Raw genomic sequence first — 56,875 nt, forward strand, 5'->3', positions numbered from 1 at the left:
GACGCCCTGCGCCGGGCGGTCGAGGGCTGACCCGAAAGAAACGGGGGCGACCCTGGTGGACCGCCCCCGCGCTTGGTGACTTCCCGCTTTTCTCAGAACACGTGACGGAACAGCCAGAACAGGCCGCCAGCCAGCGCGATGGACGCCGGCAGGGTAAGCACCCAGGCCATGGCCATGTTGCGCACCGTGGACCATTGCAGGCCGGAGCCGTTGGCCGCCATGGTCCCGGCCACGCCGGAGGACAGCACGTGGGTGGTGCTGACCGGCAGGCCGAAGGCGTCGGCGGCGCCGATGGTGGCCATGGCCACCAGCTCGGCCGAGGCACCCTGGCCATAGGTCAGGTGTTCCTTGCCGATCTTCTCGCCCACCGTCACCACGATGCGCTTCCAGCCCACCATCGTGCCCAGGCCCAGCGCGATGGCCACGCCCACCTTCACCCAGGTGGGGATGAAGCGGGTGGCGTGGTCATAGCGGCCCAGCAGCTCCTTCAACGCCGGTTGGTCGGCGGCATCGATGGCCGGATTGCCCTTCTTCTGGATCAGGCGCAGGGCCTCCGCCGACAGGTACATGTCGTTGCGGACGTTGCGCACGCTTTCCTGCGGCACCTGGGCCACGGAGCCGTAGGCGCGGATCTGGTCGGCGATGCTGGCCGTTAGGTCATGGACGCCGCCCATGGTGCTGTCGGTCAGGGTGCGGGTGCGCACGAACTCCTCCACCGCGGCGCGGGGATCGGCCGGGGTGTCCTTGACGTAGTGGCTGAGCACATCGCCGGCACGGTCGAAGGTCGCCATGTAGGCCGGGGTCTCGGTGACGGTCACGGCGCGGTTCAGGGCATAGGCGGTGGGCACCGTGCCGATGAGGATCAGCATGATCAGGCCCATGCCCTTCTGCCCGTCGTTGGACCCGTGGGCGAAGCTGACGCCGGAGCAGGTCAGCACCAGCAGGCCACGAATCCAGGACGGCGGGGCCTTCTTGCCCTCGGGCGCCGTGAACAGCGTCTTGTCCTTGATCAGGGTGCGCATCAGGACCAACAGGGCGGCGGAGCAGAGGAAGCCCACCAGGGGCGACAGCACCAGCGACCAGCCGATCTTGGTGGCCTGGCCCCAGTCAACGCCGCTGGTGGCGGTGCCGGCGCTGGCCATCAGCTGGTTCATCAGGCCCACGCCGATGATCGAGCCGATCAGGGTGTGGGAGCTGGAGGACGGCAGGCCCAGGTACCAGGTGCCCAGGTTCCACAGGATGGCGGCGATCAACAGGGCGAAGACCATGGCGAAGCCGGCATCGCTGCCCACCTGCAGGATCAGTTCCACCGGCAGCAGGGAGACGATGCCGAAAGCCACGGCGCCGGTGGAGAACAGCACACCGGCGAAGTTGCACAGGCCGGACCAGACCACCGCGATGTTGGCCGGCAGGGAGTGGGTGTAGATGACGGTGGCCACGGCGTTGGCCGTGTCGTGGAAGCCGTTGACGAATTCAAAGCCCAGCGCGATCAGCAGGGCCACGCCCAGCAGCACGAAGGGCAGGACGGAGCGGGTGTCGACCCCGCTGAGGTCGCTGACCAGGCTGACGCCCATATAGCCCAAGCCCACGGTCATCAGGGCCAGGAACAGTAGGGTCCCATACCGGGCGGCCGGGCCGCCGGAGGGTGCGATGGGGGAATTCACGGCTTCCGCATGGGCCATGGCACCAGTCCTTCTGTAAAAATCAGGTCCGGCACCCTAAGGCACGAGTCATGACAACTTTATGTCGCAAGACCCATCGTATGGTTAATAAACGACCACGATTCCTAACTATGACGCGCAGGTCAGAACATCTGGCGGAATAACCAGAACAGGCCGCCAGCCAGCGCGATGGACGCCGGCAGGGTCAGCACCCAGGCCATGGCCATGTTGCGCACCGTGGACCATCGCAGGCCGGAGCCGTTGGCCGCCATGGTCCCGGCCACGCCGGAGGACAGCACGTGGGTGGTGCTGACCGGCAGGCCGAAGGCGTCGGCGGCGCCGATGGTGGCCATGGCCACCAGCTCGGCCGAGGCGCCCTGGCCATAGGTCAGGTGTTCCTTGCCGATCTTCTCGCCCACCGTCACCACGATGCGCTTCCAGCCCACCATCGTGCCCAGGCCCAGCGCGATGGCCACGCCCACCTTCACCCAGGTGGGGATGAAGCGGGTGGCGTGATCATAGCGGCCCAGCAACTCCTTCAGGGCGGCCTTGTCATCGGCGCTGAAGGCGGGGCCGCCGGGCTTTTGCAGCCGGCGCAAGGCCTCGGAGGACAAATACATGTCATTGCGCATGCGGGCCGGCGCCACCCGGGACAGCGCGCCGGAGAAGCGGACCTGATCACCAATACTGAGGGTCAGGTCGAGGAGACCGCCCAGGGTCTCCGGCGTCACCACCCCAGTGCGCACATAGGTCTCCACCACCGCGCGGGGATCGGCCGGAATGCCGGTGACATAGTGGCCAAGGCGGTCGGCCGCCCGATCGATGGTGGCGAGGTAGGCCGGGGTGTCGGCGGCGGTGACCGCGCGATTGAGGCCGTAGGCGGTGGGCATGGTGCCGATGAGGATCAGCATGATCAGGCCCATGCCCTTCTGCCCATCGTTGGACCCATGGGCGAAGCTGACGCCGGAGCAGGTCAGCACCAGCAGGCCGCGAATCCAGGCGGGCGGGGCCTTCCTGCCCTCAGGCGCCGTGAACAGCGTCTTGTCCTTGACCAGGGTGCGCATCAGCACCAGCAACAGGGCGGCGCAGGCGAAACCGATGACGGGCGACAGCACGAGGGACCAGCCGATCTTGCCGGCCTGGGCCCAGTCCACCCCCGTCCCCGAGACGCTCATCATCTGGTTCATCAGCCCCACCCCCAGGATGGAGCCGATGAGGGTGTGGGAACTGGAGGACGGCAAGCCCAGGTACCAGGTGCCCAGGTTCCACAGCACCGCCGAGATCAGCAGGGCGAAGACCATGGCGAAACCGACGTCGTTGCCCACCTGCAGGATCAACTCCACCGGCAGCAACGAGACGATGCCGAAGGCGACGGCGCCGGTGGAGAACAGCACACCCGCGAAGTTGCAGAGGCCGGACCACACCACCGCCGCATGCGCCGGCAGGGAATGGGTGTAGATGACCGTGGCCACGGCGTTGGCCGTGTCATGGAAGCCGTTGACGAATTCAAAACCCAGCGCGATCAGCAGGGCCACACCCAGCAGCACGAAGGGCAGGACGGAATGGGTGTCGACGCCGCGCAGGTCGCCCACCAGGTTCACGGCGACATAGCCCATCCCCACCGACAGCACCGCCAGCAGCGCCAGGGTCGCCAGTCGCCCTTGCGGTCGGGCGAGGGGGCCGGGCGCGGGGATGGCCGCGACGGGGTTGACGGCATCAATGTGCGCCATGGTGGCTTCCTTAAGCTTTCCGCTTAATCGTTTTGAGAGCGCAATAGAGTTTTCAAATCGCGCAGGTCGCGAATGTGATAGCGCGCCCTGCCGTCCCAAGGAACCCCTGGACGCAGTATCTGCGCCGTTGGCATGCCCAGGACGTTGCCAGCGGCGATTTCCGATTCGGGATTGTCACCGACCACCAGGGCCTGGGATGCCGACGCGCCTGTCGCCGCCAGAATCCGCTGGAACAACGCGGCCTTGCCCGGGGAATCGGGTTCATCGATGGCGTCGATGTGAACGCCCTGGAAATGGCGGGCGATGCCCAGGGCGGCAACCTTGCTGCTCTGAAGGCGCCGGAAGCCGGAGGTGACGAGGTGGAGCGGCAGGCCCAATTCATCCAGCACGGGCAGGTCACCGTAATCGGTCATGCCGCCCGGGACCTCCACCGCCGCGGTCGCCGCCCAGGCGGCCTGGCGCATGGCCGGACTGAAGCCATGGGTCGCGCTGACCCAATCCAGCGGATGGCGCCAGATGTCGGCGAAGGCGGCCGCCAGGGCATCCGGCGCCAGGGTCCCGGCGTTGGCCGCGGTGATGCCGTCGAACACCGGCTGCATGCGGGATGCGCCGATGCCGTCGGCCGGCGCCAGGCAATTGTCCAGATCGAAGATGACAAGCCGGATCATGGCGTGGCCTTGGCCTTGCCAAGGGCGGCCCAAGCCACCAGGCCGGGCAGGAACACCACCAGGTCCCGCAGGCGGCGCGCGGCGGCAAGGGCCAGGGCGGCGGGCGCGTCCAGCCCCAGCGCGCCGCCCAGCAGCAGGAACGCCCCCTCCTGCACCCCCAGCGCGCCGGGCACGACGAAGGCGGCGCTGCTGACCGCCTGGATCAGCCCCTCGATCACCAGGGCCTCCACCAGGCCCAGGGGATGGCCCAGCGCCCACAGGGCCAGCCAAATCTCCCCCGCGCCCAGGGCCCACCCCAGCAATTGCCACAGGAAACAGCCGGTGATGGCGCCGGTGCGGCGGTACATGGCCTTGGACGCACGGTCGATGCGCGCGCTGTGCGGCAGGATGGCGGCCAGGCGGCCCGACGCCGCCTTGTCCAGCAGGCCGGTGACCTTGGCGAACAGGCCCGCCCGCTGCACCAGGATGAACAGCGCCACCAGCGGCACCATGGCCAGCAGGCCCAGGGTCACCTGGCCGGCGATGCCCACCGGGCCCTTCAACGCCACCAGCAGTCCCACCGCCAGGAGGGAGAAGCCCAGCTGGCTCAGGATGGACAGGGCCATGTCCACCACCAGGCTGGCGGCCGCCGGCGCCACACGCACCCCATCCAGGCGCAGGATGCGGAAGGACACGATCTCCCCGCCAATGCGGGCCACGGGCAGCAGGCCGTTGACCGACTCGCGGATCCAGACGTTGCGCGCCATGGCGCCCAGCGAGGGCCGCTTGGCCCCGGGCAACAGCACCTGCCAGGCGCGGGCGTTGGCCACCATGGGCACGGCGTGGAACAGGCCGGCGGCCACCAGGCCCACGCCTGCGGTCTTCAACAGGGCCCAGAGGGCGCTGGTGTCCTCGCGGGCGACCAGCACCACGGCAAGGGCCAGGCCCAGCAGGGCGAACAGGCGGGCGGCCTTTTCCATCGGGGTGTGCCTATTCCAGGACCACGGGCAGGTCGCGGAAGCCGCCGCGGGGGAAGGCGGCGGCCAGGGCCTTGACCTCGGGGTCCAGCAGGGCCGCCAGCTCATCCCGATAGCGATAGCCCACAGCCCCCCCCGGCACATCGTCGCTGACCGCCGGATGCAGATAGATCTCCGTGACGCCCGGCGGCAAGTGGGCCAGGGCGCCGCGCAGGCGCGCCGCTGTGAAGGCGCCCGTCCAAGCCAGGCCCAGCACCTGGTCGGGAGCGGCCAGGCCGGCGCGGCGGACCTTGGCCCGCAGCAGCTTGGCCCAGGGGCCGGTGACGCGGTGCAGGCCAAGGTCCGCGTCCGGGGTCACGGCGCGGACGACAGGGGCCGGTTCCACCGGCACACGCATGGCGCGGGCACCATGACGACGGGCGGCGTCCAGCAGGATGCGGCCCACGGTGGGGTGCAGATGATAGTGCTTGTGGGCGTTCACGTGGTCCAGCTTCAGGCCGGTGGCGCGGAAGGCCTGGAACTGGGCCTCCACCTCTGCCGCCACCTGGGCCGCGACCTTGGGCCGGAAGAAGATGGCCGCCCCGACCTTGGCCAGGTCGTTGCGGAACAGGCCGTCAGGCCCGACCAGGTCCGGGATGCGCTCCGGGGACAGGAAGGGCTTGCCGTCGACCAGGACGACATGCAGGCCCACCGCCAAGCTGGGCTGGGCATGGGCCAGCGCCACCGCCGCGTTGGCGGCGGCCCCCGCCACCATCAAGCTGGCGGCGGTGAGGATGCCCTGGGTGTGGGCCTCGATCACGGCGGCGTTGACCGCGGCCGACAGGCCGAAGTCATCCGCCGTAACGATCAGGCGCCGCCCCGATCCTCCCGTACTGGAGGTCGCGGCGGCGCCCGGCGTGGTTGCGGACATGGGAAGGCGTTCCGAACCCGAATTGAAGGACACCACACCCGTTTGCGCGTTCTTCACGCGAAAACGGGTGCCGGCGGCGACTGCCGCCGCGCCGCCCCAGCGGCGTAGCCAAGCCGACGGATGCCGGCGCCCGGCGACTGAGGGGCCGCGTTAAGCGGCGGTGCGGCGTTCGCGCAGGAACTGCCAGAACTCCACGCCCTCGCGCAGGCGGCGCTTCATCATGTCGCGGTCACGGACCATCTCACCGACGATGGAAGCGATCTTGCCGCTGCGGAAGTAGAACTTCTTGTAGAAGGTCTCGACCGAGCTGAAGATCTCCGAGTGGCTCAGGTGGTCATAGTGCAGCGGGGCGATCTGCACGCCATGTTCGTCCACTAGTTCGGCGTTGGCGTCATCCAGCCAGCCGTTCTCGATGGCCTGCTGGTACAGCGCGGTGCCGGGGTACGGGGCGGCCAGCGACACCTGGATGGTGTGCGGGTTGATCTTGGCGGCCCACTTGATGGTTTCCTGGATGGTTTCCTGCGTCTCACCCGGCAGGCCCAGGATGAAGGTGCCGTGGATCTGGATCCCCAGCTCATGGCAGTCCTTGGTGAACTTCTCAGCCACCTCGACGCGCATGCCCTTCTTGATGTTGTGCAGGATCTGCTGGTTGCCGGATTCGTAGCCGACCAGCAGCAGGCGCAAGCCGTTGTCGCGCAGGACCTTCAGGGTCTCCCGCGGCACGTTGGCCTTGGCGTTGCACGACCAGGTGATGCCCAGCTTGCCCAGTTCCTTGGCGATGGCCTCGGCGCGCGGCAGGTTGTCGGTGAAGGTATCGTCGTCGAAGAAGAATTCCTTCACCTGCGGGAAGTTCTTCTGCGCCCACGCCATCTCCTCCACCACGTGGCCGACGCTGCGGGTGCGGTAGCGGTGGCCGCCCACGGTCTGGGGCCACAGGCAGAAGGTGCAGCGCGACTTGCAGCCACGGCCGGTGTAGATGCTGAGGTAGGGCGCCTTCAGGTAACCGATGAAATACTTCTCGATCTCCAGGTCACGCTTATAGACCGGGGTCACCCACGGCAGGCTGTCCATGTTCTCGAGGATCTCACGATCCTCGTTGTGGACGATCACGCCCTCGGAATTGCGGAAGGACAGGCCCTTGATGTCCGACCATTTCTTGCCGTCGGCCACGTCCTTGATGGTGAAGTCGAATTCGTTGCGGGCGACGAAGTCGACGATGGGGGCCTGGGCCAGGCTCTTGTCCGCCTCGACCGCCACCTTGGCACCGATCAGGCCGGCCTTCAGGTTGGGGTTTACGGCCTTCAGCGCCTCGATCGTCGCCACGTCCGACTTGAACGACGGGGTGGAGGTGTGCAGCACCACCATGTCGAAGTCTTTGATCTGGGCCGTGATGTCGGACAGCTTGGTCTTGTGCGGCGGCGCGTCGATCAGCTTGCTGTTCTCGATCAGGGCGGCCGGCTGGGCCAACCACGTCGGGTACCAGAAAGACTTGATTTCGCGGCGCGCCTGGTAGCGCGAGCCGGCCCCGCCATCAAAACCGTCGAAGGAAGGCGCCTGGAGAAAAAGCGTCCGCATCATGACCCACCATTTTCGCCGACCGGCACCATCGTACCGTCGGATTTGACCGAAAAGCGCTGACCGCGCCAACTCACACGTCGAATGCCAAAGCTGGCAACGAACACCAAGAATGACAAGACGTCTCTGATCAATCCAGGCCATCGCGGCCGGGACCGTGTGATCCGTGCATCAATCGTCACCTGAAGCACGAGACGGGCGATGATCGCAAGCCCCAGCAGCAGCAGGGACCACGCATGCCAGCCCGCGAAAATTGCGCCGAGCAGGGCCAAAGGCACCGGATGGGTGACCACGGACCCGGCATAGCCACCGGGATCGAGGCCCCGGATGGTCCGGGCCCAGCGCAGCTCATGGTCCAGCACGGCGCCCAGGCGGGACTCGGGCGCCAGGTGCCCCACCACGAAGGGCGGCACCGCCACCGTCAGGCCCAGGCCCCGCACCGCCATGCCGATGGCATGGTCATCCGCCAGGATGTCGCGGAATGCCGGGAAGCCGCCGATGCGCCCCAACGTGTCGGCCGTCAGCGCGATGGTCGAGCCGAAGCACGGCTTGGCCATGCCCAGCCGCAAGCCCACCAGCACGTTGGGCAGGAAGTGGTGGTCAACGGCGCGGGCCGCCTGATCCTGCCAGAAGGAGGCGGCGTCCACCGGCTCGCCCCGGTACAGGCAGGTGACCAAACCGACACCGGGCGCGGCCAAGGCGCCACAGACGCGCGCCAGATAGTCGGGTGCCACGGCGATGTCGCTGTCGGCCAGCACCAGCACCTCATGCCGGGCGACGGTCATCATGTTGATGACGTTGGAGATCTTCGCATTGGCGCCATGACGGGTGGGGTCGATCACCAAATCCAGACGGACGGACGATCCCGCGGCCGTCAGCTCCGCGGCCAGCGCCCGGACCACGGCGATGGCGGGATCATCGGCGGCCTGCACCCCACACACCATCTGTACCGGGCCGTCATAATCCTGGGTGGCGAGGGCCCGCAAGCGATCGGCCAGGCCGGGTTCGGCCCCGTGCAGGGGCTTCAGAACCGTCACCGCCATCGCCCCGGCGGCCACCGCCGCCGACGGCGGCGCGAAGAAACGCCGCGCGCTGTCCGCCGCCACCAGGGCGTAGAGCGAGCCCACGACGGACATCGCCCCCAGACCCCAGCCCAGGGCATCGGTCACTATGGCGGTGGAAAACGGCATGCCGTGCGGAACTTTCAAATAGACGCGGCCCGTCGACCCGGCCCGGTGATGTCGTCTGAAGTGTCGTCTTAACGTAAGCGCGGCGCAGGCGCCAGCGGACGCCATCGTGATGCGGACGGCGCGACAATCGGATACACCCAAGACAAAAGCGCCTCCTGTGACGGTGGACATAGCAAGCCACACGGCAGGCGCTATTGCCTTGGCACGTCGTCCGTCGACCCGCATATTGCGCCGCACGCTCCGATATTACACTTCGGGGGTGCGTTCCCAAGGGTGGCGATCGACACCATCCTTTGTTATCCAAATTGTCGCACCCTCGCGCGCCCAAGCATTCGTCAGGAAAGTATGGCCAGCATGATCAGACAGTCCCGCGCGGCCCTGGCCGCCTGTCTCCTGATGGGCTTCATGCTGGCGGGTTGCGCCGCCCCCCCCAATGGCGGCCGTGACGAGCTGGGCGTGGTGGAACCCTGGGATCCCCTGGAGAACGTCAACCGCGTCACCTTCGACGCCAACATGTGGCTGAACGACAACGCCATTGGCCCCACCGCCCAGGCCTATCGCTGGGCAGTGCCGGACTATGTGCAACTGCGTCTGCGCCATGGCATCGCGAACCTGGGCGAGCCGCTGGTCTTCGGCAACGACATGGCCCAGGCGCGCGTCAAGTCGGCCTTCACCACCTTCTGGCGTTTCGTTTTCAACAGCACCGTGGGCCTGGCCGGCCTGTACGACGTGGCGACCGACCTGGGTCTGCCGCGGCAGACCGGCGATTTCGGCCAGACGCTGTACGCCTGGGGCATGCGCGAAAGCCCCTACCTGGTGCTGCCCCTGTTCGGGCCCTCCACCGTGCGCGACGGCATGGGCATGGGCGTGGAGATGTGGGCTGATCCCACGGGCCGGGTGTTGAACAACGCCAACGCCGGCGACGCCAACATCGCCATCGGCGTCGTCGGCGGCCTGGACAAGGCCCGCAACCTGGAAACGCTGAACGAGCTGAAGAAGGGTACCATCGACTTCTACGCCCTGCTGCGCAGCGTCTGGCTGCAGAACCGGCAGGCGACGCTGGATGAGGCGGTGGGGATCACGTCCAGCAACATGCCGGCGATTCCCTGATCACGCCCGCGCCGCGTCCGGGGGCCCGTCCTCCCGCAGGCATTCCAGGAAGGCGCGGTCCAGCAGGTGACCCCGGAAGGTTTCGTAGCGCACATCGTCACGCCGGCTGTCCAGCACACCGAAGTCGCCGCGGAAGTTCCATAGACACCAGCCCCAGTCCGCCTGCCGCCAGGCGGCCAGGCAGTCGCGGGCCCAGGCCAGGACGGTGGCATGCGGGGTGTGGCGATAGGCCCCCCACTCCCCAACGATGATCCCGACGCCGCTAGCGCCCAGATCCTTCCACGGCTGGATGCAAAGCCGGGTGAAGCTGGCAGGGTCCACCACCTGATCGGTGTTGGGCGACGGGGCCGATGGCATCGGCCAGGTCGGCGGATCCCACGTGTCCGACCCTTTGACCCAACCCGCCTTGTAATGGCTGAGGTGGAAGGGCTCATACCCCCTGGTGCCCTGGGCCAGGCCCAGCGGCCGCAACTCCGGCACGGGGCGGCGGCCGCCTTGGGTGCCGTCGGCGATGATGATTCGGTCGGGATCCGCCGCCCGGATGGCCGCCACCGCGCCCGACGCCGCCCGGACGTAGGCGGCCCCGGTGACATCCGGCGGCTCATTGATCAGGTTGAAAGACAGGCACAGGGGATCGACGTCCCGGTAGCGGGCGGCGAACATGCCCCATTGCTCGGCGAAGCGGCGACGGACCGCATCATTCTCCGGTCCCTCAGCCCATAGGTCCCCGCCTTCCAGCGGCGGGTTCACGCAATACCCCGGGGCGCGGTGCAGGCACAGGGCGACGTGGATATTGCGATGTCGTGCCCAGACGATAGCCTCATCGATCTGCCGCAGGGGCTCCTCGCGGAAGGTGCCGTCGGGCCGCGTCCAGATGCGGTAGTCCAGCGGCAGGCGCACGAAATTGAAACCCCATTCCGCGATCAGGTCAAAGTCGGACTGCCGAAAGCGCTGCTCATTGGCCAGGGTGTATTTTTCCAAGAGGTTGAAGCCCCGCCAGCGCGGCAACCGCGCCGGGGTCGCCGGCAACCAGTGCCCCTGGGAACAGGCGGTGAAGGCCGACATGGCGGCCAGCCCCCCGGCCCCCAGAGCGACATCCCCCAAGCGGACCAGCAGGCGGCGGCGTTCCGGATCCTCCACGTGGTCTATCAACATGCGTCCCCCCATCGCTCCGCTTTTTGGGCCTGACTTGGCCGATACAAGGAAAGCCCGCCAGCTGCCAGAAGGGCGCCGCCTTGGGCAAAGCCGGTTGATGATGAAATTTATGCCTGCGATTACTCCACGTGCGACCTACGAATATAGGAAACGTGTCGGCGCCTCATAAGAAGCGCCGAATATCGCCAGAGCATGAAGTCATGATTGGTGCGTTGATTGATCAAGCAACCGGCACTGTCGCGGGTATGCCGCCCCCATTTCCCAGTTATATTATTAATTGCACTATGGCCACGGCCAGGAAGCCGGTCAATATTATTTATTTTGAAATTATTAAACCCGGACACAGCCCATCAACGTGCATAAAAAAAGGCCCGGCCACCGCAAAGATGGCCGGGCCTGATTCTGGAAAGCCGGCCCTCACGCGCCGGACAGCAACTTTTCCGCCTGCTGCTGCAGGCCCTGGATCAGGGCATCGGCCCCCCCCTGCTGGACGGCGGCGGAGAATTCCGAACGCCGGGTCGCCAGCTGGCTGATGGTGCCGTTCAGGTAAACGTCAACGATGCGGGCCTGGTCGCCCTGGCCCCGGATGAGATAGTTCAGCGGCACCGGCGGATTGTCTCCACCGGGTGTCAACTTGGTCTCGACGATCTTGTCGGCCCCGCGCGCCTTGGGCGTGGGATCGACGTCGAACACTTCGCCGTTGAAACCATCGAATTGGTTGGCGTAGGTCGCGATCGTCACCTTGGTGAAGGCGTCGATGGCGCCCTTCTGCTGGTCCGGCGTGAACTTCTCCCAGGTCGGCCCCACAGCCAGGCGGGTCATGGTGGCCAAGTCGAAGGTCGACTTGATCACCGGGTCCAGCTTCTCCGCCCTGCCCTTCACCCCCAGCTGCTTGGCTTGCTTCATACCGGCCAGCAACGTGTCGTAGAAGGTCTTGACCTTGGCAACCGCCGGATCAGCGGCTTCCGCGGTCGCGGCCGCCGACTGGGCACTGGCCGGCAGGGTCGGGCCTGCCAAGGCCAGGGCCAGGACGGCCGCGGCGATGATGCGGCCCCTAACCCCGGTGACTGAGATCGTCATGCGGTCCTCACCTGCGCGTTGGCCCCCAGCGCCTTGAGCACGGTATCAACGATGCCGTTGGCGTTGAGGCCGGCCTCGTCATACTGCTTGGCCGGGTTGTCATGTTCCTGGTAGCGGTCGGGCAGCACCATGGGACGGACCTTCAGGCCGCGATCAAACAGCCCCTCTTCCGCCAGGAACTGCATCACCTGCGCGCCGAAGCCGCCCACCGAGCCTTCCTCGATGGTCACCAGCACCTCATGCTCAACCGCCAGCCGGCGCACAAGTTCCTTGTCGATCGGCTTGGCGAAGCGCGCGTCCGCCACCGTCGTCGACAGGCCCCGCGCCGCCAGATCCTCCGCCGCCTTCAACGCCTCGCCCAGGCGGGTGCCCAGGCTGAGGATGGCCACCGTGTTACCTTCGCGGACGATACGCCCCTTGCCGATGGGCAGCACCTCGCCCTTCTCCGGCATCTCCACGCCCACGCCCTCGCCGCGCGGATAGCGCAGCGCGATGGGGCCGGCATCGTAGGCCACGCTGGTCGCCACCATGTGCACCAGCTCCGCCTCGTCCGCCGCCGCCATCACCACCATGTTGGGCAGGCAGCACAGGTAGGCCAGGTCGAAGGCGCCGGCGTGCGTGGCGCCGTCCGCACCCACCAGCCCCGCCCGGTCCATGGCGAAGCGCACGGGCAGGTTCTGGATCGAGACGTCGTGCACCAGCTGGTCATAGCCGCGCTGCAGGAAGGTCGAATAGATCGCCACGAAGGGCTTGTAGCCCTCCGTCGCCATGCCGGCCGCGAAGGTCACCGCGTGCTGCTCGGCGATGCCCACGTCGAAGGTGCGGGTGGGGAACGCCTGGCCGAACAGGTCCAGGCCGGTGCCCGACGGCATCGCCGCCGTGATCGCCACCACCTTGTCGTCGGCCTTGGCCTCCTTGATCAGGCTGTCGGCGAAGACCCGCGTGTATGTGGGCGCGTTCGCCTTGGCCTTGGCCTGGGCACCCGTCACCACGTCGAACCGGCCCACCGCGTGCAGCTTGTCGGCCGACGCCTCCGCCGGGGCATAGCCCTTGCCCTTCTGCGTCACGGCGTGGATCAGCACCGGACGACCGTTCGGCTCATCCCGGATGTTCTCCAGGATGGGCACCAACTGGTCCAGATCGTGCCCGTCGATCGGGCCGACGTAGTAAAAGCCCAGCTCCTCGAACAGCGTCCCGCCCATCACCATGCCGCGGGCGTATTCCTCCACCCGCCGGGCGGCGTTCTGCAGCGGACGCGGCAGATGCTCCGCCACCTGGCGGCCCAGGTTGCGCAGATGCCGGTACTGGCTGCTGCTGACCAGCCGCGCCAGGTAGCCCGACACGGCCCCCACCGGCGGGGCGATCGACATGTCATTGTCGTTCAGGATCACCACCAGGCGCGAGCCCAGGGCGCCGGCGTTGTTCATCGCCTCGTACGCCATGCCGGCCGAGATCGACCCGTCGCCGATGACGGCGATGACGTGGTTGTTCCCCCCCGCCAGGTCGCGCGCCACCGCCATGCCCAGGCCGGCCGAGATGGAGGTGGAGCTGTGCGCCGCGCCAAAGGGGTCGTACACGCTTTCCGACCGCCGGGTGAAGCCCGACAGGCCGCCGCCCGTGCGCAGCGTCCGGATGCGCTCGCGACGTCCGGTCAGGATCTTGTGCGGATAGGCCTGGTGGCCGACGTCCCAGATGATCCGGTCCGACGGCGTGTCGAACACGTAGTGCAGCGCCACCGTCAGTTCCACCACGCCCAGGCCGGCACCCAGATGCCCACCCGTCACCGACACCGCGTCGATGGTCTCGGAACGCAGCTCGTCCGCCAGCTGGCGCAGCTGTTCCGGACGCAGCGCGCGCAAGCGCTCAGGCGTCGGACACTGGTCCAACAACGGGGTCTTCGTCGCCATTCATCGGCTCCCAAATAATTCTAACCGGCCTCTGACGGGCCGGTGCCAAGAAAACACTTTTGCACAGATCGTGATAAATCACGACTCCCGGTCGATAAGCATAAAGGGCAGGCCACGCAACGGATCAGCCGCCGAACCGAAACCGTCCAGCCGCGCGGCCGCCTGTTCCGCAAGTTCCACCACCTTGGCCCGCGCGGCGTCCAAGCCCAGCAGGGAGATCAGGGTCGCCTTGCCCTGGGCCTCATCCTTGCCAACGGTCTTGCCCGCCTTGCCGGAATCACCGATCGCATCAATAAGATCGTCCGAGATTTGGAAGACAAGGCCGAAATCCGCGGCGTAGTCACGCAGGAGGGCGCGCTCGGCCTCGCTGGCGCCGCCCAGGATGGGACCCGCCTCGCAGCAGAATTCGAACAGCGCGCCCGTCTTCAACTTCTGCAGGGTCAGAATCTCGTCGTAGCCGAAATCGGAATTGGGCGCTTCCATGTCCATCATCTGGCCACCGATCATGCCCAGGGTGCCGCCGGCCTGGGCCAGCTTGGCGATCAGGGCGCAACGCACCGCAGGGTCGGCGTGGGCCGCCGGCTGGGACAGAACCTCGAACGCCAGGGTCAGCAGGGCATCACCAGCCAGCAGCGCCGTCGCCTCGTCGAACTGGACGTGGGTGGTGGGCTTGCCACGGCGCAGGGTGTCGTCATCCATGCACGGCAGGTCGTCGTGCACCAAGCTATAGGTGTGCACCATCTCCACCGCCGCGGCGGCCTGCAGCCAGTTGTCCTCGGACACGCCAAACAAGGCGGAGGACGACTTCACCAGGAAGGGGCGCAGCCGCTTGCCGCCGGCAAACACGGCGTAGCGGGCGGCTTCCTGCACCCGGCCGATGTAGCGGGCGGGGGCGGGCAGCAACGCTTCCATGCGCTGTTCGGTCTGGCGCGATGCGAGGCCCATGGCCTCCAGCAATTCACGACCCGAGGGGTAACGGCCCGAGGAGGAGGGTGCGGCGGAAGAAACTAGGCCGGTCACTTGAAGAAACCTCGAAGATGATGACGCGTCGTACGATGCTGCGCACACTCCGCCAGCCAATGGCCACTGTCAATTACTGGCGACCGCAGGGCGCCGTTGCGCCAGCCGTAACAAACGGTTCGGCAGGAACGAACGCCCAGGCGACTGTCTGTGAAATTATTCGACGGAATCGGCGATGGCGGTGTCGGCCGACACAGACGGAATCGTCAGAGACTCGATTCCATCCTTCCGGTGGATATTTTGCGGTGCCCGCTGTCCCGGCCAGCGGTCCGGGCCGGGCCCCGCCAAAAGGGCGGCAACGCCGTCAGCCTCCAGCATGCCCCCCCGGCGTATCCACAGGTCGCGCTCCGGACCCGACGGCACGCTGGCGGCAACGCGGTAGCATTGCTCCGCTGCGCGCAGCAGTGTCCATTGCTTCGCTAGACCCATGAAGACCACCCCGGATGGCCCGGCCCGTTTCGGTCGGCGACTGCCCGACCCGCCGGCATTATCATGGCAAACCCGCACGGGCTTGACCGATTTTTCGTGAAGGCGAAATCGTAAGACAACCCTACCGCTTACGGCAATGCCCTTATTGCGCCCGCACGCTGAATTTCTCCTTATACCATCACACCGCGCCGGCGACCGAGGCGCACGAAAATCGAAGCGGCACGCATCGTATTGCTATAAAATTAATAGAAAATTAGTGTACCTCTTCAGAACAGGTCGGCCGCCGGATCGATTGGAGGGGGCGGTGAGCCGATTCAAACGCCGATCCATCGCTAGAACCCTTTGGCAGAAAAGATTTTCCATGGCCGACTTGGACGCGAATCCTGAAACCAGCATGCCGCGTGTCGTTCTGGTGGAAGACGATGTGGACCTTCGCGAATTGCTGGCGCACTGCCTGAGCAGTCAGGGCCTGGCGGTCAGCACCGCCGGTTCCGCCCTTGAGCTTTACCGGCAGATCGCCAAAGAGCCGGCGGACATCGTCATCCTGGACATCGGCCTGCCCGACCAGGACGGCTACGCCATCGCCTCCTTCCTGCGCGCCAACACGAATATGGGCCTGATCATCCTGACCGCGCGGTCACGGGTGGATGACCGCCTGAAGGGCTTCACCAGCGGCGCGGATCTTTATTTCGTGAAGCCGGTGGACTGCCGGGAACTGGCAATCGCCGCCACCAACCTGGCGCGGCGCCTGAACACCGCGCCGGAGGTGGCTGACACCCAAGGGCACGCGGCCCCGCCGTCCAGCGAGCCCTGGGTCCTGGACAGCGCCCGCTGGTCCGTGCACTCCCCCCGCGGCCTGCCCGTGCGCCTGACGGCCAAGGAATTCGACCTGGTGGTCGCCCTGACCCAGGAGCCGGGCCGGGCCGTCGACCGCACCGTCCTTCTGGAAACACTGGACTACGCCAACACGGTTCAAGGCAGCCGGGGCCTGGACGCCCTGGTCAGTCGCCTGCGCCGGAAAATCGAGGCCGCGGTGGGTGAGGCCTTCCCTATCCAGACCGTCCATGCCAAGGGTTATCTGTTCTCCGCCCCCATCAAACAGCTGTAAGTTCCCCGCCCGGCCATGACGGTCACCTTCCAGACATGGCCCGGCCCAGCCCGTCCCACGCCAGCGCGCCCCTCCTGGGTGGGGCGCCTTTTGCTCTGCCTGGCGGCGCTGTGGACGCTGGCCCTCCTCCCCCAGCCGGCCTGGGCGGAGGCCGCGTCGCGCGGCTGGACGCAGCCGCCGTTGCAGCTGCGCGCCGACGCCCAGGCGCTGCCCGTCGGTGGGCATATGGAATTCCTGGTCGATCCCGACGCCACACTGACGCTGGCCGACGTGGCGACGGGGGAGGCGAGCCATCGCTTCGCCCCCCTCGACAGCAACCTGAACCGCGGCTTCACCCTGACCGACACTTGGGTGCGTCTGCGCCTGGTGAGGGCACCGGACGCGGACGACACCTGGTATCTGGAATTCCTGCCCAGCTTCCTGGATACGGTCGAGACCTACGTGGCGCTGACGCCGGCCGACACCGCCGCGCCACCCGCCGACGCCTATGCCAAGACGGTGCAGGGTGATAGCGAGCCCACGGCCAACCGCCTGGTGCGGTTCCGCAGCTTCACCCAACCCCTGGTCTTCGACGGCGCCACCCAGGCCTGGATCTATGTCCACATCCACACCACCAGCGCCACCATACTGAGCGGGCAGGTTTATCGCCTGGTCCCGTTGATGAACCATGTCAGCATGCAGTCCATGTGGCTGGGCTTCGTCCTGGGCGTGGCCATGGCCGTGCTGATTTCCAACCTGATCTACAGCTACTGGCTGCGGGAGCGTGTCTACTTCCTTTACGGCCTTTATGTCATGAGCCTGATCGGTCTCGCATTCGGGTCCTTCGGCGCGCTGGCGCAGATCCTGCCCGGGCCGGCGCCCCGCTTGGCCAACCTGATCACCGGGCTCAGCGTCTGTGGCGGCATCACCAGCGGCGCCCTGCTGACTGAACGGTTCCTGAGCCTGCGCCGCACCTTGCCTCTGGTCAGCCTGCTGAACCGCATCCCCATAGTCCTGGGCATCCTGGGCATGGTGGCCACCGTCGCCGACCACTACACCCTGGCCGGGGCCACCCTGGCCTCCGTCACCTCGGCCTATATGTTCATTTACATCGGCAGCAGCGCCTGGCTGGCCCGGCGGGGCCACCCCGGCGCCTTGATATACTGTCTGGCCTTCAGCAGCGCCTGCGTCGCGGCCCTGATGGGCTTCATGCGCACCCTGGGCGTCATTCCAGAGATCAGCCTGACCGAGGCCGTATCCCAGGCGTCGGCCCTGGTGCACATGATCCTGATGAACATCGCCATCGCGTCGCGGGTGCGCCAGTCGGAAAAGGAACGCAAGGAGGCCCAGGCCGCCGCCCTGGAGGCCTCCATCCATGCCGAACAGCGCGCGCTGGACATGGTGGCGCTGCGCACGCGCGAGCTGTCAGCCGCCAAGGAAAGCCTGGAGCACGCCCTGGCCGCCGAGCGTCAGGCGGTGCGGGAACAGATCCAGTTCATCGACATGGTGTCGCACGAATACCGCACGCCCGTGTCCATCATCCGCACCGGCATCGACATCCTGCAAATCAAGGGCGCCGCCAGCCTGTCCGAGGAAGGAAAGGGGGCGGACGGCGTGAAGGGGCACGACCTGCTGAAACGCATGGGCCGCGCGGTCGAACGCCTGGTGGAGATCATCGAGGTGGGGCTGCGCCGGGAAACCGACCGCTCCCCCGGCCTGCAGCTGGAAACACAGCTCGTGCGCCTGGACAGCGTGGTGACGGAGGCCGTGCGCTCCCTGCGCGCCTCGCATCCCGAGCAGGAGGTGCAGGTCGCGGGCGCCGTGCGGGCGGAAATCATGGGCGACCCGGCGCTGCTGAAGACAGCCCTGCTCAACCTGCTGGAAAACGCCGCCAAATACGGTCCGCACGGCCGCCCGATCCGGGTCGAACTGGCCCAGACGGCGGAGCGCAGCGCCGTGCGGGTGATCGACCAGGGCGCCGGCGTCGCCCCGGCGGACCGGGAGCGCATCTTCGGCAAGTTCGTGCGCCTGTCCTCCGCCGAGCGCGTCCCCGGCATCGGCGTCGGGCTGTATCTGGTGCGCCGTATCGCCGAACTTCATGATGGCCGGGCCTATTACGACCCGGCCCGGCTGGACGGCTGTTGCCTGGTGCTGGAAGTCGCCAACGCGCCCGCGCCCCGCCCCCACGGCCTTTGATCGAAACCGGCCGGCGTCAGCCTTGGCCGGGCGCGGCGCCCACCACCACCTCACTGACCTGGATGACCGGGGCCAGGGTGGTGTAGTTGGCGATATCCGCCACGATTTCCCCCGCGTGCGGCCCGAACGCTGCCCAGAAGGCGTCGGCGGATTCAGAGAAGATATGGCACATGGCGACATAGGTCGGGGCGTCGCTGGGACTGCCACCCGACAGGCCCTTGTCCACCGTGTAGAAGAGACAGGCGGCACCCAGCCGTTCCTGCACCAGGGGCATATGGCGGTCGCGGTAATAATCGTGGTCGAAGCGGGCGCCGGGTTCGTTGGCGTAGAGCACGCTGACTTTGATCATGGCGTCGTCCTGTCTGGCGGATGCGGGAAGCCCATGCCGCCGAAGGCAGGCAAGGGGATCGACTTGTTGTACGCCTCGGCCCAGGCCGCCGCGTATTGTCCTATGGTTCTATGGCGCGCGCCCCTCACGCCGTAAGGAAGTCGCGCTCCAGCAGGTCCACCGGCATCGGCCGGGCGAACAGGAAACCCTGGACCTCGGCACAGCCCTGCTGGGCCAACCAGTGCCACTGCTCTTCCGTTTCAACGCCTTCGGCCACCGTCTTCAGCCCGAAGCTGCGCGACAGGTCCAGCACCGCCGTGGCGATGGCCGTCTCCGCCGGGATGTCATTGACGAAGGATCGGTCGAGCTTCAGCGCCGTCACCGGCAGGCGGCGCAGATAGGCCAGGGAGGAATAGCCGGTGCCGAAATCATCAACGCTGATGCCAACGCCCAGGTCGCGCAGCCGCGCCAGCAGCGCCTCGCTATGGTCCAGATCCCGCATCATGCTGGTCTCGGTGATCTCGATGTTCAGCAATTCCGGCGGCAGGTAGGACTTCGCCAGGCAATCGGCCACCAAATCCACCAGCCCCGCCTCCTGCAACTGCCGGGCGGAAACGTTGACGGACACGGGCACCGCATGCCCGGCGGCCAGCCAACGGGCACCCTGCTCACACGCCGTGCGCAACACCCAGGCGCCAATCGGCACGATAAGCCCCGTTTCTTCCGCAAGCGGAATGAAATCGCCGGGCATGACCAGGCGATCCGGCTTCTGCCAGCGCAGCAGCGCCTCCACCCCGCTGAGTTTGCGGGTCAGCGTCTCCAGCTTGGGCTGGTAGTAGAGGACGAACTGTTCCTGGTCGATGGCACGGCGCAGGGCCGTTTCGTTGTGCAGGCGGGCGACGGCGCGGTCCATCATCTCGCGGGCGAAGAAGCGGTAGCGACCGCCCCCGGCCGCTTTGGCCGTGCACATGGCGACATCGGCACCGCGCAGCAGCGGCTCGGCGTCGCGGCCGTCGCCCGGGAACAAGGCCATGCCCACGCTGGCGGTCAGCGTCAGGACATGGCCATCGATGCTGTAGGGCTCCGCCAGCGCGTCCAGGATGCGCTCCGCCAGGCGGGCCGCCATTTCCGGCTGGGCGATGTCTTCCGCCACGACGGCGAATTCGTCGGCCCCCAGACGCGCCACGCTGTCACCGGCGCGCAGCACGCCGGTCAGCCGGGCCCCCACCTCGCGCAGCACCCGATCGCCGACGTCCAGGCCATAGCTTTCGTTGACGGTCTTGAACCGGTCCATATCCAGGTGGAAGACGGCGACGTGATAGCCCGCCCGTTCCGCCTTGGGCAGGGCGCGGCCCAATTCCTCGGTCAGCAGCACGCGGTTGGGCAGGCCCGTCAGCAGGTCGCGCGTCGCCATGCGCCGCTGCGCCTCCTGGCTGGACGCCAAGCGCGCCAGCAGCTCATTGGTGCGGGCGGCGATATAGCCCAGCTCATCGCGCTCGTGGCCCGCCGGCAAGGGCAAGGCCGTCTCCAAGGGCCGGTCGGGATTGATACGGGCGATGGCGCGGCCCAGGCCGAACAGCGGTCGGGTGACGTAGCGGTGCAGCACCGCGACAAGGGCCAAGCCCAGCAGCAGGTTGCGCAGCACGCCGCTGACCAGGCCGGTGCCGGCCAGGATCAGCAGGTCGCGGGCCAGCACCACAGGATCCAGGTCCAGGCGCAGTTCACCAATGATCTCGCCATTGGCGCTGTTGGGCTGGCGCAAGGGGCGGCGGATGGTCGACAGGTCGCCGAACACCAGGCGTGACAGCGGGCCGGTCAGCCAGCCATCCTGCGCCGGCCGGCGCCGCACGCCCGCCAGGCGCTCATTGTCCTTCAGCAGGATCTCCACGCCCGACACGGCATGGAGCTTCAGATTGTCCATGATGACCTGGTTGGCCAACTGCGCATCCAGGTTCCAGGCGGCGATGGCGGCGCTGCCCTCGACCTGGGCCGCGATGTCATCGATGATGGTCAGGACCTTTTCCCGCTCGCGGCTGGCGGCCCAGCCGATCTCGACCGCGGAAAAGGCGAAGCCGATGAGCAGGGCGGCGATGGCGCCGCGCACGCCCTCCTTGAAGGACAGCGACGACCAGAACGACCAGTGGAAGCGGGACCCGACCACCCCCACACCGTCGTCCGGCCCCTTCCCGCCCCCAGAGGCGCTGGCCATACCGGGTGCCGGGGGCACGCCGGCCAGCGTGTCGTCAGCCAAACCGTCGGCATAGGCGCTGTCCGCAGACATGCCGCCCGAGGCCGCACCGGAACCCGATCCGGCTGGATCGCCCGCCGCGTGGTGAAAAGAGTACCTGACCAAGGAGAATAGCGCCCCGAAAGTCTTATGTTCCGATGGGCGCCCCTTGACCGGCGAGGGCGCCCGGCTGACGACGAACTCCGTCATCCTGCCACCAGGAACAGGTTGTCGGGCGCCGCCTTGGCCGCAGTTTTATGGACGGCGATCAGTTCCACAAGTGTTTCCAGTCCCGGCCGGGCGCTACCGGCCACAAGCGGCACCATGACAGCGCTGACCCGCAGCAGGGGATAGCGCCGCATGCGGCCCTCACGGTCCTTGGCCTCGAACCAGCCGCGCTCCCGCGTTTCCACGTCGTACAGGCTCTCGGCGTCCGAACGGAACCGTGTCAGGAACGCCACCAAGCGCTCGCGCACCCGGTCGGCGGCAAGGCCGCTGCACGACAGGAAAAAGTCGTCGCCACCAATATGGCCGACGAAACCGCCCAGGGCCGCCGCCTGCACCTTCAGCTGTTCGCTGAACATCAGGATCGCCCGGTCACCCTGGCGAAAGCCGAAATAGTCGTTGAACGGCTTGAAGTTATCGAAATCGAGGTAGACCAGGACATGGTCGCGCTCGATATCGGCCACCAGGGTTTCCACCTGATTGGTGATGGCGTTGTTGCCTGGCAACCGCGTCAGGGGGTTCTGGTCCACGGCCGTGGCCAAACGGTGTTCGTGCAGCAGCCGGACCAGCGACTGGCTGCTGAGGAAGCCGACATACTCCCCGCCCTCGACGATGATGACGCCATCGCTGTCCGCCGCCTCGGCGAACAACTCGATCACCCGTTCCAAAGGCGTGCCGATGTCGCAGACGGGGCAAGGAATGATGAAGTCCTTCAGTGTGTTGCCGAAGGAGCGGTTGCGCAGCAATTCCGTGCCGTAGCGTGAATAGACAAAGGGCTTCAGGTGACGTTCGCGAATCAGGCCGCGCGGCACGCCGGCCCGATCCACCACCGGCACCACCGGCGGCGCCGCGAGATTCCCGAAATACTCCAATAGCTTGGCCTTGGGCGCCTCCAGGGGCAGCGGGGCGATGCGCTCGATCAGCTCGAACAGGCGCTGACGCGCTGGTGCCGGGCGGCGACGGTCGCTGCGCGCCAGGGACTCGGCGATCTCGCTGACCTCGGCCAGGAGACCGGTCCCCGGGCGGCCCAAGAGGAAGCCCTGGACATGATCGCACCCCAGATCGCGGCAAACGTAAAACTCGCGCGAGGTCTCCACGCCCACGGCGATGGTGGCCAGGCCCAGGGCGTGGGCGCTGCCCACCAACTGGCCCAGCAGCGCGCGCTTGGCCTGGTCGCCATCGACACCGGCGACGAAGGCGCGGTCGATCTTCACGTAGCTGGGCGGGTTGGACAGCAGGCGCTGGAAGTCCGCCACGCCCACGCCAAAACGATCGAAGGCGATGTCGACGCGGCCCCGGCGGTCGCCGCCGTCACGGCCGGCGCGGGTGGCCAAGGGGGCCTCGCCCGATGTCTCGTAGACCAGGTGCAATTGTTCGCCCTGAAGCGGCGGCGGCACCTGTCCCTGCGCCAGCGGATGGACGTTGAGGAACAGGCGCACGTCGGCCGTGCCGCCGGCGGCCAGGAAGGCGGCAACCGCGGCACCCTGGATGTGGGCCTCCAGACCCGGCAACGCGCCGTCAGCCACCGCCGCCTCGAACAGGGCGGCGAGGCTGGGGAAGCCCGCCGCCTCCACCCCGCGCAGCAGGGCCTCATGCCCGTGAACCCGGGCGGTGCGCATCTGGACAATGGGTTGGAAGACGGGATAGAGGTGCGCCACAACGTCGCGCCAACGGGGCGGCAGTGCCATCGGCAGGTCCTGCACTGTGGCCGCGCCGGGCACGGACGGCGGGGCGGCACCGGCGCCCAGGCTTCCGTGGTGTCCCTGCCGGGGGATGCCGGTCTCTCGCTCTTCAGGCATCAAGATCAAGGAGGGATCGGACCTTCAGGCCGCAATAAAGAGTGTGTCCATCAGTAATATCCTGAGACGGTGACAGTTATGTGATGGCGCCGTCGATGGCGGTGCGCGGCACCCGCATGGCGGGGCGCCCGTGCCCCTGAAAAGCCTCTCGCGTTTTGTAGGTTTCGGCGGCAATCGGCCTATGACAACGGCTTAGACCGTGGGCGGGGCTTTCGGCCGGGCACACATGGCCTTATATCAGGGGCGGCGATGGTCCCTGCGGCGGTCGCCCGATGCCATCTGATATGCCCGATACGAGTGTCACACCGCACATCCTCAACCGAAGGGGTAGTCATGCTGAAGGGTAAATCCGCCGTCGTTACCGGATCCACCAGCGGGATCGGCCTGGGCATCGCCCGCGTCCTGGCATCCAAAGGGGTCAACATCATGCTGAACGGCTTCGGCGACGCCGCGGAGATCGAGAAGATCCGCAGCGGCCTGGAAAGCGAGTTCGGCGTGCGCGCCGCCTACAACGCCGCCGACATCTCCAAGCCCTCCGCCATCAAGGAGATGATCGATACGACGGTGGAGACCTTCGGGTCCATCGACGTGCTGGTGAGCAATGCGGGCATCCAGTTCACGGCCGCCATCGAGGACTTCCCCGAGGACAAGTGGAACGCCATCATCGCCATCAACCTGTCCGGCGTGTTCTGGGGCATGCACTATGCCCTGCCTTACATGAAGAAACAGGGCTGGGGCCGGTTGATCAACATCGCCTCCGCCCACGGCCTGGTGGCCAGCCCCAACAAGTCGGCCTACGTCGCGGCCAAGCACGGCGTGGTGGGGCTGACCAAGGTGGCGGCCCTGGAAACGGCGGAACTGGACATCACCGCCAACGCCATCTGTCCCGGCTGGGTGCTGACCCCGCTGGTGGAAAAGCAGATCAAGGACATGGCGGCCAAGGACGGCATCAGCGAGAAGGACGCCGAACTGAAGCTGCTGTCGGAAAAGCAGCCGTCCAAGAAGTTCACCACCCCGGAAGAGCTGGGCGAACTGGCGGCCTTCCTCTGCACCGACGCCGCGGCGCAGATGACCGGCGTGCCGCTGCCCATGGATGGCGGCTGGACCGCGCAGTAATTTTAAGTTTGCCAGCGGGCGCGGCCATCCGGTCGCAGGCCTGGAAAAAGAGTAAGGGGTTAGAAGTAAAGGGGCGGCTATGTTGGGCCGCCCCTTGCGCGTCAATTGAACAGCGGCGCCGCCTTCTGCAGCGTGGTCCACACCCCCCACAGGATGGGCAGGCCGACCGCCAGCCATGCCAGGATGGCCGGGCCGTCCAGCCCCCCCCGGCCAATGCCGAAGGAACCGCCAGCGGCCGCGGCGCTGGCCGTCTTGGCCTGCAGGCTTGCCACCTCGGCATCGCTCATGAACCATTTGGCCGAGAGCTGCTTGATGGCGAAGTTGCAGAGCAGGCCCAGGATCAGGAACACCGCCAGGACGTAGAAGGTGACGTCATAGACGTGGTCCTTCGGCACCTTCAGCGCCAGTTCGGCCTCGCGGATATAGCCCACCAGGATCGGGCCGACGATGCCCGCCACCGACCAGGCCGTCAGCAGCCGGCCGTGGATGGCGCCGACGAACTGGGTGCCGAAGATATCGGCCAGATAGGCCGGCACCGTGGCGAAGCCGCCGCCGTACATGGACAGGATGACGCCGATGGTCAGCACGAACAGGGCGACGCTGCCGGACCGCGCCAGGCTGGGGGCCGCCGCGTACAGCACCAAGCCCAGGGCGAAGAAGATGAAATAGGTCGCCTTGCGGCCCAGCTTATCCGACATGGAGGCCCAGAAGAAACGGCCGCCGATGTTGAACAAGGAGATCAGGCCGGCGAAGGCGGCGCCGATGGTGGCGATGGCCGTCTTCTGCCCCGGATCCAGCTGGTCGAAACCCAGTTCGGGATGGCCGATCAGCTTGCCGGCGAAGATTTCCTGCAGCATGGGCGAGGCCATGCCGATGACGCCGATGCCGGCGCTGACGTTCAGGCAGAGCACGGCCCAGATCAGCCAGAACTGCGGCGTCCGATGCGCGTTCTTCAGATGGACGTGGCCATGGGTGATCATGGCCCGCTGAGCCGCGGCAGGCGCGACCCAGCCTTCCGGACGCCAGCCGGCGGGCGGAATGCGGTAGCCGAAGGCGCCGGCCAGCATGAAGACGAAGTAGAGGGCGGCCATGACCAGGAAGGTCTGCCACACGCCCGCCTCGTTGGGGCCCTTGAACTGGTTGATCAGGAGGTTGGCCAGCGGTGAGCCGATCATGGCGCCGCCGCCGAAGCCCATGATGGCCATACCCGTGGCCATGCCGCGCCGGTCGGGGAACCATTTGATCAGGGTGGAGACGGGCGAGATATAGCCCAACCCCAGGCCCACGCCCCCGATGATGCCACCCAGCCACAGCAGCCACATCTGGTGGGCCATGATGCCGCCCGCCGACACCACCATGCCGCCGCACCAGCAGAAGGCGGCGACGACACCGGCACGCCGGGGCCCCACGCGTTCCAGCCAGCCGCCCCACAATGCCGCGGAGGAGCCCAGCACGACGAAGAACAGGGTGTACATGATCTGGATGTCGGCCACCCGCCAGTTGCAGGTGGTGGTGGTCAGCGCCGCCATCAGGGAGATGGTCTTGCACGCCGCCTCATCCGTGCCGGTCAGCGCCTTGGACAGCGGAAGCCAGAACACGCTGAAACCATAGGCCATGCCGATGCACAGATGGATGGCCAGCGCCGCCGGCGGCACCAGCCACCGATTAAAGCCCGCCTTCGCGACTATTCTTTCGCGGTCAAGGATGGAGCCCACCGGGCCCGCACTGGTGGAATCCGCAGCTCCCACGCTCATTGGCGCCTCCAGTTTTATTTTATATAGGCGATGGAAATCAAATGGTCGCCCACCTGGAGCGCCACCATAACCAACTGGGTATTGTTCTTTTGTACTACAGATAGCTTAATTTACTTTCGGTAAACTTTCCACTGCCTTTAGGACTTCCGGGTCAAGGCCGCCCCCACCCTGGGCCACATAGTCCTGGATCGTCTGGCGCATCCGGGGCTCCCAGAATTTGGCGATGTGGTTGGCGATGCCGGCGGCGGCCTTGTCGCCCGGCTGGGTGACGAAGAACTTGCCGATTTGATTGGCCATGTAGACCAGTTTGTCAGGCGACATGCCGTACGTTCCCCTGCTGCGTTCCAGTGCCTTGCCCGGGCCTGACGCGGCCGGGATGGGTGAATACCTCAAACCCGTCCCGCCGCGCCACCGCCACCAGGGTGATGCCGGCGGCGTCCGCCGTGCGGATGGCCAGCGCCGAGGGGGCGGAGACGGCGATCAGCATGGGCACGCCCATGGCGGCGGCCTTCTGCACCAGTTCCACCGATACCCGGCTGCTCATCACCACCATGCCGGCGGCGGCGTCAACCCCCTTGCGGATGAGGGCGCCGGCCAGCTTGTCCAATGCATTGTGGCGGCCCACATCCTCGCGCACCGCCACCATGTGGCCAGGCCCACCATCCGTTCCAGCCAGCCAGAAGCCTGCGGCATGGACCGCACGCGTCTCCTCGAACAGCGGCTGGTGGTTGGCCAGATCGTCGCGGGCGGCCGCCACCTGATCGGCATCAACGACGAAGCCCTGGGGTACCACGGGCAACGCCCGTGTCGCCTCCGCCAGGCTCTCCAGGCCACAGAGGCCACAGCCCATGGGCCCGGCGAGACGGCGGCGGCGGCGTTCCAGCGCCTCCCCCGGCGCCGTGGCCAGCCACAGGCGGACGTTCACCCCCTCCGGCACCACCACCATATCCAGCTCGGCGATATCCTCACGGCCGGTGATGATGCCCTCGGTCACGCTGAAGCCCAGGGCGAAATCCTCCAGATCCCGGGGCGTGGCCATCAGCACCGCATAGGCGGCCTGATCATAGCTGACGGCCACCGCCGTCTCCTCCGCCACCACCCGGGTCCCGTCACAAGAAACACCCTCCCGCCAGGCGACGCGGGCGGCGGGCACACTGGCGCCCGGCAGTGTCGGGGGCGCCGGCGGCACGCGGTCCGTCATTCAGCCGCATCCACGCTGATGATCCGGCGACTGAGGTCGCTGTGGCTCTTGTACTTCTCCTGCCAGTCGGACGGGCCGTTGCTGGGGCTGATCTGCACGGCCGTCACCTTGTATTCCGGGCAGTTGGTGGCCCAGTCGGAATAGTCGGTGGTGATCACGTTGGCCTGCGTCATGGGATGGTGGAAGGTGGTGTAGACCACGCCCGGCGACACCCGGTCGGTGATCAGGGCGCGCAAGGTGGTCTCGCCGGCACGGCTTTGCAGCTTTACCCAGTCGCCATCGCGCACGCCACGATTCTCCGCGTCGTGCGGGTGCATTTCCAGCCGGTCTTCCTTGTGCCATTCGCTGTTGGCCGTGCGCCGGGTCTGAGCGCCGACATTGTACTGGCTGAGGATGCGGCCGGTGGTGAGCAGCAGGGGGAAGCGCGGGCCCGTCCGCTCGTCCGTCGGGATGTATTCCGTCAGCACCAGCTTACCCTTGCCCCGGGCGAAGCCGCCGATGTGCATGATGGGCGTGCCGTCCGGCGCCTGGTCGTTGCAGGGCCACTGGACGGAACCCTTCTCCTCCAGCAGCTGGTAGGTGACGTTGCGGAAGCCCGGCGTTGTGGCCGCGATCTCCGCCATGATTTCGGACGGATGGCCATAGTTCATGGGGTAGCCCAGGGCGTTGGACAGCAGCTGGGTGATTTCCCAATCGGCATAGCCGTTGCGCGGCGGCATGACCCGGCGCACGCGGTTGATGCGGCGTTCGGCGTTGGTGAAGGTGCCATCCTTCTCCAGGAAGGTGGAGCCCGGCAGGAAGACATGGGCGTAGTTCGCCGTCTCGTTCAGGAACAGGTCCTGCACCACCACGCATTCCATGGATTCCAGGCCGTGGGTGACATGGTGGGTGTCTGGGTCGGACTGCACGATGTCCTCACCCTGCACGTACAGGCCCTTGAAGCTGCCATCGACCGCCGCGTCCAGCATGTTGGGGATGCGCAGGCCCGGCTCCTTCTCCAGGGTCACGCCCCACATGTCCTCGAAGATGGCGCGGGTGGCCTCGTCGCCGACATGGCGGTAGCCCGGCAGTTCATGAGGGAAGGAGCCCATGTCACAGCTGCCCTGGACATTGTTCTGGCCACGCAGGGGGTTCACGCCCACGCCGCGCCGGCCCAGATTGCCCGTGACCATGGCGAGGTTGGCGATGGCCATGACGGTGGTGGAGCCCTGGCTGTGTTCCGTCACGCCCAGGCCGTAATAGATCGCGGCGTTGCCGCCGGTGGCGTAAAGGCGGGCGGCGGCGCGCAGGTCGGCCGCCGGCACACCGGTATAGACCTCCACCGCCTCCGGGCTGTGCCGTTCCTCGGCCACGAACGCGGCCCAGTCCTGGAACTCGTCCCAGTCGCAGCGTTCGCGTACGAAAGCCTCGTTCACCAGGCCCTCGGTGACGATGACATGGGCGATGGCGGTCATCACCGCGACGTTGGTGCCGGGAAGCAGCGGCAGATGATAGGCGGCCTCGACGTGCGGGGTCTTGACCAGGTCGATGCGGCGGGGATCGACGACGATCAGCTTGGCGCCCTGGCGCAAGCGCTTCTTCAGGCGGGAGCCGAACACCGGATGGCCATCGGTGGGGTTGGCCCCCACCACCATGACCACGTCCGTGTCCTCCACACTGTCGAAATCCTGCGTGCCGGCCGACGTGCCGTAGGCTGTGCCCAGGCCATAGCCGGTGGGGGAATGACAGACGCGGGCGCAGGTGTCGACGTTGTTGTTGTTGAAGCCGGCGCGCACCAGCTTCTGCACCAGGTAGGTCTCCTCATTGGTGCAGCGGGAGGAGGTGATGCCGCCCACCGACATGCGGCCATACTTCTCCTGGATGCGCTTGAATTCCGACGCCGTGTGGCTGATCGCCTCCTCCCACGACACCTCGCGCCACGGATCGGTGATCTTGGCACGGATCATGGGCTTCAGGATGCGCTCACGATGCGTGGCGTAACCCCAGGCGAAGCGGCCCTTCACGCAGGAATGGCCGCGGTTGGCGGCACCATCCTTGTAGGGGACCATGCGCACCAGCTCGGTCCCGCGCATCTCCGCCTTGAAGCTGCAGCCGACGCCGCAATAGGCGCAGGTGGTGACGACCGAGTGCTCCGGCTGGCCGATCTCGATGACCGACTTTTCCATCAGCGTGGCGGTGGGGCACGCCTGGACACAGGCGCCGCAGCTGACGCACTCGCTGTCCATGAAGTCTTCATCCATGCCGGCCGAGACCTTGCTCTCGAACCCCCGGTCCTGGATGGTCAGGGCGAAGGTGCCCTGCACCTCCTGGCAGGCCCGCACGCAGCGGGAACAGACGATGCACTTCGACGGGTCGAAGGTGAAATAGGGGTTGGAGGTGTCCTTGGCCTGGCCCAGATGGTTGGCCCCCTCCATGCCATAGCGTACCTCGCGCAGGCCAACGGCGCCGGCCATGTCCTGCAACTCGCAATCGCCGTTGGCGGCACAGGTCAGGCAGTCCAGCGGGTGGTCGGAGATGTAGAGTTCCATCACCCCCTTGCGCAGGCGCTTCAGCCGGTCGGTCTGGGTGGACACCACCATGCCAGGCGCCACCGGCGTGGTGCAGGAGGCGGGCGTGCCCGCCCGGCCCTGGATCTCCACCAGGCACAGCCGGCAGGAGCCGAAGGCGTCCAGCATGTCGGTGGCGCACAGCTTGGGGATGGTCACGCCGCTGTCCATGGCGGCGCGCATGATGGAGGTACCCTCCGCCACCGTCACCGTCTCACCATCGATGGTCAGGGTGACCATCTTCGCGTCGGTATCGCCCTTCAGGCCGCGGGGATGCGGGGTGCCGTAGTCGATCTCAGGAACCAAGCCCATGGCCGGACCCTCCTCTACTCAGCGGCGGCCGGCAGGTGCCGGCGCCGGGAATCACGGGTATGGAAATCTTCGGGGAAATGGCGGATGGCGCTCAGCACCGGATAGGGCGTGAAGCCCCCCAGCGCGCAGAGCGATCCGAATTTCATAGTGTTGCAGAGGTCTTCCAGCAACGCGATGTTCGCGGCCACGTCGCGGCCCGCCAGGATGCGGTCCACCACCTCCGCCCCCCGGGTGGAGCCGATGCGGCAGGGCGTGCACTTGCCGCAGGATTCCTCGGCGCAGAACTCCATGGCGAAGCGGGCCATGTGCGCCATGTCCACCGTGTCGTCGAACACCACCAGGCCGCCATGACCGATCAGGGCGTCGCGGGCGGCGAAGGCCTCGTAATCATACAGCGTGTCGAACTGGCTGGGTGGCAGGTAGGCGCCCAGGGGCCCGCCCGCCTGCACAGCGCGCACGGGGCGCCGGCTGGCCGTGCCACCGCCGATTTCCATGACGATCTCGCCCAAGGTCAGGCCGAAGGCCGTCTCGAACAGGCCGCCATGCAGGACGTTGCCCGCCAGCTGGATGGGCATGGTGCCGCGCGACCGGCCCATGCCGAAGTCGGCGTAGTGCTGGGCGCCCAAATCCAAGATGACGGGGATGGTGGCCAGCGACAGCAGGTTGTTGACCACGGTGGGCCGGCCGAACAACCCCTTCAGCGCCGGCAACGGCGGCTTGGCCCGCACCACGCCGCGCTTGCCCTCCAGGCTTTCCAGCAGGGCCGTCTCCTCGCCGCAGACATAGGCGCCGGCGCCGACGCGCAGTTCCAGATGGAACTCCACATCGCTGCCCAGGATGTTGCGGCCCAGCAGGCCGGACGCCCGCGCGATTTCCAGCGCCTTGCCCATGGTGGCGTTGGCGTGCGGGTATTCGGAGCGGGAGTAGATGTAGCCCCGGGTGGCACCCACCGCCAAACCGGCGATGGTCATGCCTTCGATCAGGCAGAAGGGATCGCCTTCCAGGATCATGCGGTCGGCGAAGGTGCCGCTGTCGCCCTCGTCGGCGTTGCAGACGATGTACTTCTGGTCCGCTTGAGCGTCGCGGACGGTCTTCCACTTGATGCCGGTGGGGAAGCCCGCACCGCCGCGACCGCGCAGGCCGGACTTGGTCACCGCCTCCACCGTCGCCGCCCCGCCGATTTCGATGGCCTTGGCCAGGCCGCGATAACCGCCGTTGGCCTTGTAGTCCGCCACCGACAATGGATCGACGATGCCGCAGCGGGCGAAGGTCAGGCGCGTCTGCCGTGCCAGGAAGGGATGCTCCTCCGGCCGGCCCACGCGCAGGGGATGGACGGCGCCCGTCAGCCAGCCGGCGGCGAACAGGCCGGGCACGTCCTGCGCCTGCACCGGGCCGTAGGCGACACGGCCCTGGGGCGTCTCCACCTCCACCATCGGTTCCAGCCAGAACATGCCGCGTGAGCCGGTACGCACGATAGCGACCGGGGCGCCCAGGGCCGCTGCCTGGGCCTGCACGGCGGCCACGACCTCATCGGCGCCCACGGCCAGGGCCGCCACGTCGCGCGGAATGAAGATGCGGTGCGTCATGATCCCGGGGTCCGTCATGCTGTCGCCCAATCGGCACGGGCCTCGTTCACGGCGGCGTCCAGCCGCTCGCGGGTCAGGCGCCCCAGGGGTCGGCCGTCGATCAGGGCCGCCGGGGCGCTGGCGCACAGGCCAAGGCAATAGACCGGCTCAATCGTCACTTGGCCATCCGCGGTGGTGCCGCCCCACTCCAGGCCCAGGCGGCGCAGCAGGCCTTCCGCCAGGGCGTGGCCGCCCATGGACTGGCAGGCCTCCGCCCGGCAGACCTTCACCACGTGCCGGCCGGCCGGCGCCTCGCGGAAATCATGGTAGAAGCTGACGATACCGTGGACATCCGCGCGCGACAGGTTCAGCGCGTCGGCCAGCAGAGGCACGGCGTCCTGGGGCACATGGCCGAATGCTTCCTGCAAGGCATGCAGTATCGGCAATGCAGGCCCTTCAAGATTCCGATGCGCCGCAATGACTTCCGCGGCCTTTTCGCGGTCCCAGGCGGTATGAGTTGTGGCAGACGTCACAGCAGAAGCCTCACTTCTTGGGCAAACTCCCTGTCATTAGAAGTTGGCTATCGCCCGGGCTTAATCAACGAAGCAGTTCCGTGTTGCGATAGAAAAGGTCTATCGATCTGGCCCGGTCCGGAACCGCCCGACCCGCCAGGTTTTTTGAAACCCTCTAGGACGCCCGAGGCCCGGACGCCCGTCATCGGGACGTGGATCATGCGTACGCGCTTGCTCTTTCTGACCTCAACCCTGCTGGGCCTGATGCTGACCGCCCCGATCGCGGTTCACGCCGCCTCGGTCGACAGTCCGTCCCCGGTGGGCGCGGCCCCGGCGGCCCCGCTGCCGGCCGATGTGGCGATGACGCAGGACGTGACCCAGTTGCTGCGCGACTGGTCGGTCATCAAGTATCAGATGCATGATGACAAGGCCCAAGCCGCCAAGATGCGCGACCTGCTGGCCCGCGCGGCCGACATCCAGGGCCGTTTTCCCGGCCGGGCGGAGCCGTTGATCACCACCGGCCTGATCCTGGGCAGCATCGCCGGGTATGAGCAGAACGCCGGCTCGCTGGAGCTGGTGCGCAAGGCCCGCGATCTGTTCGAGCAGGCGGACCAGATCGATCCCACCGCCCTGGACGCCGCCGCCGCCGTCAATCTGGGCTCCCTCTACTATCTGATGCCAGGCTTCCCCATCGGCTTCGGCAGTGACAGCAAGGCCCGCAAGTATCTGGAGCGTGGTGTGACGCTGAGCCCCAACGGCTTGGAGGCCAATTATTTCTATGGTGAATTCCTGGCGCAGCAGGGCGAGTACGAGCGCTCGGCCAAGGTGCTGACCCACGCGCTGGAGGCCCCGGTGTCGGTGGCCCAGCCGGTATGGGATGCCGGCCGCCGGGCAGAGGCCCGCGAACTGCTGACCAGCGTGCGCCAGAAGCTGGTGGCGCAGAGCTGAACCGCCGCCCCACAAGAGGTGTCGCTGGAAAGCCCCGGGATCGATCCCCGGGGCTTTTTGCTTTTCAACCCGTCACGGCGCCATGGGGGCGCCGAAGGTGCGCCCCACCTTCTTGGCTTCGGCGACCAGGGCGGCGGTCAGGGGCGTCATGGGGTCGCGATAGGGCACCACCAGGCCGATGTCATGCACCGCCGCCGGGTCGACGATGGGGATGGCCCGGATCTCCTCCGGGAAATGAAAGGCGGTGGTCAGCACCTCGGGCATAATGCTGGCCCATTTGCCGGTGCGGACGTGGGAGAACAGCACGATCATGGAATTGGATTCCAGGGTGGGGGCCGACGTGGCGCCGGCGATGGCCAGCAGCCGGTCGATGATGCGGCGGTTCTGCATGTCGGGCGTCAGCAGGCACAGCGGAACCTCCCCCACCTCGGACCAGCTGACCTGGGCGCGGTCGCCCAGCGGGCTGTCGCGGGAGATCAGCAGGCGGTATTGCTCGCGGTACAGCGGCACGGTGCGCACCCGGCCCAAGGGTTCGTTGTCCAGGTAGGTCAGGCCGGCATCGATCTCCAGCCCCTCCAGCAGGTGCAGGATCTCGATGGAGGTGCGCGACAGGACGGTGAAGCGCACGCCCGGGTGCCGCTCGCGATAGGGCGTGGTCAGGATGGGCACCATGGCCAGGGCGGTGGGGATGACGGCGATGCGCAGATGGCCGCTGAGGCCATGGCGCAGGGTCCGCACCTCCTGCCGCATCGCGCGGGCGTCGCCGACGATGCGCCGCGCCCAATCCAGCACCCGTTCCCCTTCCTGGGTCAGGCCCATGTAGCGGGCGCCGCGGTTGACCAGCAGCACGCCCAGCTGCTCCTCCAGCTGCTTCAAACCGGACGACAGGGTGGGCTGCGTCACGCCGCAGGCCTCCGCCGCGCGGCCAAAATGCTGCTCGCGGGCGAGCGCGATGAAAAATTCCAACTTGTCGATCATAGGCCGCCTGCCGCCTTCCCGTTGCCGGGGCCGTCGTTCCGGCCCCGGCATTGGCGCCCATGATCCGTGAAGAGGGTCCGTCGATACAAGACCGCGCGACAGAGAGAAGGTAGATTAACCCCACAGCATCGCAGAAAGGGCGCCCCGCCATGTTCGATCCGATCAGCTATGTGGGTTTCCATACCGACCTCAGCCTGTTGGCGCTGGTGGTCGGCATTATCCTGACCGCCGCCCTGTTCCGCAGCCGGGTGCCGTCGGCGCTGACGGCCCTGTACTTGGCGACGGCAGTGTTGACCGACATCACCGGCTTCGGCTTTCCCTTCACCGGCTTCCTGCCGTCGCACGGGGTAGGACTGCTGTCGCTGCTGATCCTGGCCCTGGCCACCGCCGCGCTGTACGCCTTCGCCCTGCGCGGGCCTTGGCGCTGGATCTATGCCGCCAGCCTGACGGCCAGCGTCTTCCTCCTGGCCTTCGTCGCCGTCGCCCAGTCCTTCCTGAAGGTGCCCGCCCTGCACGCGCTGGCGCCCACGGGCAGCGAGCCACCCTTTGGCGCGGCGGAGGGCGTGCTGCTGCTGCTGTTCGCGGTGGCGGGGTTCCTGGCCACCCGCCGTTTCCGCCCCACCCTGCGGACGACCGCCATCACCACCTGAATCCTATCGGATGCCCTCTGGACAGCGCCGCCGCCCGACGCCACGCTTATCGCATCCGTGCGGGAACCAGCGGAGGAGCGGCGGACGGTGCGGCGGTGGGCACGGGCAGGGTTGGGCATGCTGATGGGGGCCGCCCTGGGCGGCCCGCCGGCGCACGCGGCCACCCAAGGCGGCCCGCATGACACCCCCGCCGCCATCCTGACCGGCGACTGGCAAGGCACGCTGGACACGGGCCTGACCCGCCTGCGCCTGGTGTTCCACGTGGCGGCCACGCTGGCGGGCCCAACGGGCGCCGCGGGCGGCGGCGGCATCGGGCCGGACCTGGCCGGCACGCTGGACAGCGTCGACCAGCAGGTCATGGGCGTGCCCATACCCGGCATCGCCCGGAATGGTGATGCCGTCACCTTCGACATTCCCGCCGTGCTGGGCGGCTTCAGCGGCACATTGGCGCCGGATGGACAAAGCCTCATCGGCACCTGGACGCAAGGCCACCAAATCAGGCCGCTGACCCTGACCCGGCTGACCACGGCGCAAATCCTGGCGGAGCGGGCGCGGCCGCAACTGCCCCACCCGCCCTTCTCCTACCGGGCGGTCGAGGTCGCCTATCCCAATCCGGCGGCACCGGGCGTGCGGCTGGCCGGCACCCTGACCCTGCCACCGGGAAAAGGCCCCTTCCCCGCCGCCTTGCTGATCACCGGCTCCGGGCCGCAGGACCGGGACGAGACGATGGAGGGGCACAAGCCTTTCCTGGTATTGGCCGACGCGCTGACCCGCCGGGGCATCGCCGTGTTGCGGGTGGACGACCGCGGCGTGGCCCAGTCCACCGGCGATTTCGACGCGGCCACCACCCCCGATTTCGCCACCGACGCCGCCGCTGGCGTTGCCTTCCTGCGCACGCGGGCGGAGATCGACCCTGCCCGCATCGGCCTGATCGGCCACAGCGAGGGCGGCCTGATCGCCCCCATGGTGGCCAACCGCGATCCCGCTATCGCCTGGCTGGTGCTGATGGCTGGCCCGGGATTGCCGGGGGAGGACATCCTGTTGAGCCAGAAGCGGCTGATCGCCGGGGCCACGGGCGTGGGCGCCGCTGGCGCCGAGCGCCTGGTGGATCTGGACCGCCGCGAATACGCCATCCTGAAGGAGGAGCCGGATGCGGAACGGGCCCGTGCCCGCCTGCGCCTGCTGCTACAAGGGGGCGTCATCGGCGGCGACAACCGCATCGCCACCTCCGAAGACCTGATCGAGGCGGTGACCAAGCCCTGGTACCGCTGGTTCCTGACCTATGACCCCGCTCCGGCGCTGCGCACCCTGCGCCTGCCCGTGCTGGCCCTGGTGGGGTCCAAGGATTTGCAGGTGGCGGCGCGCGAAAACCTGCCGGCCCTGCGCACGGCCCTGGCCGACGACCCCTTGGCCGAGGTGCGTGAGGTGCCGGGCCTCAACCATTTGTTCCAGCCGGCCGACACCGGCGCACCCTCCGAATACGCCCGCATCCCCCAGACCATCGCCCCGCCGGTTCTGGAGCTGATCACCGACTGGGTGGCGGCCCACAGCGGAGCGAGGAAGCGGTGACGGCTCCCCTGCGTCCCGCCCACCCGCATGAACTGCCCACCCTGCAAGCGCTGGAGACCGCCGCCCGCCGGCGCTATGCCACCTGGCCGGGCCTGGCCTTCATCGCCGATCGCCCGCCCATCGCGCTGGAACGCCTGATGGCGGGCACTGTCTGGGTGGCCGACCGCGACGGGGCGCCCGCCGGCTTCATCCTGCTGCACCCCCAGGACGGGCAGCTGTACATCGCCAACATCTCCGTGGCGCCGGAGGCCGCCGGCCAGGGCATCGGCGCCGCCTTGCTGGCCCAGGCCCTGGATGACGCCCGCGCGCTGGGCGCCGGGGCCGTGACCCTGACCACCTTCAAGGCCCCGCCCTGGAACGGCCCCTGGTTCCGCCGCCAGGGCTATGCCCCCATGCCGACAGCGCGCATGGGCCCAAGCCTGCGCGCCACGCTGGAACGGCAGGCGGCTTTTCTCGATCCCTCGACGCGGGAGGTGTTGTGGCAACCTACAGCTTAACGTGCGAGGCTGCGAGAATTCATGCCGATTTCATTTAAAGCCTATTCATATGGATCGGAGCTATATTGTGCCTCGTCGCTATCGAACCCTCCTGGTCGCCTGGATGCTGCTCCACGGCCCCACCGTCTCCGCCACCGAAACCGCTTGCGCCAGTGCGGACAGCGAGCGGGAAAGGGTCGTTTGCAGCGACGCCACGCTATCGACACTGGCAAGAACGGTGGAAACCCTTTTCCAGAAAAACATCGCCGGGGTACCACCCGATGCGGCGCAACAATTGGCCCGCAATCATGAATATTGGTTGAATTATATCGAGCGTAAATGCGGTCCGGTCGCGCGGGCTATGAACGACGATCAGCATTATACGATCGACGATGAGGTCAAATGCCTGCGAGATAATTACAGGGGTGAGATAGATAGAAAAGACCCCATAACTGAATATATGAATGGTCACATGTTCTATTACATAAGCCGGATAGATATCAGACCGGACAAAGACTTCATATCGACACCACCTGAAAATAGATCGGAATTGTGCCGCGAGGCCGATACCGAAGAAGTCAGCCTGCCGCAATTGGTGGTGACCGATCCCCAAGATGCTCAAGCGAACACGCACATCCGTTCCTACGCCAGACTGAAAGACATCGAGGCGCAAATCGCCACGCCTGACATCCCTGCGGACGCTCCGGGCGCGTCGATGGATGAGGGCAATTGGACGAAGCTGATCGCCTATACCGACAGCCTGTTGGTACTCGATACCGCCACCTACGAGTACGGCCACGGCGCGGGAACGGCCGGAACCGGCAACCACAGCCACTTCTATCTGATGAAGGAAGGGCGGGAAATGCCGGCCAGCCGTGTTTTCCTGGCCGGCAGCCATTGGCAAGCCTTCCTCAGCCAACGGGCCTACGCGGAATTGAAGAAACGCGGCCGTGTTTCCTCTCCCCCTTATTTCGATACCATCAACAGCCCCAAGGAACTGAAAAAGATCATTGTGAAACCTGAAAACTGGCGCTTCGATGCCCAAGGCCTCACCCTCCTGTTCAACTACGACGACCTTCAGCCGGGCTTCGACAAGCTGACGACGGTCACCATTCCTTGGAATGAACTGCGCCCCTATCTGGTCAAGGACAGCCCGGTCTTGGACTTGGCACACGTGCCCGCCACCGAGCAGCCCTGAGGGAAATCGTGAACCGATAGAGACACGCACGGATGGGCGCCCCCTGCGCGCCACGCTGGAACAGCAGGCGGCGGCGGTGGACCCGGCGACACGCGAGGGGCTGTGGTGAGGGACGGCGTAGTGTGCGACACGGTGGGCGTGTTTTCTTGATCGAGGCGGCTCCCCCCTCGCGGGGAACCATGTTTCGCGCCGCAGACATTCCCGGCTATGTTGGCGGTCTGGGCCCGGAAGCCACCAACCCCCGCCACAGGATCCACAGGATATTGAACCGATGACGATCTGGTCCCACGTCGCGCGCTCCCGCCTAAGCGGGCTCCTGGCCCTGGCCGCCGTCGTGATGGCCCCGCTTCCGGTCACCGCCGCCGGCGCGTCCAACGAATATGCGGAGATCGACACGCGCGAGGCCGTCGACCTGGTAAAAACCCTGGCCGCGACGCAGGGCCATGAGAACGACGCGCTGGTCGCCACCATCCAGCGGCAGCCGCAGAAGTATCCGCCTGTGGTTTTCTTTCCCCTGGCGCAGCTCCTGTACCGGCAGGGCGATCTCGACGGCGCCATCTTCTGGCTGAACGCCGGCCGGCTGCGCGCCACCTTCGATGCCCGGCTGTGCACGGATCGGAGCGCCGGGGCCGGTGTCGGCGCCTTGATGGCGACGATGCCGCCGGAACTGCGCCGGGCGCAATTCGATGACACGGGCAAGCTCCGCGCCATAATGGAACGCGTGATCACATGGGATGAAACCACGCCCTACGACTATGATCACCGGTGGATCGCCCTGCACGGGCTGGGCGCCATGCGCCATGGCCTGGAGGCCGGTGACAACGGCCCGGCCCAGCCGCTAACCATCCCCAAAGACCAGTGGGACGCCGTCGCCCGGAAGAGCCGGGCGGAACTGCGCGAAGGCTTCGCCCTGGCCATCGACTCCGTGGAGAAAAACCGGCCGCCCCAACAGGCTGGCGCCCCCCAACCCGGCAAGCCGAACCCGTAGGGTGTGATCGGTCCAAAAGCGGCGGCAGGCGCGGCGGCGGGCCTGGGGCCTTGCACAAATCCTGCTGGGGAAATGCGCGACCGGGGCAGGCTGAGCGCGGGTAGCGTGGCGATCATCCATCCGCCGCCCGAGCCGCCGCATGACCACCACCAACGCCCCCGACCGCCCCGCCCTCTGGCCTGCCGCCTTCCTGGCCGGTGCCTTCCTCTGCCTGGTGCTGATCCACGCCCTGCTGATCGGGGAGGCGCCCGTCGACGCCCTTTGCCTTCTGCTGCTGATGATCCTGTGGTGCGGGGTCACCCTGGCCGCGGTCTTCCTGTCCATCCGGGCGGGTCACCGGAACCAACCCCGGCGCGCCTGGTCGCTGGCGGTGCTGCCCCTGGCTTTCATGGTGACGGTGTTCCAGCCCAGGCTGGTCCTTGGGAAAGCCCGGACCCTGGGGGACCACCTGCATTTCGCCTTGGAACGCCGGGACTATCTGGCCCAGATCCGCGCCCTGCCCGATACCGGCGCACCCAAGCTGATGGTCGTCGGCTGGGGCGGCTTCATCGTCGCCTCCACCAGCCTGGTCTATGACGAGAGCGACGAGGTGACGCTACCGCCGGAGCGACGGTCAGCCACCTGGAAGGCGAGGGCTGAGCACACCGACTTGGCCTGCCCGTATGGTTATGAGGTCCGCACCCCGCTGGACAACCATTTCTACGCGGTGGGAGTCGCGTGCTAAGAGGCCTCGTGCCGCCGCTTATGGCCTCACGCACACTGCTCTCAACGCCGCCATCGCCGGCCCTAGGCCCGCAGTGGTGAGTGTCGGCGTCCAGCGTCGGCCTATACGGACGGCCAAGCGATGGGCCCTTTGCAGACGAGCCAGCAGAGTGGAATTGGGTGGCACCGGGAGATCCATACCGCCCATGCCGTCGTCGATACGCTGAGCCTGCCCCACAGGCACGAGCCGGCCGTCCAAACGCAAAGCCACAGCACAGGTCGCGGCACTGCAATCTGATTCCAGCCAGAGGCGCAACGGCTGATCCTCGCAAGAAATGGCCATGATGGACATCTCCAAGCTGTCACCACAGACGATGCCAGCCTTGGCCAGACCCATCGACCAGCGACAAGCGTCGGCCGCCTGGGCCGGTGGTATCAGGGCGACAGCCAACACCCCGCCCACCAGCCCCACCCGCATGGCCACCCTCACGCCCACAGCAGCAGCGGTCCCGCCACGCCCATGGCCAGGCCCGCCAAACGCGGCGCCAGGCGCAGCCCGCTGCGCTCCGCCAGCCGCGACAGGCCGACACCGGCCAGATGCAGGACGGCGGAGGCGGTGACGAAGCCCAGGCCGTAGCTCAGGCCGTCGGCATCCGCCGGCATCTCCACGCCATGGGCGGCGCCATGGCAGAAGGCGAAGGTGGCGATCAGGGCGGCACCGGCCGCCAGCGGCAGGCGGGCGCCGAAGGCGGTCAGCCAACCCAGGGCCACCACCGACAGGACGATGCCCCCCTCCACACCCGGCACCGCCAATCCATTGGCGCCGGCGACGGCCCCCGCCACCAGCAGGGCCAGGAAGGCCAGGGGCCACAGCCAGACGGCACGGTCCCCCTGTCCCCCCTTGGCTTGCTGTCCCGCCCACAGGCCCACCGCCGTCATGGCGGCCAGATGGTCCAATCCGCCAAAGGGATGGGCCAGGCCGTCGGTGAAGCCGTGGGTGTGGCCGGGCATGCCGGGGTGGGCCAAGGCGGCGGCGGGCACCAGCGCGAGGGCGGTGGCCAGGGCGGGCAGGGCGAAGCGGCGAAGGGTCATGGTTGGGTCCCCTGTTGTATTCGGTTCGTGAAACTCAGGCGGCCAGGCCGCCGGCGCGCTCGATGAAGCGGACGACGGTGTCCAGCCCTTGCGCCGTCTTCAGGTTGGTGAAGACGTAGGGGCGTTCACCCCGCATGCGCTTGGTGTCGCTGTCCATCACCTCCAGGCTGGCGCCCACCAGGGGGGCCAGGTCGATCTTGTTGATCACCAGCAGGTCGGAGCGGGTGATGCCCGGCCCGCCCTTGCGCGGGATCTTCTCCCCCGCTGCCACGTCGATGACGTAGATGGTGATGTCGGCCAGTTCCGGGCTGAAGGTGGCGGCCAAATTGTCGCCGCCGGATTCGATGAGGATGACGTCCAATCCGGGGAACTTGGCGTTCATCTGATCGACCGCCGCCAGGTTGATGGAGGCGTCCTCTCGGATGGCGGTGTGGGGGCAGCCGCCCGTCTCCACCCCCAGGATGCGCTCAGGATCGAGGGCGCCGACGCGCGTCAGGATCAGCGCGTCCTCCTTGGTGTAGATGTCGTTGGTGATGGCGACGATGTTGTAGATGTCGCGGAAACGCTTGCACAGCGCCTCCATCAGCGCCGTCTTGCCGGAACCGACGGGGCCGCCGATCCCCACGCGCAAGGGGCCGTGGGGGGACGTGCCGACAGGGGAAGCGGTCATGAGCGGAACAACCTCGTATATTGCGTCTCGTGGTTCATGGAGGCGATGTCGGCCACCCAGGCCGCCCCGCCCAGATCATCCAGGGTGGTGGCCGCCGCGTGCCCGGCCGTGGTCCGCACCAGCGGCTCCAGGCGGGCCAGCGCCCGCTGCCCATCCGTCTGGCCCAGCGGCACCAGGCGCAGGGCCGCCGACACCAGGTTGCCGACGAAGCCATGCAGATAGCCCAGCAGCGTGGCGCCCAGGCTGAGGCCATGGCCGGCGGCCACCGCACCCACCGCCACGGGATAGGCGAGGTCCGCACCCCCCTGGCGCAGGCGGTCCACCGCCGCGCACGGCCAGGCGGCGGCGATGGCGACGGCGAAGGCCCGCCCCTGGGACAGGGTTTCCAGCCGCCGTTCCGCCGTGGGCGTCAGGGCAGCGGCAAGATCGGCGACCGCCGCCAGCGCCGGCCAGTCCCCGGCCGCCGAAGCCCGCCAGGCCGCCGCCGCCAGCACGGCGTCGTTCCAGCCGGACCCCAGGCTCAGCAGATCATCCAGCCAGCCGACCAGGGCGTCCACCGTCCGGATGGTGCCGTCCTCCACCCCCCATTCCAGGCCATGGCTGTAGGAGAAGGCGCCCACCGGGAAGGACGCGGTCAGCCAGGTCATGAGGCGGTAGACGCCGCCCGCGTCGGCCAGCGGAGCATCCTCAGCCATGGCTGTGCCCGTGGGAATGATCATGCCCATGGTCATGCCCATGGGCATGATCGTGCGTATGGCCATGACCATGCCCGCCGCCGGCCGGGCTGTCGCCATAGGCCCCACCCTCGGGATCGAAGGGGGCGGAGACGGGGGTGACGATGGCCCCCAGGCCGGTCAGCATGTCGGCCAGCACGTGGTCGGCGCGGATGCGCAGCCGGTCGCCGCGCAGCTCCGCCGGGATGTGGCGGTTACCGATGTGCCAGGCCATGCGCAACAGGTCGCCGATGGCCTCGCACCGCACTTCGATCAGATCTTCCGGCGCCGCCTTCACCGCCACGATGCCGCCACCGGTCAGCACCAGGCCGTCGCCGTCGCGGATATGGCGGGGGGTGGGCAGGTCCAGCATCACCGCCCCCTGCCCATCGTCCCGCTCCAGCCGCAGCCGGCGGCGGCTGCGGTGGTCGAAGTCCAGCGTCACCGTGCCGGCTTGCTTGGCCGTGTCCCAGTGGCCGGCGGGCAGGACGATGTGGGCCTTGGGCACGCCAGCCGGGGGGGGCATGTCACTCACGTCGGGCATCCTTCAGAACAGGAAATAGCGCTGCGCCATAGGCAGCACGTCGGCGGGCTCGCAGGTGACGATCTGGCCGTCCACCCGCACCTCATAGGTTTCCGGGTCCACCTCCACCACCGGGGTGGCATGGTTGTGCACCATGGCGGCCTTGCCGATGCCGCCCCGGGTGTTGGTGACGGCCAGCAACGTCTTTTCCAGGCCCAGGCGCTGGCCCAAGCCATCATCCAGGGCCGCCTGCGAGACGAAGGTGACGGCGGAGCGCCGCACCGCCTTGCCATAGGCGCCGAACATGGGGCGGTAGTGCACGGGCTGGGGCGTGGGGATGCTGGCGTTGGGGTCGCCCATGGGGGCGGCCACGATGGTGCCCATCTTCAGCACCAGGTCGGGCTTCACCCCAAAGAAGGCTGGCGACCACAGTACCAGGTCGGCCAGCTTGCCCTTGGCGATGGATCCCACATGCGCGCTCATGCCATGGGCGATGGCGGGGTTGATGGTGATCTTGGCGATGTAGCGTTTCACCCGGGCGTTGTCGTTCTCGCCCGTCTCCTCGGGCAGCCGGCCGCGCTGCACCTTCATCTTGTGCGCCGTCTGCCAGGTGCGGATCAGCACCTCGCCCACCCTGCCCATGGCCTGGCTGTCGGAGGAGATGATGGAGAGGGCGCCCAGATCGTGCAGCACATCCTCCGCCGCGATGGTCTCGCGCCGGATGCGGCTTTCGGCGAAGGCCACGTCCTCCGGAATGTTGGGGTCCAGGTGATGGCAGACCATGAGCATGTCCAGATGCTCATCCACCGTGTTCACCGTGTAAGGCCGCGTGGGGTTGGTGGAGGACGGGATGACGTTGGCCAGGCCGCAGACCTTGATGATGTCCGGCGCGTGGCCGCCGCCCGCCCCCTCGGTATGATAGGCGTGGATGGTGCGGCCCTTGAAGGCGGCGATGGTGTCCTCCACGAACCCGGACTCGTTCAGGGTGTCGGAATGGATCATCACCTGCACGTCGAAACGGTCGCCCACGTCCAGGCAGGTGTCGATGGTGGCCGGCGTGGTGCCCCAGTCCTCGTGCAACTTCAGCGCGGCGGCCCCCGCCCGCACCTGTTCCTCCAGTGCCGCGGGCAGGGCGGCGTTGCCCTTGCCGGCGAAGGCCAGGTTCATGGGGAAGGCTTCCGCCGCCTCGATCATGCGGGCCAGGTGCCAGGGGCCGGGCGTGCAGGTGGTGGCGTTGGTGCCGGTGGCCGGGCCGGTGCCGCCGCCCAGCATCGTCGTGACGCCGGACATCAGCGCCTCCTCGATCTGCTGCGGGCAGATGAAGTGGATATGGGTGTCGATGGCGCCGGCCGTGAGGATCTTGCCCTCGCCGGCGATGACCTCCGTACCGGGGCCGACGATGATGTCCACCCCGGGCTGGACATCGGGGTTGCCAGCCTTGCCGATATGGTGGACGCGGCCGTCGCGCAGGCCCACGTCGGCCTTGACGATGCCCCAGTGGTCGATGATCAGGGCGTTGGTGATGACGGTGTCCACCGCCCCTTGGGCACGGGTCGCCTGCGACTGGCCCATGCCGTCGCGGATGACCTTGCCGCCGCCGAACTTCACCTCCTCGCCATAGGTGGTCAGGTCCTTCTCCACCTCAACGATCAGGTCGGTGTCGGCCAGGCGCACCCGGTCGCCCACGGTGGGGCCGAACATGTCCGCGTACGCGGCGCGGCTGATCTTCACGGCCATCAGTTGCCCCCCCTTGTCGTCTGAACGGCCAACGGACCAGACACCTTCGCATTGAAGCCGTAAACCGTCCGCGCGCCGCGATAGGGCACCAGGGTGACGGTGCGGGTCTGTCCCGGCTCGAACCGCACGGCCGTGCCGGCGGGGATGTCCAGCCGGCGGCCGTAGGCCTGTTCCCGGTCGAAGCTCAAGCCCGCGTTGGTCTCGAAGAAATGGAAATGGCTGCCCACCTGGATGGGGCGGTCGCCGGTGTTGGCCACGTCCAGCGTCACCGTGGGCAGGCCGGCGTTCAGCTCGATCTCGCCCTCAGGCGTGAAGATCTGTCCCGGGATCAGGGTCATGGGCGCGCCTCAGCGGATCGGGTTATGGACGGTGACCAGCTTCACCCCGTCGGGGAAAGTGGCCTCCACCTGCACGTCGTGGATCATCTCGGCGATGCCCTCCATCACCTGGTGGCGGCCCACCACATGGGCGCCCTGGTCCATCAGGTCGGCCACCGGGCGGCCGTCGCGCGCACCCTCGACCACGAAATCGGTGATCAGGGCGATGGCCTCGGGATGGTTCAGCTTCACGCCCCGTTCCAGGCGGCGGCGCGCCACCATGGCGGCCATGGCGATCAGCAGCTTGTCCTTCTCACGCGGGGTCAGGTTCATGGATGCTCCCTCAACAACGCCAGACGCGCGGCACCGGCAGCCCGCGCAAATGTTCGATCATGGGCGCCAGCGCCCGCAGCAGGGCCTGGCCGTCGCGGGCCACCAGGCGCAGGGCCAGCAGGCCGTTCCAGGCGCTGGCCCCGGCCTTGACACCGTCCGTCCGGGGCAGCACCGCGCGCACCGCCTCAACCCTCGCCTCCGCGTCCGGCGCCACGTAGAGGCAGGACGCGGTGGCGCAGGCCCCGCCGGCCACGGCGGCGCGGGCCAGCTGGGCGTCGATATCGCCCGCCAGCCGCACGGCATCGGCATAGACCAGGCGCCCGCCCCGGCGGATGCGCCATTCATCCCGGAACAGGCCGTGCGTCACCCGCTCCCCCCGCGCGGTACGGCCGAAGACCATGGCCTCCGCCGCCAGCAGGGTGGCGCCGTCCGCCATGTCCACCTCCAGCCGGCGGCACAGCCGCGCGCCGTCGAACAGGATGGTTTCCTGGGGCAGCCAGTCCAGCCGGCCGGCGACGCTGAGACGGTTCAGCACCCGGGCCTCTCCGGCGCTGGCACGGTAGACCTTCTCGGCGGCCTGCGTGGTGACGGTGGCGCGGGCGCCAGCGGCCACCAAGACCTCCGTCTCCAGCACGTCGCCGCCGGTCAAGCCGCCGCCGGTGTTGATCAGCACGCCTTCCAGATCCGGCCCTTTGGGCAGGCGCAGGCGGGCGGATCCCGACTGGTACAGCCGGTCCAGGCGGGTGACGCCATGCTCATCCGCCTTCACGCCCAGGATGACGCGACCCTGCAGGCGCTGCATCCGGGTGGCCGGTGGGGCGGTGTCCACGGGCAGGGCGCCGGCGGCGTCAGGCATGACACCCACCGTTCCCTGTCCATCCGTCGTCCCGCCGCATCATCCCCAGGCCACCCTTGCCGCTTCGCCGGCCCGGCGATCGCAACCGCCATGCCAGATATTAACCATTCGGGCCAGCATGGCACGGCTGTGCCTCTGGGCAAAGGCCATCGCCCAGAATTTGGGCGCCCGCCGATGTGCGCTCAAAAGATAGGCAGGCCCCATACGTCATTTGACGTACTCGGTATGGCCTTCGGCCCCCTCAGACGCCGGGCGCCGGCATCCGCCGGCTCGGCTTGTCCTCACTTTCCCGTCCGCTACGCTCCCCGGAAAGTTCCGGCGGCCCCGGTCGGGGCCTAAGGGCGCGGGCCCCCTCACAGCAGCGCGTCGGGATGGCTGGCGGCCAGCTGGCCGCGCACCCGGGGCACCAGGAAATCGGACAATGACTGCACCTTGGCCGGCAGCATGGTGCGATGGGGATAGACGATGGCCAGTTGCACCGGCTCCGGCGGGTGGTCGGGCAGGACGATCTCCAACGCGCCGGACTTGACCTCATCCGCCACCTCCCACAAGGGCTTGAGGGCGATGCCCTGGCCATCCAGGGCCCAGCGGGTCAGCACGTCGCCATCGTCGGCGTCCATGGGGCCGGCGATGGCCAGCTTGGTGGCCTTGCCCTCGCCCGTCCCGCCATCGCCTTTGGCGGGCGAGGTCAGGGTCCACCGGTATTGCTGGGTGCCGGGGAAGCGCAGCAACAGGCAGTCATGCTCCAGCAGGTCGGACGGCGCCTTGGGCCGGCCGCGCGCTTCCAGATAGCGGGGGGCCGCCACCAGCACCCGGCGCAGGTCGGCGATCTTGCGCACGACGAAGCTGCTGTCCTTCAGCGTGGCCATGCGGATGGCCATGTCCACGGACTCGCGCAGCAGGTCCAGCAGATGGTCGGACAGGCGCAGGCGCACATCCACCATGGGGTTGGCGGCGCGGAACTCCGGCACCAGCGGCCCCAGCACCCGCCGGCCAAAGCCCAGGGGTGCCGTCACCCGCACGCTGCCCGAGGGGGCGCCGCCCTCCGCCGCGATGCTGCTGTGCGCCCGTTCCACCGCCTCCAGCACCTCCAGGCAATGCTGGTAGAAGACCTGGCCGGTCTCGGTCGCCTGCAGCTGGCGGGTGGTGCGGTTCAGCAGCCGGGCGCCCAAATGCGCCTCCAACTGCTGGATGCGGTGGCTGACCAGGGCCGGCGACATGCGCAGGTTCCGCCCGGCCGCCGACAGGCTGCCCAGGTCCACCACCCGCACGAACACCCGCATGTTTTCCAGCAGGGCCATCACCCCATCCCCCCAATGGTCGCCCCAAATCCAGAGGGGCGCCGCCCTCTATGCAAAGCGGAGGCCGCCGACACCAGCCAGCCCTGACGTCCGTCAGACATCCGGCCAAGTCTCCGCTGCCCAGTCGCGGGCCGTATGAACGATGCGCAAAATCACCAGAGCCTCGCCACCCGCCGGGTCGGCGACAAATTTGTAGGCGATGATATAGGGCAGGTCCGTCACCACCTTTTCATAGGTGCCGGTGACCCGTCCCTTGCGGCCCAACGCCCGTTGCCCGAGGGCGTTGCCGGTGGTGCGGATCGCGGCCGCCACCCTGCGCGCGGCCTGGGGGTTGTTCTGCGCGATATAGCGGACGATTCCGATCAACTCGTCCAGGGCGTCCCTGGACCAGACGACCGGCCGCTTCAACCCTGGCCCCGTGCCACGGCCTCAATCGCCGCGTCCAACTCATCCATCGCCTGGTCGTGCGGCACCAAGCGCCCCGCCTCGATATCCGCCAAGCCGCGCTGTATGCCCTCAACCAGCGCGATTTCGCGCGCCACATAGTCGGCGATGGCCTCCGCCGCCAGGTAGGAGCGGGTGCGATTGGTCTGCGCGGAAAGGGCCGCAAGCTGGTCCTTGACCTCGGGCTTCAGCCGGACGGTCAACGTCGTGCTGTTGGACATCAAAGCCCCTCCTCAGAAATATAGACACTGCGGTGTTCGGATGTACACATCCTCGCACAAGCCCGCCTAGATCACCACAGAATCCCGATCATGCGCCCGCCGGCCCTGGATGTAGGTGGCGCGCACGGCGCGGTCGTCGCCCAAGGTCATCAGCAGGAACAGCTCCTCCTCCAAATCGCCTTGGATGGCCTCGCGGCGGTGGGCCATGGCGGGGGTGGATGAGGGGTCCAGCACCACAAGGTCGGCGTAGCGGCCGGGGGCGATCTGGCCGATGTCGTCGGACAGCCCCAGGGCCGCCGCGTTGCCCCGGGTCATGAGGTCGAAGGCGGCCAGCGCCGGCCAGCTTTGGCCGCGCAGTTGCAGGACCTTGTACCCCTCCCCCGCCGTTTGCAGCAGGGAATAGCTGGTGCCGCCGCCCACGTCCGTCGCCAGGGCCATACGCACCGGCCGGGCAGGGTTTTCCAGGGCGGCGTGGTCGAACAGGCCGCTGCCGATGAACAGGTTGCTGGTGGGGCAGAACACGGCGATGGACGCCGTCTCATGCATCCGCGCCATTTCCCGCTCGCTCAGATGGATGCAATGGCCGAACAGGGAACGGTCGCCCAGCAGGCCGAAGCGGTCATAGACGTCCAGATAGTCCCGGGCCTTGGGGTAGAGGCGGGCCACCTCGCGGATCTCCTCAAGATTTTCCGACAGGTGGGTCTGCATGTAGACGCCGGGGTGTTCGCGCAGCAGGGCGCCCGCCGCCTCCAACTGCCCGGGCGTGGAGGTGATGGCGAAGCGGGGGGTGACGGCATAGCGCTGACGGCCCACGCCGTGCCAGGCGCCGATCAGCGCCTTGGAATGGTCGTAGCTGGTCTGCGCGGTGTCGGTCAGGGCGGTGGGCGCGTTGCGATCCATCATCACCTTGCCCGCCACTAGGCCCACGCCGCGCCCCTCCGCCTCATGGAACAGGGCCTGGACGGAACCGGGGTGGACGCTGCCGTAGACCACGGCGCTGGTGGTGCCGTTGCGCGCCAGTTCATCCAGGAAGAAACGGGCGTTGCGGGCGGCGTGCGCGTGGTCGGCGTACCGCTGTTCCGCGATGAAGGTGTACTTCTCCAGCCAATCCAGCAGCTGCGCGCCGTAGGAGGCAATGACCTGGGTTTGCGGAAAGTGGATATGGGTGTCGATGAAGCCCGGCAGGATCAGGCTGTCGGGGTAATGCTCCACGCTCATGCCCACCGGCAGGGTGGACAGCAGCGCCGCCGCCTCCCCCACCGCCGTGATGCGGCCATCGCTCACCACCACCAGGCCATCGGCGATGTAGGTGTAGCTGTCGCGGTCGCCCGGGGCCTCGGGTGCCCGCAGGAAGGTCAGGATCCGGCCGCGCAGGGCGGTGGTGCCGGGGGTGAAAGCCATGAGAATTATCCTGGTTACGGGCCCAAACTATGGGAGGGTCGCCGACGCCATGTGGGGGTCGGCGGCGCTGGCGGACCAGGCGGCCAGGATGGCCCGCTCCGCCGGCGTGATCAGGGTGACGTTGCCGGGCGGCATGGCGCTGCTGAGCGCGGCCTGGCGCCGGATATCGGCGGCATGGCGCAGGATATCGCCAGGATTGTCAAGGATGACGCCATGCGGCGGGGCGTTGATGCCGTCCCACACCGGGGCCGCCGTGTGGCACATGCCGCAACGGTTCATCACCACCTCCTGCGCCTGGGCGAAAGTGACGGCGGGCGGGGTGGCGCTGGCGGCGGGGCCACCGTCGGCGGAGCCTTGCGCGCTGAGCCATGCGGCCAGCAGGACACCGGCGGCGGCCACCCCCCAGGCCCACCACGGCACCGGCTTGCCAGCGTGCTTGGTATTGAAGAAATGGCGGATGACGGCGCCCACCACCAGAACCACAGCGAAAATCACCCAGTTGTAGCGGGTGGCGTAGGTCAGCGGATAATGGTTCCCGGCCATCAGGAAGACCACCGGCAGGGTCAGATAGTTGTTGTGCATGGAGCGCTGCTTGGCGGCCTTGCCCAGCGACGGGTCCGGCGTGCCGCCGGCCAGCAAGGTCGCCACCGCCTTGCGCTGGTTGGGGATGATCAGCAGGAAGACGTTGGCCACCATCATGGTGCCGATCAGCGCGCCCATCTGCAGCATGGCGCCGCGCGGGCTGAAGACGTGCGTCGTGCCCCAGCAGGCCGCCACCAGGAAGACGAAGCCGACGCCCGCCAGGGCGCCGTTGTGCCGACCCAGGGGCGAGCGGCACAGCAGGTCATAGACGATCCAGCCGGCGGCCAGCAGGCCGACGCTGAGACCGATGGCCTGCCCCTGGCTGAGCGCCATGACCGACTGGTCGATCAGCAGCAGGTCGGCCCCCCGGTAGTACAGCACCACCAGCAGGAAAAAGCCGCTGAGCCAGGTGGTGTAGGCCTCCCACTTGAACCAGGTGAGGTCGGCCGGCATCTGGCCGGGGGCCACCAGGTATTTCACCATGTTGTAGAAGCCGCCGCCGTGGACCTGCCACGCCTCCCCCTGCACCCCCTGTGGCAGGTGGGGCCGCTGGCGCAGGCTGGCGTCCAAGGCCATGAAGTAGAAGGAGGATCCGATCCAGGCCACGGCCGCCACGATGTGCAGCCAGCGCGCCGCCAAGTTGACCCATTCCCAGAAAATGAACTCCATGGCGCCCCGCTGTTCCCGGCCAAAGTGTGATCGGCGCGGGCGGCATCGCCGGCGGCGTGAATCACACGACAAACAATTAAGTTTTCGCAACCGCACAAGGCTACGGGCCACGGGGCCTGTGCGCCAGCGTCCCCGTATCGGCAACACCTTCAAAAACCACTTTAAAGCGGATTCAGCGCGCCGCCACGGCCGCCGCGATCAACGCCACCGCCCGGTCCACTTCCGCATCCGTCGTGCCCCGGCCCAGACCGAAGCGCAGGCCGCCGAAGGCGGCGGTGGCGTCTAGGCCCATGGCCGTCAGCACGTGGGACGGCTGGCCGGCGGCCGAGCGGCAGGCGGACCCGGTGGACAGGGCGAGATCGGGCAGGTCCAGCAGCAGGTCGGCCGCGTCCACGCCCGGCAAGGTGACGTTGAGGCAGCCGGGCAAGCCTTCCGCCGGGCCGTTGCGCACGATGCCGGGGACGGCCTGGACCAACCCCGCCCACAGCCGCGCGGTCAGCGCCGCCAAGCGCGCGGCATCGGCCGCCCGTCGTTCCAGCACCAGCTGGGCGGCCTCGGCGAAGCCGACGATCAGGGCGGTGGGCGGCGTGCCCCAGGACCAGGGCGTGGCCGGCGCCAGCCCGGCCCGCGCCACCAGGGCGCCCACGCCCTGCGGCCCATAGAGCTTATGGGCCGACAGCGTGATCATATCGGGGCCGGAACGATCCTTGCCACCCAGGGGCAATGCCCCCGTCGCCACCCGCTGCACCCCGTCGCAGTGCCACAGCGCGCCATGGCGGCGGCAGAGGTCGGCCACCGCCGCCAGCGGCTGGAGGCTGCCGACCTCGTTGTTCGCCGCCATGAGCAACAGCACGGCCGGGCGGCCGGCTTCCGCCAAGGCGCGCTCCAGCGCGTCCAGCCGGATCACGCCCTGGCCATCCACCGGCACCCAGGCGACATGGCGCCCGGCGGCCCGCAGGCCTTCCACCTGGCGCAGCACGCTGTCATGCTCGATGGATGACACCAGAAGGGGCGCGTCCGCCGGCGCCAGGCCGGCCAAGGCCAGGCGGTTGGCCTCGCTGGCACTGGGGGTGAAGGTGACGGCGGCGTCCGGCGGCGCGTCCACCAGGGCGGCGACGGCGCGGGCGGCCTGGGTGATGGCGCGGGCGGCGGCGCGGCCGGGATGGTGGTGGGCGGATTGGGCGTTGCCCGCATGGTCGGCCTGGAACCAGGGCAGCATGGCCGCCAGCACCTGGGCATCCAGCGGCGTGCTGGCCAGGTGGTCCAGGTAGATCACCGGTCGGTGACCCCGGATGTGTCGCCCATCATCACCGTGGTCTCCGGCGCGCGGCGCATCAGCGCCACCAGCACCTCGGCCGTCGTCAGGGCGGCGATGACCTCCGGCCGCTTGTCGCCGGACAGGCCGGCGCCAATGGGGCAGACCAGGCGCCTCAGGTGGGCGGGATCCAAGCCCTGCGCCTGATACCAGCGGGAGAAGCGCTGGCGCTTGGTGTGCGAACCGATCAGGCCGACATAGGCCGCCCCCGTCCGCTGCAGGGCCTGGGCGGTGATGGCGAAATCCAGGTCATGGTTATGGGTCATGACCAGATAGCCGGAGGTGGGCGGGGCCAGCGCCACCTGGGCCGGCAGATCGGTCGCGATCCGGATGTCCGCGTCCGCCGGCGGGTCGGGCGGGAATTCCGACGCGCGGCTGTCCAGCCACACCAGGCGCAGCGGCAGGGGCGCCACCGCCCGGGCCACGGCCTTGCCGACATGGCCGGCGCCGAACAGCATCAGCCAGGGCTGGCCGGCCAGCGCCGTCGTTTCCGCCGCGCGCAGATGGTGCAGCACCGCCTCATCCACCCGCTCCACCATCAGCACGACATGGCCGCCGCAGCACTGGCCCACCGCCGGGCCCAAGGGCACATCCAGCCGCACGGGGCCGCCACCCTCCACCAACAGGCGGCGGGCGGTTTCCAGGCCCAGATGTTCCAGCCGGCCGCCGCCCACCGTGCCTACTTGCCAATCCGCCCCCACCGCCATGCTGGCGCCGGCCTCCCGCGGGGTGGAGCCGCGCGCCTCCGCCACCGTGACCAGGGCCACGGGGTCGCCCAGGGCGACGCGGGCGGCCAGGGTGGCGGACAGGGGCGCGCTGCTGGGGGAAATCAAACTGGTCATGCGCCATCCTCACATCCGGCGGCGCGGGCGCGCAGGCGGTCTATGGTCATCAGCACCCGCTCCGGCGTGGCCGGGGCGTCCAGTTGCGGGCACAGCCTGTGGTCGGCCACGCTGGCCACGGCGTCGGACAGGGCGTGCAGCACGGCGATGCCCAGCATCAGCGGCGGCTCCCCCACCGCCTTGCTGCGGTGGATGGTGTCCTCCACATTCGGGCTGTTGCGCATCAGGCGGACGTTGAACTGGCGCGGGCGGTCACCGCAGGCCGGGATCTTGTAGGTGCTGGGGGCATGGGTGCGCAGGCGGCCCTGGGCGTCCCACCACAGCTCCTCCGTCGTCAGCCAGCCCATGCCCTGGATGAATCCACCCTCCACCTGCCCCTTGTCCAGGGCGGGGTTCAGGCTGTCGCCACAGTCGTGCAGGATGTCGACGCGGTCCACGACATACTCGCCGGTCAGCGTATCCACCGTCACCTCGGCCACCGCGGCACCATAGGCGTAGTAGAGGAAGGGGCGGCCCTGGCCCTTGGCCCGGTCCCAGTGGATCTTGGGCGTCTTGTAATAGCCGGTGGCGGACAGGGAGATGCGGCCCATATAGGCGGCCTTCACCACATCCTTGAATGCCACCAGCTGGCCGCCCACGGCCACGCCATCGGCGGTGAACGCCACCGCACTCGCGTCCACGCCCCAATGTCCGGCGGCGAATTCCACCAGCCGGGCCTTCAGCGCGCGGGCCGCGTTCTGCGCCGCCTTGCCATTGATGTCGGACCCGGAGGAGGCCGCCGTGGCCGAGGTGTTGGGCACCTTGCCCGTGGTGGTGGCGGTGATGCGGATGCGGCCGATATCCACTTGGAACTCATCCGCCACCACCTGGGCCACCTTGGTGTTGAGGCCCTGGCCCATTTCCGTCCCGCCATGGTTCAGGTGGATGGAGCCGTCGGTGTAGATGTGGATCAGCGCCCCGCCCTGGTTGTAGGGCGTGAAGGTGAAGGAGATGCCGAACTTCACCGGCGTCAGGGCCAGGCCCTTTTTCAGGTAGGGGTTTGCACCGTTGAAGGCGCGGATGGCCTGGCGCCGGGTCCGGTAGTCGGACCATGCCTCCAGCTCCTCCACCAGGGGGCCGATGATGTTGTCCTCCACCGTCTGGTGGTAGGGCGTCACGTTGCGGTCGGTGGTGCCGTAGAAGTTCAGCTTGCGCACGTCCAGGGGGTCCTGGCCGGTGGCGAACGCCACCTCCTCCACCACCCGTTCGGCCGCCACCATGCCCTGCGGCCCGCCGAATCCCCGGAAGGCGGTGTTGGACACCGTGTTGGTCTTCAGCGGTAGCGACGCCATACGGGCGTTGCCGTAGAAATAGCAGTTGTCGGCATGGAACAGGGCGCGGTCGGTCACCGGCCCCGACAGGTCGGCCGCGAAGCCGCAACGGGCGGCGAACAGCATGTCGGTGCCCAGGATGCGCCCCTGGTCATCGAAGCCCACCTGATAGTCGACCTCGAAATCATGCCGCTTGCCGGTGATGCGGAAATCATCGTCCCGGTCGGGGCGCAGCTTGGCGGCGCGGCCGGTCTTTTTGGCGACCAGGGCGGCACAGGCGGCGAACAGGTTGGCCTGCGTCTCCTTGCCGCCGAAGCCGCCGCCCATGCGCCGGACCTCCACCGTCACCGCCCCGGCCGGGATGTCCAGCACATGGGCGACGATGTGCTGCACCTCGCTGGGGTGCTGGGTGGAGACGTGGACCAGCACGTCCTCATCCTCACCGGGGATGGCCAAGGCGATCTGGCTTTCCAGGTAGAAATGCTCCTGCCCGCCGATGGTGAGGCGGCCGGACAGGGTGCGGGGGGCGGCCTTCAGCGCGGCTTCCGCATCCCCTAAGCGCAGGGTCATGGGCGGGGTCACCAGGGTGCCGGGATCGCGGGCACCGGCGATGTCCAGCACGGCCGGCAGAGCCTCATACTCCACCCTGGCCAGCTGGGCAGCGCGGCGGGCCTGGTCACGGGTTTCGGCCGCCACGGCGAACAGGGGATGGCCGTGGTACTGCACCAGATCGGTGGCGAACAGCGGCTCGTCATGGCGCTGACCGGCGCCGATATCGTTGACGCCGGGGATATCGACAGTAGTCAGCACCGCCACCACGCCCGGAGCGGCACGTACCGCCGCCAGGTCCATGGACAGGACGCGGGCATGGGCGCGGGATGCCAGGCCCAGCTGTACATGCAGCAGGCCGGCGGGCTCGGCGATGTCGTCGATATACAGCGCCTCACCGCTCACATGCTTGTGGGCGCTTTCGTGCCGGCGGCTGTCATGCACGGCGCCGTCGATGCGCCGGGCGGCGGCCGGGATGTCGATGGGGTTCCTATCAGGCATGGGCCACCCCCAGCCTTGCGATGTCGCAACCGTGGGCGCGCTGGGCCAGCACGCGGGTGGCCGGGGCGTCAGGCGCCGTCTCCGCCTGGAATTTCAGCAGCAGGTTGCCAGCCACCGTCAGGCGATAGGCCGCACTGGCGCGCCAATCGCTGAGCGGCGCGAAGTCCCGGGCCAAGGCCGCCTTGGCATCGCGCGCGGCGGCCGCGTCCCACGGGCGCCCCAGCAAGGCCGCCTCCGCCGCGTCGGCGCGTTTCGGCGTGCCCGCCATGCCGCCATAGGCCAGGCGGGCGCGGGTGACAATTCCGGCGCCATCCACCGTCACCAGGAAGCAGGCGCACAATGCTGAGATGTCCTGGTCGAAGCGCTTGGAGATTTTGTAGGCGGCGAACAGGTCGCCGGGCCCCGGCTTGGGCACCGTCACGCTTTCAACGAATTCGCCCGGCCGCCGGTCCTGCCTGCCATAGGCCAGGAAATAGTCCTGCAGCGCCAGCGTGCGCCGCTCCCGCCCCCGGCGCAGGGTGAGAGTGGCGCCCAGGGCGATCAGCGCCGGCGGGGTGTCCCCGATGGGGGAGCCGTTGGCGATGTTGCCGCCAATGGTGCCGGCGTTGCGCACCTGTTCCGCCCCCACCCGGCGCAGCAGCTCATCGAGATCGGGGTGCAGCGCGCCCAGCGCGACCTTGGCGGCGGTGAAGGTGACGCCGGCGCCCAATTCCAGGGCGCCGCCCCGGTCCTGGATCCGCGCCAATTCCGCCACGCGGCCGGTGTAGATGATCGTCGGCAGCACCTTCTGGTGCTTGGTCACCCACAGGCCCACGTCGGTGGCGCCGGAAACGATGGTGGCGTCCGGATGGGCCAGGACCAGATCCGCCAGCTGATCCACCGTGGCCGGCGCCAGGAAGCGGCGGCCGTCCCGGCCGGTTTCCACGATTTTGTCGTCGGCCAAAGCGGTCAGGGCCTTGATAACGGCTGGCAGGACGTCGTCGATATGGTCCGGCGCCCGCCCCCCGTCGCGCACCTGCCGGGCCGCCGCCACGATGGGGGCGTAGCCGGTGCAGCGGCAGAGGTTGCCGGCCAGGGCGTCATCGATGCGCTGCTCATCGGGGGCGGCCTCCGCCCGGTTCAGGGCGTACAGAGACATGACGAAGCCGGGGGTGCAGAAGCCGCATTGCGAGCCGTGGCAATCCACCATGGCCTGCTGCACCGGGTGCAGGGTGCCATCCGGCCGCTTCAGATGTTCAACCGTCAGCAGTTGGCAGCCGTCCAGCGTGGCCAGGAAGCGGATGCAGGCGTTGATGGCCTCATACCTCACGGTGCCGTCCGCCAGGCGCCCCACCACCACGGTGCAGGCGCCGCAATCCCCCTCGGCACAGCCTTCCTTGGTGCCCAGGCGACGCTCCGTCCCGCGCAGCCAGTCCAGCACCGTCAGCGTCGGATCCACGTCCGTCAGTTCGCGCGGTTCATCGCCCAGCAGGAAACGGACGGTGCGGCGATATTCCGGGGCGATGATCATCAGCTGCCCCGGTATGTCGAGTAGGCGTAGGGCGAGATCAGCAGCGGCACGTGATAGTGCTGGCCGGCATCCGCTATGGCGAAGCGGATGGGCACCTCATCCAGGAAGGGCGGGTCGGCCAGCGCGGCGCCCCCGGCCTGGAAATAGGCGCCGACGGCGAAGGTCAGCTCATAGCGGCCGGCCACCAGGTCGTTCCCCGCCAAGAGGGGCGCGTCGCAACG

General features: G+C 68.1%; 52 protein-coding genes (2 of these 52 cut by a window edge). 12 read left to right on the plus strand and 40 right to left on the minus strand.

Annotated features, from left to right (window positions below; all coding sequences use genetic code 11):
• On the plus strand, nt 1-30 hold the final stretch of the coding sequence (locus FHS74_RS16430) for a VOC family protein (RefSeq protein WP_184802490.1). 444 nt of this gene lie to the left of the window's left edge; the window shows 30 of its 474 coding nt (coding positions 445-474); its start codon lies beyond the left edge, outside the window; the stop codon is at nt 28-30.
• Between the two features lie 62 nt (nt 31-92).
• Here the strand turns inward: FHS74_RS16430 and FHS74_RS16435 are convergent, their stop codons facing one another.
• The 7 genes from FHS74_RS16435 to hpnI all read right to left on the minus strand — a co-directional run bounded on the left by FHS74_RS16435 (nt 93) and on the right by hpnI (nt 8,690).
• A complete protein-coding gene (locus FHS74_RS16435; protein WP_211106351.1) occupies nt 93-1,682 on the minus strand; it encodes an inorganic phosphate transporter in 1,590 nt (529 codons plus the stop codon).
• A 122-nt stretch (nt 1,683-1,804) separates the two neighbouring features.
• Nucleotides 1,805-3,391, minus strand: coding sequence for an inorganic phosphate transporter (locus FHS74_RS16440; RefSeq protein WP_184802492.1), 1,587 nt, complete (start codon nt 3,389-3,391; stop codon nt 1,805-1,807).
• Between the two features lie 23 nt (nt 3,392-3,414).
• Entirely contained in the window at nt 3,415-4,059 is a 645-nt protein-coding gene (locus FHS74_RS16445; protein WP_184802494.1) for an HAD family hydrolase, read from the minus strand.
• The gene (locus tag FHS74_RS16450; RefSeq protein WP_184802496.1) at nt 4,056-5,018 is read right to left on the minus strand and encodes a lysylphosphatidylglycerol synthase domain-containing protein; all 963 of its coding nucleotides are present in this window, start codon (nt 5,016-5,018) and stop codon (nt 4,056-4,058) included. The genes FHS74_RS16445 and FHS74_RS16450 overlap by 4 nt, the downstream gene beginning before the upstream one ends.
• A 10-nt stretch (nt 5,019-5,028) precedes the next feature.
• Complete coding sequence (gene hpnK, locus FHS74_RS16455) at nt 5,029-5,925, minus strand: hopanoid biosynthesis-associated protein HpnK (RefSeq protein ID WP_184802498.1); 897 nt, start codon at nt 5,923-5,925, stop codon at nt 5,029-5,031.
• Nucleotides 5,926-6,075: 150 nt separating this feature from the next.
• The gene (gene hpnJ / locus FHS74_RS16460) at nt 6,076-7,503 is read right to left on the minus strand and encodes a hopanoid biosynthesis associated radical SAM protein HpnJ (RefSeq protein WP_211106352.1); all 1,428 of its coding nucleotides are present in this window, start codon (nt 7,501-7,503) and stop codon (nt 6,076-6,078) included.
• Complete coding sequence (hpnI, locus tag FHS74_RS16465; RefSeq protein WP_184802500.1) at nt 7,500-8,690, minus strand: bacteriohopanetetrol glucosamine biosynthesis glycosyltransferase HpnI; 1,191 nt, start codon at nt 8,688-8,690, stop codon at nt 7,500-7,502. The genes hpnJ and hpnI overlap by 4 nt, the downstream gene beginning before the upstream one ends.
• A 354-nt stretch (nt 8,691-9,044) precedes the next feature.
• Between hpnI and FHS74_RS16470 the strand changes: the two genes are divergently transcribed.
• Nucleotides 9,045-9,800 (plus strand): MlaA family lipoprotein, encoded by a 756-nt coding sequence (locus FHS74_RS16470; RefSeq protein ID WP_184802502.1) that lies wholly within the window; start codon nt 9,045-9,047, stop codon nt 9,798-9,800.
• Here FHS74_RS16470 and FHS74_RS16475 read toward each other — a convergent pair whose 3' ends face one another.
• The 5 genes from FHS74_RS16475 to FHS74_RS16495 all read right to left on the minus strand — a co-directional run bounded on the left by FHS74_RS16475 (nt 9,801) and on the right by FHS74_RS16495 (nt 15,391).
• Entirely contained in the window at nt 9,801-10,955 is a 1,155-nt protein-coding gene (locus FHS74_RS16475; RefSeq protein WP_184802504.1) for a glycoside hydrolase family 5 protein, read from the minus strand.
• 417 nt (nt 10,956-11,372) lie between these two features.
• Nucleotides 11,373-12,035, minus strand: a complete 663-nt coding sequence (locus tag FHS74_RS16480) for an ABC transporter substrate-binding protein (RefSeq protein WP_184802506.1) — start codon at nt 12,033-12,035, stop codon at nt 11,373-11,375.
• Nucleotides 12,032-13,942, minus strand: coding sequence for a 1-deoxy-D-xylulose-5-phosphate synthase (gene dxs / locus FHS74_RS16485; protein ID WP_184802507.1), 1,911 nt, complete (start codon nt 13,940-13,942; stop codon nt 12,032-12,034). The genes FHS74_RS16480 and dxs overlap by 4 nt, the downstream gene beginning before the upstream one ends.
• A 78-nt stretch (nt 13,943-14,020) precedes the next feature.
• Complete coding sequence (locus tag FHS74_RS16490; protein ID WP_211106353.1) at nt 14,021-14,962, minus strand: farnesyl diphosphate synthase; 942 nt, start codon at nt 14,960-14,962, stop codon at nt 14,021-14,023.
• A 156-nt stretch (nt 14,963-15,118) separates the two neighbouring features.
• On the minus strand, nt 15,119-15,391 hold the full coding sequence (locus FHS74_RS16495) for a hypothetical protein (protein ID WP_184802509.1): 273 nt from the start codon (nt 15,389-15,391) through the stop codon (nt 15,119-15,121).
• Between the two features lie 361 nt (nt 15,392-15,752).
• Here FHS74_RS16495 and FHS74_RS16500 point away from each other — a divergent pair, with 361 nt between their 5' ends.
• Together FHS74_RS16500 and FHS74_RS16505 are read left to right on the plus strand one after the other, a co-directional pair.
• Nucleotides 15,753-16,499 carry a response regulator transcription factor gene (locus FHS74_RS16500; protein WP_184802511.1) on the plus strand — a complete coding sequence of 249 codons (747 nt, stop codon included), beginning with the start codon at nt 15,753-15,755 and terminating at the stop codon, nt 16,497-16,499.
• 15 nt (nt 16,500-16,514) lie between these two features.
• Nucleotides 16,515-18,674 (plus strand): sensor histidine kinase, encoded by a 2,160-nt coding sequence (locus FHS74_RS16505; protein WP_184802513.1) that lies wholly within the window; start codon nt 16,515-16,517, stop codon nt 18,672-18,674.
• A gap of 16 nt (nt 18,675-18,690) precedes the next feature.
• Here the strand turns inward: FHS74_RS16505 and FHS74_RS16510 are convergent, their stop codons facing one another.
• From FHS74_RS16510 to FHS74_RS16520, 3 genes are all read right to left on the minus strand, one after another.
• The gene (locus FHS74_RS16510; protein ID WP_184802515.1) at nt 18,691-19,023 is read right to left on the minus strand and encodes an EthD family reductase; all 333 of its coding nucleotides are present in this window, start codon (nt 19,021-19,023) and stop codon (nt 18,691-18,693) included.
• Between the two features lie 124 nt (nt 19,024-19,147).
• The gene (locus tag FHS74_RS16515; RefSeq protein WP_184802518.1) at nt 19,148-21,283 is read right to left on the minus strand and encodes a putative bifunctional diguanylate cyclase/phosphodiesterase; all 2,136 of its coding nucleotides are present in this window, start codon (nt 21,281-21,283) and stop codon (nt 19,148-19,150) included.
• 152 nt (nt 21,284-21,435) lie between these two features.
• On the minus strand, nt 21,436-23,253 hold the full coding sequence (locus tag FHS74_RS16520) for a GGDEF domain-containing protein (protein WP_246463184.1): 1,818 nt from the start codon (nt 23,251-23,253) through the stop codon (nt 21,436-21,438).
• A gap of 333 nt (nt 23,254-23,586) precedes the next feature.
• On the opposite strand from FHS74_RS16520, the gene FHS74_RS16525 reads away from it, so the two are divergent.
• Nucleotides 23,587-24,369 carry a 3-hydroxybutyrate dehydrogenase gene (locus FHS74_RS16525; RefSeq protein ID WP_184802520.1) on the plus strand — a complete coding sequence of 261 codons (783 nt, stop codon included), beginning with the start codon at nt 23,587-23,589 and terminating at the stop codon, nt 24,367-24,369.
• 101 nt (nt 24,370-24,470) lie between these two features.
• Here FHS74_RS16525 and FHS74_RS16530 read toward each other — a convergent pair whose 3' ends face one another.
• The 6 genes from FHS74_RS16530 to FHS74_RS16555 form a co-directional block, all read right to left on the minus strand.
• The gene (locus FHS74_RS16530; RefSeq protein WP_184802522.1) at nt 24,471-26,123 is read right to left on the minus strand and encodes an OFA family MFS transporter; all 1,653 of its coding nucleotides are present in this window, start codon (nt 26,121-26,123) and stop codon (nt 24,471-24,473) included.
• 105 nt (nt 26,124-26,228) lie between these two features.
• Nucleotides 26,229-26,444: a formate dehydrogenase subunit delta gene (locus FHS74_RS16535; protein WP_184802524.1), complete on the minus strand. Its 216-nt coding sequence runs from the start codon at nt 26,442-26,444 to the stop codon at nt 26,229-26,231.
• A complete protein-coding gene (gene fdhD, locus FHS74_RS16540) occupies nt 26,434-27,324 on the minus strand; it encodes a formate dehydrogenase accessory sulfurtransferase FdhD (RefSeq protein ID WP_184802526.1) in 891 nt (296 codons plus the stop codon). Before fdhD ends, FHS74_RS16535 begins: the two co-directional genes overlap by 11 nt.
• Complete coding sequence (gene fdhF, locus FHS74_RS16545; protein ID WP_184802529.1) at nt 27,321-30,182, minus strand: formate dehydrogenase subunit alpha; 2,862 nt, start codon at nt 30,180-30,182, stop codon at nt 27,321-27,323. Before fdhF ends, fdhD begins: the two co-directional genes overlap by 4 nt.
• A gap of 14 nt (nt 30,183-30,196) precedes the next feature.
• On the minus strand, nt 30,197-31,768 hold the full coding sequence (locus FHS74_RS16550; protein WP_184802531.1) for a formate dehydrogenase beta subunit: 1,572 nt from the start codon (nt 31,766-31,768) through the stop codon (nt 30,197-30,199).
• A 14-nt stretch (nt 31,769-31,782) separates the two neighbouring features.
• On the minus strand, nt 31,783-32,280 hold the full coding sequence (locus FHS74_RS16555; RefSeq protein WP_184802533.1) for a formate dehydrogenase subunit gamma: 498 nt from the start codon (nt 32,278-32,280) through the stop codon (nt 31,783-31,785).
• 198 nt (nt 32,281-32,478) lie between these two features.
• Here FHS74_RS16555 and FHS74_RS16560 point away from each other — a divergent pair, with 198 nt between their 5' ends.
• On the plus strand, nt 32,479-33,207 hold the full coding sequence (locus FHS74_RS16560; protein ID WP_184802534.1) for a tetratricopeptide repeat protein: 729 nt from the start codon (nt 32,479-32,481) through the stop codon (nt 33,205-33,207).
• Nucleotides 33,208-33,279: 72 nt separating this feature from the next.
• Here the strand turns inward: FHS74_RS16560 and FHS74_RS16565 are convergent, their stop codons facing one another.
• Nucleotides 33,280-34,185: a LysR family transcriptional regulator gene (locus tag FHS74_RS16565; protein ID WP_184802536.1), complete on the minus strand. Its 906-nt coding sequence runs from the start codon at nt 34,183-34,185 to the stop codon at nt 33,280-33,282.
• Nucleotides 34,186-34,334: 149 nt separating this feature from the next.
• Between FHS74_RS16565 and FHS74_RS16570 the strand changes: the two genes are divergently transcribed.
• From FHS74_RS16570 to FHS74_RS16595, 6 genes are all read left to right on the plus strand, one after another.
• Nucleotides 34,335-34,835 (plus strand): hypothetical protein, encoded by a 501-nt coding sequence (locus FHS74_RS16570; protein WP_184802538.1) that lies wholly within the window; start codon nt 34,335-34,337, stop codon nt 34,833-34,835.
• Between the two features lie 117 nt (nt 34,836-34,952).
• Nucleotides 34,953-36,404 carry an alpha/beta hydrolase gene (locus tag FHS74_RS16575; RefSeq protein ID WP_184802540.1) on the plus strand — a complete coding sequence of 484 codons (1,452 nt, stop codon included), beginning with the start codon at nt 34,953-34,955 and terminating at the stop codon, nt 36,402-36,404.
• Complete coding sequence (locus tag FHS74_RS16580) at nt 36,401-36,901, plus strand: GNAT family N-acetyltransferase (protein ID WP_184802542.1); 501 nt, start codon at nt 36,401-36,403, stop codon at nt 36,899-36,901. Before FHS74_RS16575 ends, FHS74_RS16580 begins: the two co-directional genes overlap by 4 nt.
• Nucleotides 36,902-36,968: 67 nt before the next feature.
• The gene (locus tag FHS74_RS16585) at nt 36,969-38,078 is read left to right on the plus strand and encodes a DUF3298 domain-containing protein (protein WP_184802543.1); all 1,110 of its coding nucleotides are present in this window, start codon (nt 36,969-36,971) and stop codon (nt 38,076-38,078) included.
• 271 nt (nt 38,079-38,349) lie between these two features.
• The gene (locus tag FHS74_RS16590; protein ID WP_184802545.1) at nt 38,350-39,066 is read left to right on the plus strand and encodes a hypothetical protein; all 717 of its coding nucleotides are present in this window, start codon (nt 38,350-38,352) and stop codon (nt 39,064-39,066) included.
• A 139-nt stretch (nt 39,067-39,205) separates the two neighbouring features.
• The gene (locus FHS74_RS16595) at nt 39,206-39,790 is read left to right on the plus strand and encodes a hypothetical protein (RefSeq protein ID WP_184802547.1); all 585 of its coding nucleotides are present in this window, start codon (nt 39,206-39,208) and stop codon (nt 39,788-39,790) included.
• A gap of 464 nt (nt 39,791-40,254) precedes the next feature.
• On the opposite strand, the gene FHS74_RS16600 is transcribed toward FHS74_RS16595, so the two are convergent.
• The 18 genes from FHS74_RS16600 to uraH all read right to left on the minus strand — a co-directional run.
• Nucleotides 40,255-40,860 (minus strand): HupE/UreJ family protein, encoded by a 606-nt coding sequence (locus FHS74_RS16600; protein ID WP_184802549.1) that lies wholly within the window; start codon nt 40,858-40,860, stop codon nt 40,255-40,257.
• 34 nt (nt 40,861-40,894) lie between these two features.
• Nucleotides 40,895-41,530, minus strand: a complete 636-nt coding sequence (ureG, locus tag FHS74_RS16605; protein ID WP_184802551.1) for an urease accessory protein UreG — start codon at nt 41,528-41,530, stop codon at nt 40,895-40,897.
• Nucleotides 41,527-42,291, minus strand: coding sequence for an urease accessory protein UreF (locus FHS74_RS16610; protein WP_246463185.1), 765 nt, complete (start codon nt 42,289-42,291; stop codon nt 41,527-41,529). Before FHS74_RS16610 ends, ureG begins: the two co-directional genes overlap by 4 nt.
• Nucleotides 42,218-42,769: an urease accessory protein UreE gene (locus FHS74_RS16615; protein WP_211106363.1), complete on the minus strand. Its 552-nt coding sequence runs from the start codon at nt 42,767-42,769 to the stop codon at nt 42,218-42,220. Before FHS74_RS16615 ends, FHS74_RS16610 begins: the two co-directional genes overlap by 74 nt.
• 21 nt (nt 42,770-42,790) lie before the next feature.
• Nucleotides 42,791-44,503 carry an urease subunit alpha gene (ureC, locus tag FHS74_RS16620; RefSeq protein ID WP_184802553.1) on the minus strand — a complete coding sequence of 571 codons (1,713 nt, stop codon included), beginning with the start codon at nt 44,501-44,503 and terminating at the stop codon, nt 42,791-42,793.
• A complete protein-coding gene (locus FHS74_RS16625; protein WP_184802834.1) occupies nt 44,503-44,835 on the minus strand; it encodes an urease subunit beta in 333 nt (110 codons plus the stop codon). Before FHS74_RS16625 ends, ureC begins: the two co-directional genes overlap by 1 nt.
• A gap of 15 nt (nt 44,836-44,850) precedes the next feature.
• The gene (locus FHS74_RS16630) at nt 44,851-45,153 is read right to left on the minus strand and encodes an urease subunit gamma (protein WP_184802555.1); all 303 of its coding nucleotides are present in this window, start codon (nt 45,151-45,153) and stop codon (nt 44,851-44,853) included.
• 10 nt (nt 45,154-45,163) lie between these two features.
• Nucleotides 45,164-46,009 (minus strand): urease accessory protein UreD, encoded by an 846-nt coding sequence (locus tag FHS74_RS16635; protein WP_184802557.1) that lies wholly within the window; start codon nt 46,007-46,009, stop codon nt 45,164-45,166.
• Between the two features lie 353 nt (nt 46,010-46,362).
• Nucleotides 46,363-47,310 carry a LysR family transcriptional regulator gene (locus tag FHS74_RS16640; RefSeq protein WP_184802560.1) on the minus strand — a complete coding sequence of 316 codons (948 nt, stop codon included), beginning with the start codon at nt 47,308-47,310 and terminating at the stop codon, nt 46,363-46,365.
• Nucleotides 47,311-47,403: 93 nt separating this feature from the next.
• Nucleotides 47,404-47,718: a type II toxin-antitoxin system RelE/ParE family toxin gene (locus tag FHS74_RS16645; RefSeq protein WP_184802561.1), complete on the minus strand. Its 315-nt coding sequence runs from the start codon at nt 47,716-47,718 to the stop codon at nt 47,404-47,406.
• Nucleotides 47,715-47,975, minus strand: a complete 261-nt coding sequence (locus tag FHS74_RS16650) for a CopG family ribbon-helix-helix protein (protein WP_184802562.1) — start codon at nt 47,973-47,975, stop codon at nt 47,715-47,717. Before FHS74_RS16650 ends, FHS74_RS16645 begins: the two co-directional genes overlap by 4 nt.
• 66 nt (nt 47,976-48,041) lie before the next feature.
• On the minus strand, nt 48,042-49,376 hold the full coding sequence (guaD, locus tag FHS74_RS16655; RefSeq protein ID WP_184802563.1) for a guanine deaminase: 1,335 nt from the start codon (nt 49,374-49,376) through the stop codon (nt 48,042-48,044).
• 27 nt (nt 49,377-49,403) lie between these two features.
• Nucleotides 49,404-50,627: a urate hydroxylase PuuD gene (locus FHS74_RS16660; RefSeq protein ID WP_184802564.1), complete on the minus strand. Its 1,224-nt coding sequence runs from the start codon at nt 50,625-50,627 to the stop codon at nt 49,404-49,406.
• Nucleotides 50,628-50,799: 172 nt separating this feature from the next.
• The gene (locus tag FHS74_RS16665) at nt 50,800-51,903 is read right to left on the minus strand and encodes an aminotransferase class V-fold PLP-dependent enzyme (RefSeq protein WP_184802565.1); all 1,104 of its coding nucleotides are present in this window, start codon (nt 51,901-51,903) and stop codon (nt 50,800-50,802) included.
• Nucleotides 51,900-52,784: a xanthine dehydrogenase accessory protein XdhC gene (gene xdhC, locus FHS74_RS16670; protein ID WP_184802566.1), complete on the minus strand. Its 885-nt coding sequence runs from the start codon at nt 52,782-52,784 to the stop codon at nt 51,900-51,902. Before xdhC ends, FHS74_RS16665 begins: the two co-directional genes overlap by 4 nt.
• Nucleotides 52,781-55,144, minus strand: coding sequence for a xanthine dehydrogenase molybdopterin binding subunit (gene xdhB / locus FHS74_RS16675; protein WP_184802567.1), 2,364 nt, complete (start codon nt 55,142-55,144; stop codon nt 52,781-52,783). Before xdhB ends, xdhC begins: the two co-directional genes overlap by 4 nt.
• A complete protein-coding gene (gene xdhA / locus FHS74_RS16680; protein WP_184802568.1) occupies nt 55,137-56,654 on the minus strand; it encodes a xanthine dehydrogenase small subunit in 1,518 nt (505 codons plus the stop codon). Before xdhA ends, xdhB begins: the two co-directional genes overlap by 8 nt.
• Nucleotides 56,654-56,875 carry the 3' portion of a hydroxyisourate hydrolase gene (gene uraH / locus FHS74_RS16685; RefSeq protein ID WP_184802570.1) on the minus strand. The gene runs 165 nt beyond the window's last position, so only the last 222 of its 387 coding nucleotides appear in the window; its start codon lies beyond the right edge, outside the window; the stop codon is at nt 56,654-56,656. Before uraH ends, xdhA begins: the two co-directional genes overlap by 1 nt.

It is taken from the genome of Nitrospirillum iridis (assembly GCF_014205765.1).
Lineage (GTDB): Bacteria > Pseudomonadota > Alphaproteobacteria > Azospirillales > Azospirillaceae > Nitrospirillum > Nitrospirillum iridis.

Bases quoted from the DNA above. Each gene is read 5' to 3' on its own strand.
- FHS74_RS16435 (WP_211106351.1), bottom strand. From the start codon at position 1,682: ATGGCCCATGCGGAAGCCGTGAATTCCCCCATCGCACCCTCCGGCGGC.
- FHS74_RS16440 (WP_184802492.1), bottom strand. From the start codon at position 3,391: ATGGCGCACATTGATGCCGTCAACCCCGTCGCGGCCATCCCCGCGCCC.
- FHS74_RS16445 (WP_184802494.1), bottom strand. From the start codon at position 4,059: ATGATCCGGCTTGTCATCTTCGATCTGGACAATTGCCTGGCGCCGGCC.
- FHS74_RS16450 (WP_184802496.1), bottom strand. From the start codon at position 5,018: ATGGAAAAGGCCGCCCGCCTGTTCGCCCTGCTGGGCCTGGCCCTTGCC.
- hpnK (WP_184802498.1), bottom strand. From the start codon at position 5,925: ATGTCCGCAACCACGCCGGGCGCCGCCGCGACCTCCAGTACGGGAGGA.
- hpnJ (WP_211106352.1), bottom strand. From the start codon at position 7,503: ATGATGCGGACGCTTTTTCTCCAGGCGCCTTCCTTCGACGGTTTTGAT.
- hpnI (WP_184802500.1), bottom strand. From the start codon at position 8,690: ATGCCGTTTTCCACCGCCATAGTGACCGATGCCCTGGGCTGGGGTCTG.
- FHS74_RS16470 (WP_184802502.1), top strand. From the start codon at position 9,045: ATGATCAGACAGTCCCGCGCGGCCCTGGCCGCCTGTCTCCTGATGGGC.
- FHS74_RS16475 (WP_184802504.1), bottom strand. From the start codon at position 10,955: ATGTTGATAGACCACGTGGAGGATCCGGAACGCCGCCGCCTGCTGGTC.
- FHS74_RS16480 (WP_184802506.1), bottom strand. From the start codon at position 12,035: ATGACGATCTCAGTCACCGGGGTTAGGGGCCGCATCATCGCCGCGGCC.
- dxs (WP_184802507.1), bottom strand. From the start codon at position 13,942: ATGGCGACGAAGACCCCGTTGTTGGACCAGTGTCCGACGCCTGAGCGC.
- FHS74_RS16495 (WP_184802509.1), bottom strand. From the start codon at position 15,391: ATGGGTCTAGCGAAGCAATGGACACTGCTGCGCGCAGCGGAGCAATGC.
- FHS74_RS16500 (WP_184802511.1), top strand. From the start codon at position 15,753: ATGGCCGACTTGGACGCGAATCCTGAAACCAGCATGCCGCGTGTCGTT.
- FHS74_RS16505 (WP_184802513.1), top strand. From the start codon at position 16,515: ATGACGGTCACCTTCCAGACATGGCCCGGCCCAGCCCGTCCCACGCCA.
- FHS74_RS16510 (WP_184802515.1), bottom strand. From the start codon at position 19,023: ATGATCAAAGTCAGCGTGCTCTACGCCAACGAACCCGGCGCCCGCTTC.
- FHS74_RS16515 (WP_184802518.1), bottom strand. From the start codon at position 21,283: ATGTCTGCGGACAGCGCCTATGCCGACGGTTTGGCTGACGACACGCTG.
- FHS74_RS16520 (WP_246463184.1), bottom strand. From the start codon at position 23,253: ATGCCTGAAGAGCGAGAGACCGGCATCCCCCGGCAGGGACACCACGGA.
- FHS74_RS16525 (WP_184802520.1), top strand. From the start codon at position 23,587: ATGCTGAAGGGTAAATCCGCCGTCGTTACCGGATCCACCAGCGGGATC.
- FHS74_RS16530 (WP_184802522.1), bottom strand. From the start codon at position 26,123: ATGAGCGTGGGAGCTGCGGATTCCACCAGTGCGGGCCCGGTGGGCTCC.
- FHS74_RS16535 (WP_184802524.1), bottom strand. From the start codon at position 26,444: ATGTCGCCTGACAAACTGGTCTACATGGCCAATCAAATCGGCAAGTTC.
- fdhD (WP_184802526.1), bottom strand. From the start codon at position 27,324: ATGACGGACCGCGTGCCGCCGGCGCCCCCGACACTGCCGGGCGCCAGT.
- fdhF (WP_184802529.1), bottom strand. From the start codon at position 30,182: ATGGGCTTGGTTCCTGAGATCGACTACGGCACCCCGCATCCCCGCGGC.
- FHS74_RS16550 (WP_184802531.1), bottom strand. From the start codon at position 31,768: ATGACGCACCGCATCTTCATTCCGCGCGACGTGGCGGCCCTGGCCGTG.
- FHS74_RS16560 (WP_184802534.1), top strand. From the start codon at position 32,479: ATGCGTACGCGCTTGCTCTTTCTGACCTCAACCCTGCTGGGCCTGATG.
- FHS74_RS16565 (WP_184802536.1), bottom strand. From the start codon at position 34,185: ATGATCGACAAGTTGGAATTTTTCATCGCGCTCGCCCGCGAGCAGCAT.
- FHS74_RS16570 (WP_184802538.1), top strand. From the start codon at position 34,335: ATGTTCGATCCGATCAGCTATGTGGGTTTCCATACCGACCTCAGCCTG.
- FHS74_RS16575 (WP_184802540.1), top strand. From the start codon at position 34,953: ATGCTGATGGGGGCCGCCCTGGGCGGCCCGCCGGCGCACGCGGCCACC.
- FHS74_RS16590 (WP_184802545.1), top strand. From the start codon at position 38,350: ATGACGATCTGGTCCCACGTCGCGCGCTCCCGCCTAAGCGGGCTCCTG.
- FHS74_RS16595 (WP_184802547.1), top strand. From the start codon at position 39,206: ATGACCACCACCAACGCCCCCGACCGCCCCGCCCTCTGGCCTGCCGCC.
- FHS74_RS16600 (WP_184802549.1), bottom strand. From the start codon at position 40,860: ATGACCCTTCGCCGCTTCGCCCTGCCCGCCCTGGCCACCGCCCTCGCG.
- ureG (WP_184802551.1), bottom strand. From the start codon at position 41,530: ATGACCGCTTCCCCTGTCGGCACGTCCCCCCACGGCCCCTTGCGCGTG.
- FHS74_RS16610 (WP_246463185.1), bottom strand. From the start codon at position 42,291: ATGGCCATACGCACGATCATGCCCATGGGCATGACCATGGGCATGATC.
- FHS74_RS16615 (WP_211106363.1), bottom strand. From the start codon at position 42,769: ATGCCCCCCCCGGCTGGCGTGCCCAAGGCCCACATCGTCCTGCCCGCC.
- ureC (WP_184802553.1), bottom strand. From the start codon at position 44,503: ATGGCCGTGAAGATCAGCCGCGCCGCGTACGCGGACATGTTCGGCCCC.
- FHS74_RS16630 (WP_184802555.1), bottom strand. From the start codon at position 45,153: ATGAACCTGACCCCGCGTGAGAAGGACAAGCTGCTGATCGCCATGGCC.
- FHS74_RS16635 (WP_184802557.1), bottom strand. From the start codon at position 46,009: ATGCCTGACGCCGCCGGCGCCCTGCCCGTGGACACCGCCCCACCGGCC.
- FHS74_RS16640 (WP_184802560.1), bottom strand. From the start codon at position 47,310: ATGGCCCTGCTGGAAAACATGCGGGTGTTCGTGCGGGTGGTGGACCTG.
- FHS74_RS16650 (WP_184802562.1), bottom strand. From the start codon at position 47,975: ATGTCCAACAGCACGACGTTGACCGTCCGGCTGAAGCCCGAGGTCAAG.
- guaD (WP_184802563.1), bottom strand. From the start codon at position 49,376: ATGGCTTTCACCCCCGGCACCACCGCCCTGCGCGGCCGGATCCTGACC.
- FHS74_RS16660 (WP_184802564.1), bottom strand. From the start codon at position 50,627: ATGGAGTTCATTTTCTGGGAATGGGTCAACTTGGCGGCGCGCTGGCTG.
- xdhC (WP_184802566.1), bottom strand. From the start codon at position 52,784: ATGACCAGTTTGATTTCCCCCAGCAGCGCGCCCCTGTCCGCCACCCTG.
- xdhB (WP_184802567.1), bottom strand. From the start codon at position 55,144: ATGCCTGATAGGAACCCCATCGACATCCCGGCCGCCGCCCGGCGCATC.
- xdhA (WP_184802568.1), bottom strand. From the start codon at position 56,654: ATGATCATCGCCCCGGAATATCGCCGCACCGTCCGTTTCCTGCTGGGC.